The organism is uncultured Bacteroides sp., assembly GCF_958445495.1.
In the GTDB taxonomy this organism is placed as follows: Bacteria; Bacteroidota; Bacteroidia; order Bacteroidales; family Bacteroidaceae; genus Bacteroides.
Window position 1 is genome coordinate 1 of record NZ_CAUCSQ010000032.1, and the last position, 50,345, is coordinate 50,345.

A 50,345-nucleotide genomic window follows, 5' to 3' on the forward strand; every position below is an offset into this window, starting at 1 on the left:
CTTTATACTGACCGTCTTTGATATAAATCTGGTCACCCGGTTGTGCAGTCTTCAGGCAGGAGGCTACTTCGGGAAGTGTCACATCATATCTCTTTGCAAAAGAAACCAACGGCAAACTTACCCAAAGAAGGGTTATAATTATCTTATTTATCATTCCGTCACTACTTTAGAATAATCGTAATCTTGTTTTTGCCAATACATATCGAAAGTAATAGAACTAGCGGAAAATTCGGTCGTTGAACCATCCTTTAGTTTGAAGTCTGCTTTTTTGATATGGAGTATACCGATACGCTTCACATTAGCGGCAGGATTTTTATCCGAATACTTATTGCAGTATCCATTTTCATTATAATAAAAGACTAAAAGAACTGCATCAAGATCAACATTGGTCTTTTCTACTCCTTTTTCAAATTCATCTTTGGCCCATCCGTCAGCCGCTACCGGTGCAACACTCACCGAAAGTTGCAGATTTCCACATGTTTTCTTAGCAATATCCAACGGAAAGGTGTTTTCGTCTATTTTTTTAATATCGCCTGCTTTCACCTTATTGATTAGCTCTATGCAATCAGGCTCTTCTGGATCCAAATACATAAACGACAATGCCGGAGTTCCCCACCAGGCAGCCTTTCCCGTTATCGAGGAACTGGAACTTGTGGAAGTATAGAAATTCTTTAACTGCCCGTCGGAATTAGCAGGGCTTTGTAATGACAAAGATTCATTGGAACTTGAAGCGGAAATAAAGAAATAGGGATTTACCTTATCATATTCTTCTTTCGTTATATTCAATATATAAGACGGATTATTGGCATTATTCTTCGGATCGGAACCACTGGCAGGACCTGCAATCGGATCTACTTCCGTTCTCCAATCTTCATTGGCATAAACCTGTCCGGTTTCCGGTGAAAAGAATGCAAAAAACTGTCCTTCTACACGAGCCTGCGCATAAATGGTTTTGTTTTCCCAGAAATATACGTAAGCTACCCTTACTATAAACTCATCTGTTAATATGGGGGTCTCACGGCCGTTAAAATAGGAAATCTTCAACGTTACTTTGTTATCACCGTTTTTAAAACTATCCGACGTAGGAACCATAAACCTTAATTCATTTTCAGTTTGTACTGTAATGGTGCACTCAATATCACCTAACAAAACTTTATCAATCTTATCCAGATATTCACCTTCCAATACTATTATATCTCCTACATTGGCAGGTTCAAATACGGTGGTAGTAACATTCGGCTGATAACGTTTCACTGTCAACTCCAGTGCTGAGGAACTTGAAGTTTCCACATTTTCCACACCATTAAAATATCTGAATGTCACAATAGCATTGTCACTTTCCACATAAGGTACTTTAACTACAATTTCATTATCATTTTGTGAAATAATCTCTGCTTCATTTCCTCCCGTTCCACCTTCGGCTGTAAAAAGTACGGCACTCACGACATTCATATGTTTGCCGGAAATTAATAAATTATTACCTATTTCCACTTCTGAGGGTATTCCTGCCTGTGAAACGACAGGAGCAGGGTATTCAAGAGTAAAATCACCCTCGGACACTCCTTCGCCTACCGAATTGACTAATGTAATCTTGCCACTCTTCGCAAGGTCCGTTACTTTCAAGGATAAACGCCGATTAGACACTTTCTGCAGGATTACAACTTCTCCACCACCAATAGCGGCTCCTACCACATCATCCAGATATTCTCCGGTAACAACTATTTCACTGCCTATGCTTCCACTTTCAGGTGAAAAAGACAGAATCTGCGGTACACTGGTTGCCACATCTTTCATCGATATGGAATCACAACCGCATAAAAGAACCAAACCGGCAAATAAAGACGCCAAGTTCCATTTTTTATATTGTTTCATATTCATAAACATTTAAAGGATTAATAACCGGTGTTTTGTGCAACTTCCGGATTAATGTCAATCACACTCACCGGAATAGGCAAGAATGTCTGCCAGTCTTCTATATCGTTCACCGTATAGGAATACTCCGCATAAAGAGGTTCACTGTTTAAATAATTGTTCACTGTTCGGGTAGCAATTCCCCAACGGAGTAAGTCAAACCAACGTTGATTTTCAAAAGCTAACTCCAACCTGCGTTCATTACGCACGGCTTCTCTGAAATCATAACTGCCGGATAACTCGGTCAACGTATAAGTCGGAACTCCGGCACGCTCACAAACCATATTCAAATATTTCAGATTATCTGCCGAGGGTCCTGAAATCTCATTAGTCAGTTCAGCATAAAGTAAAGCAATATCAGCTACACGAATCACAGGCCAGTCACTCTCACCATCATACTGAACCGTAACCGGATTTACATATTTCTTACAATAACGGCAATTGCCTTCAGTTACCCAGGTCTGAGTTGTCGTATTGAAATATTTCTGTGCGATGTTCACATCCAAACGTTTGTCTGCGCCCGCACCTCTTTGTTCATAAGCTGCAATAATATTGTCAGTAGGAGTATTATAACCGGAAGAAGTACCGACAATCACATTAGCACCATTATTGACCGGAGCAAACATATTGCCGAACGGTGAACCGATACCGACATTACCCGAAAGATAACGAACCGCAAAAATGATTTCTTTGTTCATTTCATTGGTTATATCAAAAATCTTGTCATAAGCAACAAGATCACTGCCTGTCTGCGGATTACCCACTGCCTCACTTTCAAGCACTTCTTTACATAACTGAGCCGCACGGGCATATTTTTCATCACCTGCCTGGTAATGCGTGGCATATACTTTGGCAAGCAATGCTTTAGCCGCATTCAAATCGGCCCGTCCCAAATCATCATCCGCCATCTTGGCTGGTAACAACTCATTATCGACAATATTCTCCAAATCACCTTCAATAAGCGCATACACCTCATCTACCGTGGAACGTTGCATATTACGAGCTACTTCAGACGGTGTTTTAGAAGTAACGATAAATACCGGCCCCCATAAACGGACAAGATTAAAATACTCCAATGAACGAAGAAAGAGAACTTCTCCTTCATATTGATTCCTCTGTACCGGGTCTGTTACCACATCAAGGTAAGACAGCACATTGTTTACCCGCGCGATTGTTGCATAACAAGCATTCCAGTATGTTTCCACCCATTCATTTTCCGGTACGATAGTTCCTTGGTCAAGTTGTTCCACCAACCGGGTGGTATTGGAGGAAGAACCGGCCGCATACATACGGCTATTATCCGACCTTAATTCGGTCATAGCCCACTCATAATACATCACATCATGGAGAGAGTTATAACACCCCATCACCAAATTATTGACTGACGAAGCGTCTTTCACATATTTGTCCGCCGCTACCTCCGAATAAGGATATTGATTTAAATCACAAGCAGAAAATAATATGACGATTAACAATAATCCTATATAATTTACCTTTTTCATCGCTTTTTCTCATTAAAAATTAATATCAAATCCTGCTGAAATAGTAGAAGTCAACGGGAATCCACCACGTTGGTAACCCGAAATCATGGCACTGGAATAAGTACCGGAAGTTATACGGGATTCCGGATTAATCCCTTTGTAACCGCTTCCCCAGATGTAAAGTAAATTGCTGCCAGACACATAAAAGCGGACGCCAGATAATTTAATCTTACGGGCAGCGGTTGCCGGTAAAGTATATCCCACTGTAAAATTACGTAAACAGGCATAAGAAGCATTCTGCAGAGGATAGTCGGTGAGCATAAGGTCGTGGCCGGTTTTCACATTCTGATAAGGAGTCTTTCCGTCACCCGGATGTTCGGCACTCACCCAACGGTTTTTTGTATATTTCTTGTTCCACTTTTTCGTTTCATTATAATAAACATCGCCATTCAACACAGTAATTCCCTGTACGCCTTGAATAAGGAATGAAATATCAAAATCCTTAATCTGGAATGTATTAGTGATACCCCAAGTAAAATCCGGATATGGAGTTCCTAATGCTACACGGTCTTCAGGGGTTAAAGAACCGTCATTATTCGTATCCACGATGCGCAATCCTCCCGGAGCATCATCCGAAAAATGAGGGTTAGCGGCAATTTCTTCCGCACTGTTCCAAACACCGCAAGTTTTGTATCCGTAAAACTGAATCAGCGGCTCGCCCACCTTAGCGAGATATCCTTCATTTCTCTCACCCAGGGTAATCATCTGCTGTTCACCGCCTAATTCCAATAGCTTGTTACGCGACAACGAGAAATTAATATTAGTATTCCACGAAAAGTTGCGATTTTTTATATTATATGTATCAAGCTGGATTTCAAGACCGGAATTACGCACTTTTCCAATATTGTTCCAATACTTCGTATAGCCGGTAAATGACTGGGTAGGCTGCTCAAACAATAGTGCACGTGTCACTGAATAGTAAGCATCTATCGCCAAATTGACCCGATTATTGAAAAGTCCCAAATCCAAACCATAGTTAAACTCATCGGTCTGCTCCCATGTAATATCGGAATTTGCAAGTGATGAAGATATATTTGCCGAACCATTCACGAGAGAACCTGTTCCTTTGCCTGTTACATAATTGGCGCTGTTCAATACTTCGAGAGCTGCATTATAACTGATACGATTGTTACCCGTCACACCATAGGAAATACGAAATTTCAAATTAGAAATGGCTTTGACATTTTTCATAAATTTCTCTTCATTTACACGCCATCCAAGCGATACGGAGGGAAACCAAGCGTTACGATTTCCTTTAGAAAAAAGCGACGAACGATCCAGACGTAAAGAGGTAGACAATAAATAACGTCCCAGATAACTATAATTAATACGTCCTAAATAGGATTCCAATACAACATCTGGATACCGGAAAGTCCCTGTACCTGCCGTATTTCCATTATCTTCACTAGCCAATTCATAAACAGTAGCAGCATTCAACGTATGAATATCGTCAGTAGCGAAACCTGTTGCAGCCATAGCCACTCGCTGATTCCGTGTCTTCTCTACGGTATATCCCAATAAAGCGTCTATGCTATGAGTTTTATTCTTTCCAAAATCCAAATGATAACTCAAGGTGTTCTCACTTAACAGGTCAACGTAAAGTGCACTGGAATAAGTAGCACGGCTGGCTTCCTTGTCTTTCGTAGCATTCTGATTAGCATAATAATAAGAAGGAGCAAAACGAACATTCAATCCATTAGACGTTTTAAACTGTAATCCTTTACAAAGTTCAAGCGTGAGGTACATGCTGGCCAGTCCTTGCATAGTCTCACTCCAACGGAAAGTATTTGTCATTACACTCTTCGGATTATTGTTAGCAGAACTAAACGGGGATGATTTTTCCAACACTCGGTTACCATCAACGTCGAATAACGGATTTCCATCCGCATCTACAGCAGTCGGTGTCATGATATTATTAAAGTGACTGCCTCTGGCAAACCCGGTATATCCGGTTAATTCTGTACTATACTCATTATGATAAACCGGTAAAAATGAAGGAGTACGATAAAAATCAATAAAATTATTTTTCGGACGTTCCGTCTTACTATACGTACCGGAAATATTAACACCAACCGAAGCAATCTTGGAAAGTTTAGTATCTATCTTAGTACGGAAGTTCAATTTATCCAGTGAATTATTGAGCATCACCCCTTCATCTTTAGTATAAGCCGCAGAAATAAAATATCTCGTTTCTTTACGTCCTCCGGAAACACTCATCTGCACATTTGTAATACCTGCCATATCGCGCAATCCTTCCTTTTGCCAGTCAGTAGTACCCATCTGGCTCTCCAGATAGGCAGCTCCACGCGCAGCAGCCGGAACCTTCGGACCACCTAAAGCCGCCTCTTCTTCCAACAAAGACAACCATTCGGAGGAAGTCATCATATCATGCAACTGGTAAGCGTACTTAAACCCCTGATAGAATTTGAACGAATATTTCGGTTTATCCGGAGTACCGCTCTTGGTAGTCACCATTATCACACCATTAGCCGCACGTGAACCATAAATAGCAGCAGAAGCGGCATCTTTCAAAATTTCAATGGATTTTACATCAGCGGCATTAATAGATGACAAACCTCCCGATACCGGAAAGCCGTCTATAATAACCAATGGCTCACTATCTGCAGAGATGGAGCCAGTACCACGTACCCGGATAGAAGGGGTCACACCGACTTCTGAAGTTTCATTGGAGACTGTCAGACCGGTCATAGCGCCTTGCAAAGCAGAAGTCACATCACTCACAGGGGCATTAATCAGTTTCTCGCCTTCCAATTTCGAGATAGACCCTGTCAAATGGGATTTGGCTTGTGTACCATAACCGATAACTACCACATCATCCAACATTTTTAAATCTTCTTCCAACGTTACATTGACAACTTTACGTTTACCTATCACTTCTGCTTTATCGACGTATCCGATATACGAATAAACCAGAATCGTTTTAGAATTAGGAACTTTAATGGAGTAATTACCCTCAGCGTCTGTCACAGTCCCCGTAGGAACAGCAGCATCTTTAATTGTTACCGAAGCTCCAATCAACGGGCCCTGTCCATCTATCACTTTACCAGTAACTACGTGCTGGGAGTAAACGTTCAATGCCCCAACTAACAATAGGAACACCGATACGACTTTCTTTAAAATACAGGAGTAGTTCATAGATTAGCTTTTTTAAATTCTGTGACAAACGTAACGATTAAAATTGGTAAACCAAAATTTTGGTTTACCAATTATTATTAATTAACAATACATAATAATACACTTATTAGCAGCATATTATGCGTACCTCTTTATAAAAGGGGAAAAGAATATTTTTGCTATAAAGCTTTATTTTGCAAGATAATATTCGTATTTTTACACCCGAATTAAGAAGGAAAACTTTTTAAAACATTTGTATCTTATGAAAGACGAAGTAAATTCGCAACCGGTTAAACTTGTCATAGAGCATATAAAGAAACAAATTGCGGAACGCCAGATTCTGCCAGGTGAACGCCTACCATCTGAACGGAAATTATCAGAACAATTGAAAGTCAGCCGTTCACATGTTCGTGAAGCTTTACAGAAGATGGAGTTATACGGTATTGTAAAAATATATCCACAAAGTGGTACAGTCGTATCCGAATTTTCCAAAGACCAGTTGGATACAATGATTACGGATGCCCTAAAGGTAAGCAAATACGATTTTTCCAGTTTGGTATACGTACGTGTCCTACTAGAAATAGAAGTTTGTAAACTATGTGCAATGAACCGAACGGAAAAAGATTTGAAAAATATTGAAAGTGCTCTTATAGAACTTGAAGATAAGTTTGACACTAATCTTCGTGTTGAAAAGGATTTTGCCTTTCATCAAGCTATTGCACAAGGGGGACATAATCCGGTAATCAGTTCACTCTTACTCATTATTACTCCTGATATTTTAAAATATTACCAAAAATACAAAGTGTGTGCTGTCCCGCAAAAAACGGTCCATGCAGAACATAGAGAAATGTTACAAAAAATAAAAGATAAAGACAAAGATGGAATGAAAGAATTAGTGCTTCGACACTTATCCAATCTGATTGACTTTGCAAAAATGTCAGCAAAAGGAGATATTCCAGAGTTTGAATACGGACATATATAAATTACATTACAAAGAAAAAATATTTTATTAATCACATATAAGAACTTATCCTATTTCATATAATTAATTTTGTTTATATAAAACCATTCACCAGATAACGAAAAGACAGGCCATCAATCCCCATAGTCCTGTCTTTTTTATATAGAATATCATCATAAAGACAAAATGAATTAATAAAAATCTATCATAGATACAACAAACAGAAATTACAAGGACATATCCCCAACCTCTTACCGAAAAGCCCATCAAGAAAAGCGACAAACACAAACACCGCCTACCGACTAACCACCACCATCCATTCACCTTTATTTACATTCTCACCTACCCAATAACAAAGTAATGTGAAATAAATTACAATGAGTTAAAAAACAGAACTTTCGGATTTCATTTTGCAGTATTCCAAAAGAAAAAGTATTTATAAAGTAAAAGGAATAACAAAAGCTACGAAGTTGAAATTTATTATGATACATATATACGGTAATTATTTTAAAGGAGGAGAAATTATGAAAAGGATAACAACATTTGTAATGATGTTCCTATTCGCTGGAATAGGATACATAAATGCACAGACAGTCCAGAAAGAAAAAGAAATGACCCGTGAAGAAGAGAAGGCGCAAAAAGAAATGCTGGATCAACTTTATTATGAAGAAGCCAAAAAAGCCATAGAAGAAAAACAATTCATCCTGGAAGCCGATCAGGTAATGTTTAAATACGGTACGACGGCATTTGTCACCTCCAATACTAATTTTGTAGCAGTACAAGGAAACAAAGCAGTCGTACAGGTAGCATTCAATATCCCGATATCCGGTCCTAACGGCTTAGGAGGTGTCACGGTTTCCGGCAACATCTCAAACTACAAATTGAAAACCGACAAAAAAGGAAATACGCATATCTCAATGAATGTAATGGGAACCGGTATTTCGGCACTGGTAAATATTGACTTGCCCAAAGGAAGCAACCAGGCAACAGTGGACATTTCGCCCAATTTTAACTCCAATCGGTTCACATTAAGAGGCACATTGCTACCGATAGTGAAAGCCAATGTATTCCAAGGAAGAACGTTATAAGAAAATAGATGAATTTTATATAGAAATAAAGAGAGAAAACAAAGAGAATGTCAAATCTTTAAAACTTAATGAGATGAAAAAGTTATTGTTTCTATTGGTAATCGCGACACTAATCACATCTTGCGAGAAAGACCCTGATTTTAACCAGCTTGACAGCGATTTCACCGTTTACACCAACTATGACAGCGATACTCAATTCAGTAATTTCACCACATTCTGTCTGCCCGACAGCATCCTTCTGGCAGGACAAAGTGTAAAAGCCCATTACTGGAAAGACGACAATGCGCAAAAAATCATCAATACCGTGGCAGATGAAATGCTCGGACGCGGATATACAAGAGTCGAGAAACCGGCAGACGCCTCAATCGGCTTGCAACTTTCGTATGCAGAACAGACAACACAAATAATCGGTACGATAGGCGGAGGCTACGGAGGATGGTGGGATTTCGGTTTCTGGGGACCCTACTGGGGAGGATGGTATTATCCTTATCCCATTTCCTACAGTTACGATACGGGAACCTTCATTATGGAGCTCGTTGACTTAACCGACAAACCTTCAGACAAGCTCCACAAGGCAAACCTGCCGGTAGTATGGCATGCCTATGCATCAGGCCTGTTATATGGGAACTCACATATAAACATGCAACTGACACTGAATGCAGTCACCCAAGCTTTTGAACAATCTCCCTACATCAACAAATAACTCTAAAGACTGAAGATTATGAAAACAATAATAGATATACTGAAAAATAAATATACTCTGACGGTCATCTTACTATCCCTGTTTTATGTAAAGAGCAATGCGCAAAATATCGCGGAAAATTTTCATTTTAACGTAGACTGGCAGATGAATGCACCCATAAATACGGATTTTGCCAATCGCATCAGCGGTTGGGGAATGAGTTTTGAAGGAGGATATTATGTTACACCCCATTGGTCGTTAGGAGCCTTTATCAGCTTCCACAGTAACCATAAATATGTGGGAAGACAAACCTATCCGCTCTCTTCCACCGCTTCCCTGACTACCGACCAGCAACAGACAGCCTATCAACTTCCGTTCGGTTTATCGACCGCTTTCCGCTTACATGAATACGGCTATGTACGTCCCTATATAGGGGTGAAAACAGGGGCCATGTATGCTAGAAATACCACTTATACCAATACAACAGGTTGGTACGATAATCCGTGGGGATTTTATGTCTCACCGGAAATCGGAATGAATATTTATCCGGTCCCCGACAAACGTTTCGGTTTTCATATAGCTGCCTATTACAGTTATGCAACTAATAAAAGCCAACTGTTAACCGATTCACAAGACGGGCAAAACAATGTAGGATTCCGGGTCGGTATCTGTTTCTAGAAGAACTACTTATCTTTACATTCTTTCTATCAAAAGTTTGTATTTAACAACCTTAACGGAATACGGACTCATATATCCAATAAACATATATATCCAGTATAACCGGCATATATATCCAACACAACGGGTATATATGCCCAGAACACTGGATATATATACCCGACAAACAGGAAATACATAACTAGCAACCATTAATTACGTTTTCCAAAAAGTTACTTCCGCAACAACTATTCAGAGAAAATCATAATCTGCTCACCCATCCCTTTATCAGGTATGCGCACACTACATATACCGGTCTTTTTATCCCAACTCCATAGCACGGACTCCGTATCATTTTCTAAGTCTTCTTCCAACCGTTCCGGTTTTACCCTCTTCATTTTCTTCCCTTTGACAGTTACCTTTTCGGGAGCTTTCGCAGAATAAATCCGGAATAACAGATTTCTCGGACCGGGGACAGTGTAACCTTTTCCTTCACGGGCAGAGACAGTCAGTTCATATCCATTTGCCAAAGTATTACAAACAATCGGCGTTTTGACAAATTCATCGCGCTGATATCCTAAGTCTTCTCCTTCATCTTCGTAGAGAGTAAAGGCAGCCTGTGCACCCTCTTGTGCAGGGAAAACTTCAAAAGTTAGTGGATATACCGGTTTCTCATGGATGTAGTTCATCACCGGCATGGTGGGGATGATAGAACCTTGCTTCACAAACATAGGAACGGAGGACAGGGGAGCGTCAACCGTAGTCCATTGCTCTCCGGTGTAAACCGTCTTCTTGTTATTATAGTCAATCCATGTACCTTCGGGCAGATAGACATTTTTGGTACGAGCGCCTTTCTTCACCACAGGGGCTACCAGTAATTCACGACCGAACATAAATTGGGCATCCGTAGAAAAAGTTTCCATATCCATCGGGTATTCGAGAAACAGAGGGCGCATGATAGGCAATCCTGTATCATAAGCTTCGCGGGCATAAGTATAGATATAGGGCAATAAACGATATTTCAACTCGATAGCCGCCTTTGCGTTCTTTTCTGCTTCGGGACCGAAAAGCCACGGTTCCACCGGATTATCTCCCTCGTGGTGAATACGGCTCAAAGGATTGAATGCTCCGAACTGTATCCAACGGGTATAGAGTTCGGCCATAGCCGGATAATCTTCAAGATCTCCACAGTAACCGGTAATGTCACAGGAAGAAAACGGTATCAGTCCTAAACCGGCGGAAAGCATTACGGGAATCTGATTGGCTAACTGTCCCCAGCCTTGCAACACATCGTCACCGTTTCCGCTATCCCCCGTCCAACCGAACGTATAACGTTGCAGCCCTGCATAAGCGGCACGAGTCATTTGGAACACACGACGGTCCGGATTCCTCTTTTCAAATTGTTCTTTCACCACTTTATCCCAAGTCAATCCATAGACATTATGGATTTCATCGTGCATACCCAGATGGTGTTTCATGACGAGACGTTCCGTCTGCTCTTCATTACTCCAGGCAGGTTCGCCCATGTCCGTCCAGAAGCCGGAAATACCGTCGTCAATCGGTTTCTGCTGATAGGTTCCCCACCAGTCGGCTACGGCAGGCAAGGTAAAATCCACCACTCCACAATTACCACCCCAAGGCCAGGGCATATCATAGCTTTTACCGTTCGTACTGTCCTTTACAAAATAGCCCAAACGATCTGCTTCTTCCCATTGCTTTTTGTTGGCTTGTGCAATTACCGGATCTTGAGATACGACTACCTTAAAACCCATCCCTTTCAAATCCGAAAGCATCTTCTTCGGATTCTCATAGTTTCCTTTGCGCCATTCGAAATCCTGCAGATATTCCGTCCAGCCGATGTCCTGATAGATAATATCACAAGGGATTCCACGCTTCCGGTAACCCTCGGCTATTTCGCGGCTGAGTTTTTCGCTTGTCAGCAGGCCACGGCATTGAGCAAAGCCCAGCGCCCATTTCGGGGGCATGATAGGTTTGCCCGTCAGTCCGACGTATTGGCCGATAATTTCCTTATAGTCCTTGCCGAAGATAAAATAGTAAATCATTTCACCGTTCGGAACCTCAAAGCTGTAATAGTCGCGACTTTCCGTACCGAACTTGAATTCCGTTTTGTACGTATTATCAAGAAAAATACCATACCGATAGCTGCTCATAAAGAAAGGAATACTCTTGTAGAGCGGATCTTCCACTATACTATAGCAAGGTTTGTCACTATTCCACATCTTATAAGATTCGCCACGACGGTCCATCTTTCCAGTCTTTTCTCCCAGTCCGAAGAAATGCTCGTCACGACGGAGCACTTTATATTCCGTCTTCTTTGTTCCTTCACTCACATGCCCCTTGTCGGCATAATCACTAAACAGGAGTTTCTGATACTTATCAAATATCTGAAGACTCAACGGAGATTTATTTACCCGAATCCGCAATTTCGGAGTAAAGATTTCATAACAGGCCGCCTGTTCGTCTACATGAACGGTCCCTACATCTTCCAACTCTTCATTAATTACCGCGAAAGAGGCGTTCTTTCGTTGCAGTTGCCCATTGGGTGAAAACCAAATTTTGACTACCGAAGGACTACAAAGCTGTAGCTGTAACGCAGCACTGTCCGTCAGGTGAAAAGTCACCTGACGCCCTTGTTGTGTAAAAGAAGTGCATGTGCGTGCTGCACCTTCCGCCCACACCAACGTTGGGAATACCAAACACAATGCCCATACCCATAATTTATATCTTATCTTCATACTTATCATTTCAGTTATTCTATTACAGCCGCTTTATTCAGCTAAGCATGCATTATTGCTTATATAATAAATAAAGCACGGATTAACGCTGTTTCTTTATATACTCCATCATTCTAAAAACCGTGAATTCTGCGTAATCCGTGCCTAATAATATAAGATTAGTGTACTAGAAGACTTACAATCAGTTTTATTCAGCCACAATCATTGTCCAGTATTTCAGAGACGGCAATGTGAAAGAAACAACTCCGTTCTCCTGCGTAAAAGCCAGTTCCTGCAAAGCGCCTCCATGTACATCCGGTGAAGCTACCCATAACTTGTTCACTTTGGCCGGCAGATTCATTTGTAAAGCAGCTTTCGTAATCAAGGCCGGTTCCGGCATCGTGCCGTCCACATCCCTCCAACTAAGGCTGTTCGCCTGCGAGAAGTTAAGAAGATGTATCACCTGCCTGTTGCCTACCTGCTTGGCATAAGTAGTGACCGAACCTTGTTGGGGAGGCCATACATTCAACCTCATTTCCCCGTTGGTACAATTCATGGTGATACTATTTTCCGTACCTCCGTCACGAAGCAGATTCTGATAAGAAGTCAGGAAATCATAATAATGAACCATCGCTGTTTTCAGTTCTTCGCTCATTGTCAGATTCTCATTCGGGAAATACTCTTTGCATAACATGTGATCGCCTCCCAATTCCAGATGCGAACCACCCAAAGCAAACATGACAGCATCCGTCAGCAGAATACCCGGCGTATTAAATTCCCCCCGGTTATCCGCTTTGTTATAATTCATATAAGCTGCAAAAACCGTATTCAACTGATAATCGCCATATACTCCATTTTCATAAAGAATAGCTTTCAGATTGGTAAAATCAGCCTCATCCGCCCATACTTCATTATAGAAGAAATCCACTTTATCCGTCTCCCCTATCTGACGGGCACCGTAACGGCTCACCGCATTCATCACCAAACTCTTGTCCGGATGCACCTGCTTCATTGCATCTATAAAAGAGGCATATCCCTCACGCAAGTTAACAGGAATACCGTTATAATTATAAAGCGTGCTACGCCGTCCCAACTGGTCTATCTGATAGCCGTCGAAAGCGAAGTTTGCATATACATCGTCATTCCTTTCGCACAGATATTTCTGCCATTCCTTGTTAGAAGGGTCTACCAGATAGATATTACTTTTCCATCCGCCCGGCAGGTCATGGCTGTCCTTGGTAGTGTGAGAGGCATCTTTATACAAATACCATTCCTCTTTCACTCCATCCGTAGCAGCATCTTTCAACGCTCCGAAACAAAGATTATAAAACATAGACTTCATGCCGAAACGATGCTGCGCTTCAATGTAATTCTTTATCGAACTTGTATAAACCTCCCGGTTAGCGATGTCCATATATACCTCATCCAACTGTGTACGTGTACCGCCCAACGGCCAGTGATGTTTATTATGCCAGTCCTGGAACTGCACCCAGTTGATATGATGACGGTTCAGATACTCCATCTCTTCCTGTGTCTTTTCGGCTGTCTTCTCCTGACTGAAATCAGCGACAAAACCATAACGCGGGAAACGTGCCGGATTACTGGATACATCTACCGCAATCGTACCGACTATTACATCCGTTCCGTTCTCCTGGCGGTAAAGCTCTGCCATATACCCTTTAAAATCAGTGGCAGGCGGTTGCCATGTCCAGCTCGTACCGTTTACCGATTCTTCCCCCACCGTTTCACCTAAAAGACGATAACGTACTTTCGTTCCGGCAGGCAAAGCATCATCTGCCGTAAACACCACTTTCTCCCCCGGCTTATAGAAAGCCTTGTCGGTCGACAAATCCACACTCAAATCCGATGTTACCGGAGTCACTTCGGCAACGCCTCCCGAAGCTCCCCCGCTCTGTTGGTCCGACTCATTATCATCACTGCAAGCCATACACAGGAAAGCAGCTACCAGATATATTATTTTTTTCATCTTGAATTCTTGTTTTATTGTTTCACAATCGAGATCGTCTCTTTCAACTGGTCAATCGTAATCTGATAAGAACCGGCCTCCTGAATATTCCACTTATAATCCAGACTACCCAAATCCGTATCCGGATACATACTGCTCAACTCTGCATCCGACTTAGTGACGAATAACGCTGTTTCCACTTCACCCGTCGGAGTTTTACCGCCCTTATCCGCCATAAACCAATCTCCGCTCCAGTCAGATTTTTTGTCGCAGGAAATCTTCATCTCACCGGCTTTCAATGTACCGCTCCATGTGAAGATATAAGGACTGTCGGCACTCTTGACCATCGGTGTAGCATTGGCCAGGTCCCATCCGTTCGGAGTTGCCTCACCCACCAGATACAATCCCGCATAAGGAGTAAACGGACGCATCAGCATCTTTTCTTTTCCTTTGCCTGTATAGAACCATACTTTATAAGGCTTGCCACATTCAGCCTCTTTCATTTGCCATTTATTATCTTCGCCTCCAAGCACTACCGACGTCGAAGTGTACGGAGCATTCGCTACGGCAGGATGGAAGAAAGCATCCGACTGGCCGAAGTCCGTCACAGAACTAAACTTAAACTCTCCGTCCGCCTTCCAAGGAATCACAGCTCCATAATGGAATAAATCCATCTGGACAGCATCTTTGGACATTGCTTCAAATCCCCAACCATTATCTCCGGTAAACGAACCGACGATGAAGAACTCTTCAAACCTCCAACCGATATCCTCCGTTTCAGCCAGTGTCAGCGACAGGTCAAGCAAGTCTACTTTCACGATGTAAGTCGCCTCTTTATCGATAGTAAACAACTCATCCGGTTGGTCCTCCGACGTACGGAAAACCAGTTTAAGCACTTCTCCGGCAGTAGCATCCCGGTTATACGACGGCAGAAATTCTCCTAAGTTCGTTATAAATTTAAACGACCCGGCATTCAGTTTTCCCGTCCATGTAAACTGTCCGTTGTCCGTACATTCCATCTCTGTCGCATCATCGGCATTCCCTCCGTTCGGGGTAGCATCGCCGATAAGGTAAAGCGTAGCAGTAACCGGCTGGTAAGTAGTCACCGTAAAAGCAGTTGTCGCACTCTGTTTCCGCTCTTCCATTCCGGCAACGACGGCTGTGATACGTGCTTCCAACTCCGTTTTCACAGCATAAGCGATACCCAACTGTGTATTCAGGAATTCGTTGAATTCTTCCACAGTCTTAGTCCACTGGTATGTTCCCGTACCTAAATCCACCGAATAAGCATTGGCAAAGTCTGTCCCGGCTTTCGCCAGTTCCAGCGTATAAGAGATACGGTTACCGCTTCCGTAATTCGTTCCGGTGGTCCATGAGAGAGTCAGCGCCTCTTGGCTATGATTCTTTTCGTTCAGCACCAAGTCTTGCCGGTTCACCGAAAGAGTAAGGGCATCATGCCCTTTATCCGTCTCCATATAATCCTCGGCACAGGCAACCATTATTCCGCCGATGAAAAGAGAACACAACAACTGATATATATATTTCTTCATGATAGTATTTATCTAAATCAATGATTATAAAACAGATTAATAACCGGGATTCTGAGTCATCAGATGATTGGAATCCATCTCAGTCTGCGGGATAGGCAACAAGAGACGTTCTTTAGTCACATTATTCTTACCGATGGATTTCAGGAATGTCAACGCATAATTTCCATTATCAATACGAATCATGTCAAACCAGCGGTGTCCTTCAAAAGCAAGCTCCATCCGGCGTTCGTGAATAATCTTCTCCCTCATTTCCACCTGCGTCAGGTTAGTCGGTACATCTGCCAGTCCGGCACGCTTACGGACGATATTCAGCGGTCCGGCAGCCTGGTCGGGATATCCCAGTTCGTTCAATGCCTCCGCCTTTTTCAACAGGACATCCGCATAACGATATACCACAAAATTGCCGGGATTGGTATTATACTCCGGAGAAATTGCCTTCGGCACAAGAAACTTGCGTACGTTATAACCCGTACTCGACCAAGAACGCTTGTACTCCATACCGTCAAAAGCGGGACAACCTTGATACAATACAGTCATATCCTTCCGCAAATCACCGTCTTCATATTGTTCGAAAAACTCTTCCGTAGGCAAATTCCATCCATAAGCGCCGGCTACCAGACTCGAATTACGAGGCCCCATGAAAGTTGATAACCAAGATGCCTGATTATCACTGCTCCAGAAATCATATTCCGTGCTTCCGGAATATTGTACCTCGAAAAGAGACTCCGCACCATTATTGATGGTAGCATCAAAATTATCGGCATAATTGTATTGGGTCAAATCGTATCCCATCGCAGCAATATTGTCGCACAGAGTCACTACTTCATTATAGTATTCGCGATGATTGGGCGCCAATGTCAGATAAATATCCGCCAGCATAGCCATTGCAGCTTCTTTGCAGGCACGTCCTCTATCGCTGTCTCCATAACTGCTTTTCGGAGGAAGCATGTTTACCGCATTTTTGCAGTCAGAAAGAATCCGGGCATATACCTCATCTACCGTATTACGGGCAATATCCGTAGATTCTCCCGGTTCAAACGGCGTTAAGCGCAAAGGCACACCTCCATACAGACGAACCAGAATATAGTAGTAATGTGCACGCAGGAAATAAGCCTCACCCATGCAACGAGTCTTTACCTCATCGGAGATAGCTGCCGAAGGCAGATTGGAAAGCACAATGTTACAACGTCCGATACCTACCCACGGAGAACGCCATACATACAAAGCAAAGCCATTATCACTCTGGGCTATGAAATTGGAAGCCTGCACAGTTTCCAGTCCGTCGGTTCCCCCTCCGGCGCCTACTTCACTGTTACCTGCGATAATATCGAGGCTCCAGATACGCTGATTATACATATTGGATGACTGAAGAGTCTTGTAGCAGGCAGTAGTCAGTGCCACGGCAATCTCGTCCGTTACTTCCGATTCGGGATCGACGCCATATTTAGGATATTTGTCTAAGAAATCGTTGCATGAGGTCAATGCCAGCATGGCAAACATCATCACCAAAGTTGTTATCTTTTTCATATTCTTCCTCCTGATTTAAAAGTTAAAGTTCAAACCCATGCTGAACGTACGTGAGATAGGGTAGCGGCTGCTGTCGATACCATTAACGTCAACCTCCGGGTCAAAGCCGGAATATCCGGTGATAGTCGCCACATTCTCGCAAGAGAAAGAGATGCGGGCATTTTCCAGTTGAATCTTTTGCATCCACTTTTTAGGCAGTGTATACGAAAGCGTAATGTTTTTCAGACGGAGGTAGGAACCGTTTTCCACAAATCGGTCGGATACGCGGCAGTTCTGATTCGGGTCTCCCCAGATAGCACGCGGCATGGAGTTGCTTGTTCCTTCTCCCGTCCAGCGGTTCAGTACGGCTGTGGTCTGGTTGTAAGCGGCTGCCATTCCTTCGTTGTCTACATTGTTGGCATTATAAATCTTGTTTCCCGATACGCCTTGCAGGAACACGGAAAGTTCCCATCCCTTATAAGAGAAATTATTGCTTAGAGAGAAGAACCAGTTCGGGTTCGGGTTGCCGATAACGGTACGGTCTTCATCGTTGATAACTCCATCGTTATTCAAGTCCCGGAAACGGATATCACCCGGAGCAGCGCCCGGTTGGGTAGCATGGCGGTTCACTTCATCCCAGTTCTGGAAAAGTCCGTCGGTCACGTATCCGTAGAACACATTAATCGGATAACCGGCTCTAAGCATAGTCACGTATGAATTCCCCATCTGGTTGATGAACATCGGAGTTTCGCTGTTCAAGTCCAGAATTTCGTTCTTGTTATAAGTGGCTGTTAAGGCAGACTCCCAAGAGAAAAGTCCTTTCAGGTTGATAGTACGCAAGGTCATTTCCACCCCTTTGTTACGCATTTTGCCGGCATTGGTGAAAGTTTCGGTAGTATCTTCAAAACCGGAAGTGATAGGAATGGAAGCCTTCACCAACATATCTGCTGTCTTCTTGATATAAGCGTCCAGCGAAAGGTTGACGCGTGAATTGAACAGGCTCATGTCTACACCAAAGTTGGTCTGGCGCACTTCTTCCCAATGAATATTCGGATTGGAGAGAGTAGTAGATACCAAAGCGGTAGAATTGTTGTTGCCGAAAGGATAGACTCCAGTGTTATAGGAAGCAACAAAGCCGTAATTACCGATTTCCTGATTACCGGTCACACCGTATCCGATACGCAGTTTGAGGTCATTCACCGGGAAGTTCTCTTTCGGAAACCAGTTTTCCTGGGAAATACGCCATGCCAGCGAAACGGAAGGGAATGTTCCCCAACGGTTGTTCTTACCGAAACGGGAAGAGCCGTCACGACGCACAGTAGCTGTAAGCAGGTATTTATCTTCGTAAGAATAGTTGAGACGTGCCATCAGAGAGAGCAGTGCCCAGTCACTCTGGCTACCGCCAAGACTGTACATCTTCTCGCCGTTGTCCATCTCATGGATATTATCAAACATGAAGATATTCTTTTGAGCATTCAGATAATCATAGTTGTTCCACTGGGCGGAAGAACCTGCCATCACCCCTACCCGGTGTTTCTGCGCAAAAGTGTGGTCGAATACAAAATAATTATCCCACAAATAGGTAAATGATTTGTTATCGCTCTTATAGCGGGAAGATTCTTCTACCGGATTCGGTTTCCAGTCGTAAGCCGGAGTAAAGTTGTCGACAAACCAGAATTTAGCGTCATAACCGAATGTACTTTTCAACTTCAGCCATTTGGTAAAGGTGATCTCTCCGGTGATGTTTGCCAGAAAGTTATATCCTTTTGTTTCATTGGTCATCATGTGCAGCGTACCAATCGGGTTACGGATGCTTCCGTACCATTGCGCCTCCTGTCCGGGACCGCTCCAACTGCCGTCCTCATTCTTCACCGGTTGGGTGGGGAGTGCTTTCATCGCATCACCGATGCTATAAGTTCCTCCTTCTTTCACGTCCGTACTGAATGTCAGGTTGGTAGTGAATTTCAGCCATTTATTAACTTGGGCATCGCTATTTGCCTGAAAGTTGAAACGACGGTAATTAACGCTTTCCACAATACCGGACTGGTCAAGGAAACCACCGGACACATAGTAATGTGCTTTTTCCGTACCACCGGAATAGCTAACCGAATAGCTTTGCTTCACTCCCGTGCGCAGCATTTCATCCAGCCAGTTCGTTCCTGTTCCCAATAAAGAAGGGTCTGCCCAATAAGGGTTCGTATTATCGTCATTATTAGACAGCATATCATTGCTCAAAGCGGCATATTGCGCAGCGTTCAGCATATCGGGCACTTTAGTGGCATTCTGAATCGCCCAGTTAGCGTTTACCGTCACCTTTCCGGCACCCTCGGCACCACGTTTGCTGGTAATCATCACCACACCGTTCGCACCACGCGAACCATAAATAGCTGTTGCCGAAGCATCTTTCAATACGTCCACCCGTTCTACATCGGCCATATTCAGAGCAGACAATCCCAAGTCGGTAGGTATTCCGTCAATGACAATCAGCGGGTTACTGTTATTGATTGTTCCCAAGCCACGGATTTTAATGGTGACATTATCACCCGGCTTACCGGCATCGATAATCTGCACGCCGGACACCTTTCCCTGCATTGCCTGACCGATATTGGCCACCGGAGAGTCTTTAATGTCCTTCACTCCGACAGAAGATACCGCTCCGGTCAGATCGCTCTTTTTCATCGTTCCGTAACCCACTACTACAACTTCGTCCAATACTTCCGTATCTTCCTGCAAGGTTACTTTCAAAGCGTTTTTCCCGTTCACCGGGACTGTCTGCATTTTATAGCCGACAAAAGAGATAGTCAGCGTGCTGTTAGTCGGAACGCTTAATGAGAAATTACCGTCTACATCGGTAATTGTACCGTTCGTTGTACCTTTTTCTACCACACTGGCACCGATCACCGGTTCACCCGTGGCATCTACGACATGTCCTTTTATTGAAATCTGTTGTGCGAATGCACTAAGAGATAGGAACAAGCCCCACATTATTAGTAAGAGGCGGCGTTCAAAGCCTTTCGACTTCATACTCTGTTTCATGTACATTAATTTAAAGTTAATATTAGGGTTACTTTTGTTTTCGTTCTCTGTGTCATTGCTGAATGACCGTGAAACAAAAGTATCCACATTTCATACTGCTTCTTAAAGCAGATAGCAAAAATATAGTGATTTATACAGTATCCCACAGTATAAACCACTAAATATAAGAACGTTACAAAATAGAAGTCGGACTAAAAAAGTAGTGGTTTTCTTATTCTTCCACCTTCCCTATTTGCATTACTTTAGCCTCAAATTCATCTCTTTCTCCCACAGCCTTGTTACGGACACGGGTCCGGTAATTATAAATGGTAGTGACGGAGTAGCGAAGGAATTGCGCTATTTTAGTGCTGTCCGTAATTCCCAGGCGGATGAGAGCGAAGATACGAAGTTCGGTATTCAGTTGTTCTCCCGGTTTGGGTTGCATCGGTTCGGTAAGCAGGGCATTAAATTCCTCCACAAAACTGGGGAAGAGTTGCAGGAAAGTCACGTCGAAGTTCGCATAAAACTCTTTCAGTTCTTCATCAAGGAACTGGGAAGATTTAATAGCCTTATATAGTTCTTCCACCCTTCCGGCAGCGGCAATCTTATTCAGGGAACGGCGGTATAAATCCATCTTATCGAGATAAGTGGAACATTGGTCCATGTATCTCCCGATATATTCCTCCTTGATATAGTTGGCTTCCGAAAGCGTATGATTCATTTCTTTCAGTTGCGAATTGGAATCGTGAAGTTCTTCGTTCAGTTCTTGCAGGAGCGTATTGGTATCGACCACTTCGCGGCGCGCAGCAGCTACCTTTTTCATCTGTTTATAGACAAAGAAAATGGCAACCAGCAAGAAAACGGAAAGCAGACTGATACATATCAACGAAACTTTCATCTCCTGTTGCTGACGTTTGGTTTTTAATTGATAGGCCTGGTCGATGATAGGAAAGACCTGCGAGATTTCCAACGTACGGAGACGGGCATTGCAAAGGGTGGCATCCTCCAGGGAACATTTCAGATAGTTGTAGGCACGGTCGATGTCTCCTGCTTCATAAACAAGAGAAGCGAGTTTGCGCAAAGATACATATTCTTTTACTGCTGATTTCAAATCGGCAATAGCTGAAAGAGCCAGATAATGTTTTTGTCCTTCCTTATCTCCTTTCAACCGGCAACCCTCGGAAATCGTATAAGTAATCATTGCCTGTGCATGCTCATCCAGAGAAGGTTTACCGTAATATTCCGCCAGTATGCGGATAGCCTCGTCATATTGGGCATGCACAATACATTTATCCGCCATCACCAGCACATGTCCCAGCGAGTCGGAAGCATTGACTTGCAAAAGGGAGTCCCGATACAAATCCGTCATCCGGTAATATTCGTTCTTGGCTTCTTCCGTAACGGCATAATCGCCCATCAATCCGTAAATGGTACGGTATAAATGATAATAATAGCCATAAAGATAGCCGGGCAGGGTTTTCTTGTCAATCCCTCCCAATAATTCCAGCGCTTCTTTATACATCCCGGTAGTTCCCATCACTTCCGCCATATTCATGGCGGAATCATCCAGATAATCCTGCTTATTCAGACGGCGCGCCAACTCCTCTTTCCGTTGGGCGTAGACAAAAGACGAATCCAGATTGTAAGCCCGGTATTCATCGAAAAGGCGTCCGCAAAAACCGTACCGCTGCTTATCGGAAGCAGCCTCAACCAACAATCTCTTCAAGTCGGCGATACGCGCTTCCTTTTCCGCTCCATAAATCTGGCGGTTTTTAATGATAGCGTCAATCTCACGAAGCAACACGTCAGTACTCTTGTTATCTTTTGCATAAAGCAGGCCTGAAAGAAAAATTGCCACAAAAATCAGAATAACTTTTTTCATAGTGCCGTATGTATTATATCTGCAAAGATAAAAGTCTTTCAGAAACTTCCGGCTTTCAGGAGAAGATTATTGCAGGCAGAAAGAGCAATCTTCATTAAAAATAGGAAAACGGATTCATCATAAACATCATTTATTATATCTGTAACAATTACATTCATAATAATCGGCACGACAATCATTAATCCCCCCTTTATCGTAGGCAAAGACGTATTTCCCCATCATTTGTGCAACTGTGAAGGGGAAACGGAGCAGTTGATACGTAACACTACAAACGGTATTAATTGCTATCGGGAAAAACAGATAATAATCGGAGTCGCTTCAGGGAAATTTATAAAAGAGTACAGGCTAACGACTCCCGGTTCCGTTACAAGCTGTACCCAAAAGAATAGTGCAAAAGAATCCGCCCCCAAGAACAGAATCATTATGGAATATCCGACAAGCTATCGAGAATCCGGTCGCCAAGGAACTAACAGGTTGCAACCCATAGAAACCCGCAGTTAAAAATAAAATCACACTCATGTTCGCAAAAGCACGGGCCAAACCGCATTGAAATAAACCTGCCGCATATTGCTCATGAAATTAAAACGTGTCATACCGATGCAACCTACCCCCACATCCCAAAGCTTTCAGCCGCATACCCTAACCTTTTTTCATACGAACCCTATTTCGTTCCACATCTGTTATCCTTCCGTTCCACAATTGTTTCCCTTTCGTCCCACAGATATGGAACTAAAAGACAACAATTGTGGAACGAAATATTTATAGTAAAACAAAAGGCTAATTATAGTTGTCATTGATTTATTATCCCGCTTTCCTCCACTACTCCTCTCCTAAGTTCTCGAACGTCTTGCCTTCTGTAATCTTATCGGCAGACATTTCTTCGGAATAATAATCTTTGGAGATTTCAAGATACTTTTTGAAAAGCCGTTTCACTGTTGCCAGCTCGTCTCCTTGAGTAACCGGAGTACGCGCCTTATGGCAAGTAGAGACAAAATTCATCTCCCAGTCAGCCATTTTATTGTAGAGCGCATTCGCGCGGAACGCTTCACGCCCGTAAATCTGCGGCAGTCCCTCTTCCACATACTCTTCTCCACGTTCCAGATAGCCCGACATCTCGTCATAAAACATTTTCCAACGTTTCAGATAGAAATTCTCAATCAGTCCGCTCCACTCACGCCAAGAATAGTCAAAGATGTGCGGGTCGCCGTCCCCACCCCAGATAGTAACCAATGCGGTGGCATCTTTCTCCAACAGATTCTTTTCTGCCTCCGTTGTTCCCCAACTGCGGGCGTCGGTCAACCACTTATCAAAGTTGAACTCTTCACGGGTACGGAGAAGCACGTCCGTATCATGCATCAGTTCCAAAAAACGATTGCTGTGCAGAAGAAACTCCTTACGGTCTTTCTTACGAAAAGCGTCCGCCGCACGCTTATGCATCGCCTGCCCCAGGTTAGTCATTATCTGGCGTTGCAAATCAACTAAGTCAAACCGATAAGGCTTGGAAGAGCCCAATCTATCCGATTCCTCCAAAAGCAACCTTTGCGCCTTCCATAACAACAACGGAGAATAAGGAATGCCCAACCCCTGATTCGGTCCCGACTTCTTTACATTCAACGCCGGACGGGCGGCAATGATTGAACTGCGCTCCGTACCGTTCGTCCCTTTCTGATAAGGACCTTCGAGCAAATACAGCCACGCCTGCGCCGTCTTTTCGGAGGGCATACCGTAACGACGCGCCGCATATCCCGCCAACCACTCTTCAATATTCACCTCCCCCGCATGAAGCGGCATTTCAAACGCCAGTTCATAAAAGACAGGATTCTGAATGATGGATTCCATGAAAAGCCCCGAACCGCATACATTGCCATATTTCGCATGAGCCTTTCCATACTGGTTGGAAGCTATCAGGTGCAAGTCACCATGCATATTGATACGCCCGCCGAAGTTATGCAGATTGCCCGCCACCACCGGATATCCCCAGCACGGCTCGCCTTTGGCGCAACGTCCTCCGTTCAAATCCAGTATCAGCAAATCGGATTTGGGAACCGCTTTCACAATCGGCTCACGCAAACTCCATGCCTGCATCGCCCATAACGCATTCGGGTCGAACGACTTAAAAAGACGATGGATAGCCTTGCCTACCGCATCCAAATACTCCGGAGTATCAACAGGAGGTCTTCCCTCGTGAAAAGGGTCAGCGGCATAAACGCCGTGTGCGCCGAACAGTTTCTTTTCCTCCTCCATGAAATCACGTCCGAAAGCCCGGAACAATGAATCTGTCGGGTCAATCTGGGCAACCCCCTTGAAACCACACCATCCTCCTTTCATGCTGATGCCGGCTTTCGGAAATTTAGCCTTCATTTCACGGGGAACATAACCGGAAAAGCCTTGCTGGATAGGTTGCATCCCCAACTCCAACTGCCGGTCAATCACCTGTTTCCCTAGCTTAATATGAGACTGTATCCATGACAACGGCAAAGGACCGCCATAACTCTGTATATTCTGCATCCATTGCCAAGCGAAGTGAGCCGGCCCTGTCAGGCACGCTCGGGCTTCACTGTCGGTAAATCCGTACTTCAACAAGGTATTATACCACACAGCCTCTAACCCGACGACCGACAACGGCATATTGACGGAATTCATCGCCATATAATCCAACTCACGTTCCCAACGTTTCCAATCCCACCAAGGAGCCGTATAGCTGAATGTGCAATAATTCATATATACGCGGTATTTTCCGTTAATGACATGCTTTCCCCGTTGCGATGCGACCGGAGCGGGAAGCATTTCGGGAAGATTCAACTGGTCGCCGAACCAGGATACGTGAGCCCCGCAACTGTATTTCAAATACTGATTGTAAGCCGTAGCCAACGAAACCGGGTTATTGCCGCGTAAAATAATACCGCCTTTCTCCCCCTCAATCTCATACACGTCTTGCCCGTCCGTCCCGGCAGGGATTAACTCCAGCACAAACTGTTCGCCATACCCCGGAGTAATCCGTTCTATCAAATCATAAGCGGCACGGATTCCGGGATTCTCCTTCTTGAACGCCGTACTCAGGAAGAAAAGCCCGATAACCAACAGATAACGGTAAACGGGCAGTACCGCACTGCATCCTGTCATTTTCATAGTTATTCTTTTTTGTCGGCTAAGATAAAGAATATTTTTGAAAACTTGTTACAGGAAAAAAGAAATTGGCAAAGAAACCACGCCATATACACCACGGTCTGAAAAAACGGTCTTTATCCGTCACCGACCACTTCAACGACTGTATTTTTTCCGAATACGGTTCCCAATATATTTAAAAATGAACTTTTCCCAATGAGAACATCAAAAAAACACATAAACCTACCGACAACAAAAAATATTTTTATACCTTTGACACTAGGTAACGAGAGCGACCCGTTGCGTTTAGCACACCGTAAACGTTACAGAACAGCCCCCTGCCATTCCAATATCCATTATCTGACAAACAGCAAATATCTTATGGACAAAAGAGCAAAATCGAAAGTAAAGCAAGAAGAGCCAATCCACCGGACATCTTCATTCCGTAACGGACCTTTATCCGGCAGACACATTCCATTCCGCATCAAAGTGATTGCCGTTGCCGGATTGTTGGCCGGGCTGTCATTCCCATCCTTTCTTTCCGCCCAGGATATTTCGGGAACCTGGCACGGCAAGCTTTCCGTACCTTCCGGTTCGCTTTCCATCGTATTCCATATCAATCCGGCAGAGAACGGAAATTATGTGACAACGCTTGACAGCCCCGACCAGGGAGCCAAAGGCATAAAGACAGAGAGTACTTCTTTCGAAAATTCTACGCTGATTGTCCGGATACCCGCCATCAATGCCTCTTACAAAGGCAAGTTAGACAAAAACAATACAATCAACGGGACATTCACCCAAGGAATACCTATCCCGCTGAACCTGAAAAAAGGAGAAACCGCCCGCCCTAAACGTCCGCAGGAACCCCAGCCTCCCTTCCCCTACCGAAATGAAGAAGTCATTGTAAGGAACGAGCAAGACGACATCAATCTTGCCGGGACACTGACGCTTCCCGAAAAAGGGAATCGGTTTCCGGCAATAGTCATGGTGACAGGAAGCGGTGCGCAAAACCGGGATGAGGAAATTATGGGACACAAGCCTTTTCTTGTTATTGCCGACTATTTGACACGGAATGGAATTGCCGTCCTCAGGTGTGACGACAGGGGAACCGCCGCCTCGCAAGGTAATCATGCTACAGCCACCAATGAAGATTTCGCCACAGATACGAAAGCCGCCATCCGCTACCTGCGCAACAGAAAAGAGATAGACCCGAAAAAAATCGGCATCATAGGGCATAGCGCAGGCGGAACAATCGCATTCATGACGGCCGCTAAGGACCCGTCCGTAGCCTTTGTCGTTTCACTGGCGGGGGCTGGCGTGAGGGGTGACAGCCTGATGTTGAAACAGGTGGAACTCATCTCCAAATCACAAGGAATGCCAGACACAGCCTGGGAAAAGATAAAACCGTCCGTACGGAACAGATATTCCATATTGCAACAAGCGGACAAGACCCCTGAGGAATTACGGAAAGAATTATATGCAGATGTCACGAAAACCATACCGCCCGCACAATTAAAAGATTCCGGCACCGTCCGGCAGATATCCGGAGAACTCCAGTCAATGACTTCTCCCTGGTACCTTCATTTCATGAGATATGACCCGGCTAAAGACCTGGAAAAAGTGAAATGCCCGGTTCTCGCCCTGAACGGGGGAAAGGACATTCAAGTGGATGCCGTCATGAACCTGACCGCTATCCGGGAAAAAACCGCCGGAAACGGAAATAAAAACGTAACCGCCAAAATCTACCCGAACCTCAACCATCTTTTCCAAACATGTAAAAAAGGCACATTGGCCGAGTACGGGCAACTGGAAGAAACAATCAGTCCGGAAGTTTTAAAAGACATTACGGATTGGATTTTAAAACAAACCCGGTAAATTTTCCGATATGGAAGGTACATTCCCCGTACCCCAGGAATGGTTACGGACATATCTTTCCATTTTTGTGTACGGCAAAAACATACCTTGCCACACACCTGTACCGACCGCATAAATTGATTTAAATCAAAATCCGTCACAACGGATTTTTCCTGGCTGATTTTGTTTTACCTTTGCACCCGCAAAAAAAAACAAGGAAGTTAAAGACAACGGAAATCAGTCAGTTTTTGTATGAAAAAGAGCCTTATTGCATTGGCGTTCGGAACCTTAGGACTGGGTATCGCCGAATTCGTAATGATGGGAATTCTACCGGATGTGGCAAAAGATTTACATATCAGCATCCCCACTGCCGGGCATTTTATCTCTGCCTACGCGCTGGGGGTCTGCGTCGGCGCTCCCGTACTGACCCTTGCCCGCAAATACCCGCTAAAACACATTCTACTGGTATTGGTCGCTTTAATCATGGCGGGTAATATCTGTGCCGCTGCGGCTCCCGATTACTGGGTCCTGCTGATTGCCCGCTTTATTTCCGGGCTTCCCCACGGAGCCTATTTCGGAGTCGGCTCCATCGTTGCCGAAAGGCTTGCCGATAAGGGAAAAGGCTCGGAAGCCGTCTCTATCATGATTGCCGGAATGACAATCGCCAACCTCTTCGGAGTACCTTTAGGCACTTCTTTAAGCACCATGCTTTCCTGGCGCGTCACTTTTCTGCTGGTCGGCATCTGGGGAACCGTTATCCTGTATTACATCTGGCGTTGGGTCCCTCACGTGGAAGGACTTCAAGACACCGGATTCAAAGGACAATTCCGTTTCCTCAAAACTCCGGCCCCCTGGCTGATTCTGGGCGCTACGGCCTTAGGCAACGGTGGCGTGTTCTGTTGGTACAGTTATATCAATCCCCTGCTGACAAACGTTGCCGGATTCTCCGCCGAAAGCATTACTCCCCTGATGATTCTTGCCGGGTTCGGTATGGTGACGGGCAACCTCATCAGCGGAAAACTTTCCGACCGCTACACTCCCGGAAAAGTAGGAACCGCTTCACAGGCGCTCATTTGCCTGATGCTATTGCTTATTTTCTTCCTTTCTCCCTGCAAATGGGCGGCTGCCCTGTTGATGTGCCTTTGCACAGCCGGATTATTCGCCGTATCCAGTCCGGAACAGGTGTTGATTATCCGCGTGGCGAAAGGAGGCGAAATGTTAGGGGCCGCCTGTGTGCAAGTGGCCTTCAATCTGGGAAACGCCATCGGCGCTTATGCGGGCGGGCTTGCCGTCAGCAGCGGATACCGTTATCCCGCCCTGACAGGTGTGCCGTTCGCCCTCATCGGATTTATTTTGTTCCTGATTTTTTATAAGAAATACCAGGCAAAATATTAAAACTCTGCCAAAATACCTATCTTTGCAAAGTAATTATCGATAACTAAATAAAAACAAAATAGATAAATGGCATTGCAATGTGGTATTGTCGGACTGCCGAATGTAGGCAAGTCAACACTTTTTAACTGTTTGTCGAATGCAAAGGCACAAGCGGCAAATTTCCCTTTCTGCACAATTGAACCTAACGTCGGCGTAATCACCGTACCTGACGAACGACTCAACAAACTGGCAGAACTGGTACATCCGGGGCGTATCGTCCCCACTACCGTAGAAATCGTAGATATAGCCGGACTGGTGAAAGGCGCCAGCAAAGGAGAAGGGCTCGGTAATAAGTTTCTTGCCAATATCCGCGAGACAGACGCAATTATTCATGTGCTCCGCTGTTTTGACGATGATAATGTAACGCATGTAGACGGCAGCGTAAATCCTGTACGCGACAAGGAAATCATTGACTACGAGCTTCAACTGAAAGACTTGGAAACCATCGAAAGCCGTATTCAAAAAGTACAGAAACAGGCGCAGACAGGAGGAGACAAGGCTGCAAAACTGGCTTACGACGTACTTGTAAAATACAAAGAAGTCCTTGAACAAGGGAAATCGGCGCGTACCGTGGCATTTGAAACCAAAGACGAGCAGAAAATAGCCCACGAGTTATTCCTACTGACCAGTAAACCGGTGATGTACGTCTGCAACGTAGACGAAGCCAGCGCCGTAAACGGCAATAAGTACGTAGATATGGTACGCGAAGCGGTAAAAGACGAGAACGCGGAAATCCTGATTGTCGCTGCAAAAACAGAAGCGGATATCGCCGAGCTGGAAACGTATGAGGACCGTCAGATGTTCCTTGCCGAAGTCGGGCTGGAAGAATCCGGAGTATCCCGTCTCATCAAGTCAGCTTACAAACTGCTGAACTTGGAAACGTTCTTCACGGCGGGAGAAATGGAGGTGAAGGCCTGGACATACCGCAAAGGCTGGAAAGCGCCGCAATGCGCAGGCGTTATCCACACCGATTTTGAGAAAGGTTTTATCCGTGCCGAGGTTATCAAATACGACGATTACATTCAATACGGTTCGGAGGCAGCAGTAAAAGAGGCCGGCAAACTCGGCGTAGAAGGAAAAGAATACGTCGTGCAGGACGGTGATATCATGCATTTCCGTTTCAATGTATAAGAAATAATATGAAGTATCTCATAGCAGGAACCGGAGGAGTAGGCGGCAGCATAGCGGGATTTCTGTCACTCGCCGGAAAAGACGTCACTTGCATTGCCCGCGGAACTCATTTGGAGGCCATACGGGCAAACGGGCTGAAATTGAAGTCTGATTTAAAAGGAGAACATACGCTTGCCGTTCCCGCAACGACAGCGGAAGAATTTGACGGAAAAGCGGACGTAATCTTCGTCTGTGTCAAGGGATATTCCGTCGACTCAATCACCGGATTAATCAAAAGGGCTTCACATGCCCGGACTGTCGTCATTCCGATTCTGAACGTTTACGGAACAGGGCCGCGTATCCAGCGCATGGTTCCGGACGTTACAGTGCTCGACGGCTGCATCTATATCGTCGGATTCGTATCCGGTGCAGGAGAAATCACCCAAATGGGGAAAATTTTCCGTTTGGTATATGGGGCGCATAAAGGGACCCAGGTTCCTCCGGGAATATTGGACGCTATCCGGGAAGACCTCCGGGAAAGCGGCATCAAGGCGGAAATCTCTCCGGACATCAACCGGGATACATTTGTCAAATGGTCGTTCATCTCGGCAATGGCGCTTACGGGAGCTTATTACGACGTCCCGATGAGGGAAGTGCAGAAACCGGGGAAAATACGCGATACCTTTATCGGACTATCTGCCGAAAGCGCCGAACTGGGACGTAAACTGGGGGTGGAATTCCCTGAAGACCCTATCTTGTACAATTTAAAGATTATTGATAATCTTGCCCCCGAAAGCACGGCTTCCATGCAGAAAGACCTGGCGCGAGGGCACGAGTCGGAGATACAAGGGTTGCTGTTCGACATGATTGCTGCAGCGGAAGAACAGGGCATCGACACTCCTACCTATCGGATGGTTGCCGAAAAATTCAAATCCTGAAAACGGCAGATACGGGAAAAGGGCTTCCGCACTCATCATGCAAAATAGGACTATGGTATCAGGAAATTGCCAACACGGAAGAAACCGGACGGCAGGCCGGGAAAAATCCTACTGATTTTATAAAACTGAAACAATGAGAATTATAACTAAATAACTACCAAGATTATGTCTTCATTCCTTTACATCAACTGGAACCCGAACCCCGAATTATTCAACTTATTCGGCATTTCCATACGTTACTACGGCCTGTTATGGGCAGTAGGGATTTTCTTTGCCTATGTTATCGTCCACTACCAATACCGCGACAAGAAAATAGATGAAAAAAAGTTCGAACCTCTCTTTTTCTACTGTTTCTTCGGTATCCTCATCGGGGCGCGTTTAGGACATTGCCTGTTCTACGATCCGGGGCAGTATTTGACCAGCGGCAAAGGATTCATAGAAATGCTCCTGCCCATCAAGTTCCTGCCTGCCGGCGGATGGAAATTTACGGGATATGAAGGACTTGCCAGTCACGGAGGCACTCTCGGACTGATTATCGCATTATGGCTCTATTGCCGTAAAACCAAGCTTCACTATATGGACGTGGTAGACATGATTGCCGTAGCGACCCCCATCACCTCCTGTTGTATCCGTCTTGCCAACCTGATGAACTCCGAAATCATCGGCAAGCCGGCAGACGTGCCCTGGGCATTCATATTCGAACGGGTGGACATGCAACCGCGCCATCCGGGACAGCTTTACGAAGCCATCGCCTACCTGCTCTTATTCTTTATCATGATTTACCTGTATAAAAATTACAGCAAGAAACTGCACCGGGGCTTTTTCTTCGGGCTTTGCCTGACCTATATCTTCGTTTTCCGTTTCTTCATCGAGTTCCTGAAAGAGAACCAGGAAGCATTCGAAGACCAGATGACGCTCAATATGGGGCAATGGCTGAGCATTCCGTTTGTTCTGATAGGCGTATATTTTATGTTTTTCTACGATAAGAAAAAAACGGTCTGAGACTGAAAAAAGAGACGAGGCTGACTAACCCAAACAAATGACTGCAAAAACAAACGGTTCGGAAACAATGTCAGAACGAAAATTGAAAGCCGAAAGACATTCAGCCTCATCCTTTCCTTACCGTTTTACTCTTTCATAAAACTTTCGAGCTGTCCGAGGCTATTCGTCAGCCTCGCCAGTTTCGTCCGGCTCTTCAAGGTCGTCAGGCTCGTATTTGCATTTTTCCATACATGGTTTTAACTGGTGATTTCTCCCGATACGTTTTTTCATTTTTGAATCAATCGCACTCAGCAACCTCGGCTGAATTTACCCCGGCAAAACAGGAAAAATAGTAGAAGAAGCAGGCATAAGCCGGTTCCAAAGTTATGTATTTCACATTTCGAAAGGATGGAGAATGCAAATTGTCCCGGATGGAATCATTCAGCAGAACAGCCTTCCTTCTTTTCCATATTTCCGCAGCTTCATCTCGTCCAGGTTGGCATAGATACAGGAAAGAAGAAAATAGATGGAAAATCCGCCCAACAAATGGATAGTGAGAAATGAAAACAGATAGGCGGGCCTTTCTTTATAGACAATGCTTGACAATTAGTCCGGAACAGCAACAGACCGGCAGGCAGAACCGTAATCCCCTAAAGAGCCCCAAAAACACTGCTTTCCTTATTTTCTACCCTGTTTTCTATGAAATCCACCTGCGGTCCCGCTTCAAGGGTAGCACTGAATCCGGCTTCATAACGATAACAGACAGTATCGGCTTTTCCTGTCGCAAACAGGTTTATAATGCTGTCATGCTCACATTGCCTTTCTTGTTTTCTCCACTCTTTGTGTATTATTAAAGGGGGAAATGATTATTTCCCCCTAACTATTTTCTTGATATCATTCAATTTATTCAACGCCTCAACCGGAGTCAGGTTATTCACATCCAGATTCAGAATCTCGTCACGTATCTGGCAAAGTACGGGGTCTTCTAACTGGAAGAAACTCAACTGCATTCCTCCGCGCTTCTCACTGACTTCCGCCAACGGCTTGCCGGAAATACCTTGCTGACGGTTGTCCGATTCGAGCTGTTTCAGAATCTCATTGGCACGTTTCACTATACTTTTCGGCATACCCGCCATTTTCGCCACGTGAATACCGAAAGAGTGTTCACTTCCGCCGCGTTCCAGTTTACGGAGAAAGATTACCTTGTTGTTCACTTCCTTCACCGACACGTTATAATTCTTGATTCGCTTGAAGGATTTCTCCATCTCGTTCAGTTCATGATAATGCGTAGCGAACAGGGTACGCGCTTTGGCTTTCGGATGTTCGTGAATATATTCCACAATCGCCCAAGCGATAGAAATACCGTCGTAAGTGGACGTTCCACGCCCCAACTCATCAAACAGCACCAGGCTGCGGGAAGAGACATTGTTCAGGATATCCGCCGCTTCATTCATTTCAACCATAAACGTAGATTCTCCCACAGAAATATTATCACTGGCCCCTACACGGGTGAATATCTTGTCAACCAACCCGATACGGGCACTCTCCGCAGGAACGAACGAACCGATTTGCGCAAGCAACGTAATCAATGCGGTCTGGCGCAAAAGCGCGGACTTACCCGCCATATTCGGTCCCGTAATAATGATAATCTGTTGTGTGGAACTGTCCAGCATCACGTCATTGGCAATGTATTTCTCGCCAATCGGAAGTTGCTTTTCAATTACCGGATGGCGTCCCTGACGGATATCCAGAACCTCGCCGTCTTCAACAACCGGACGGATATACTTATTCTCACGCGCCACATTGGCAAAGGACAAAAGGCAATCCAGACCGGCAACCAGGCTGGCGTCGGTTTGTATCTCGGAAATAAATTCCGTCACTGCCTGTACCAGCTCCACATACAGTTGATTTTCCAAAATAAGAATCTTGTCTTCCGCACCGAGAATCTTTTCTTCATATTCTTTCAACTCCTGTGTGATATAACGCTCCGCATTCACCAAAGTCTGTTTGCGAATCCACTCCTTAGGAACTTTATCCCTATGGACATTACGGACCTCGATGTAATAACCGAACACAGCATTATAAGAGATTTTCAAGCTCGGAATGCCCGTACGTTCACTCTCACGCTGCTGGATTTGAAGTAAATAATCTTTCCCGGAATACGATATCCGGCGCAATTCGTCCAACTCCGCATTAACACCGTCTTTTATTACCCCACCCTTGTTCACCAATAAAGGAGGATCGTCATTAATCTCTTTGGCAATTCTGTCACGGACAGAAGTACAAAGGTGCAACTGCTCCCCGATACGGCTCAAACTCGCATTGTCTGCCTGCATACACGCCTGCTTAATCGGTTCAATAGCCTGCAACGCTACTTTCAACTGTACCAGTTCGCGCGGTGAGACACGTCCTACGGCTACTTTGGAAATAATACGTTCCAAATCACCGATAAGATGCAACTGCTCTTCAATAAGCTCTTTGAAATCCGGTTGACGGAAGAAGTACTCAACGATATCCAACCGGTCATTAATCAGTCTTTTATCTTTCAGCGGAAAAATAATCCAACGTTTTAACAGACGCGCGCCCATCGGGCTAATCGTTTTGTCGATGACATCCAACAGACTGCTTCCGCCTTCATTCATGCTGCCCACGAGTTCAAGATTACGCACTGTAAACTTGTCAAGCCGGACGTATTTGTCCTCTTCGATACGGGCAATCGAAGTGATATGTTTGATTTGCGTATGCTGCGTCATTAGCAGGTACTGCAAGATGGCCCCGCAAGCGACAATTCCATTTTTCAGATGTTCGACTCCGAACCCTTTCAGGTTTTTGGTTTCAAAATGTTGAAGAAGCTTTTCCCGGGCATTCACTTCCGTAAAGACCCAATCTTCCAGCTCATACGTAAAAAACTTAGTACCGAAATTACTTTCAAACACAGGCCGCTTGCCACGTTCGAAGAGCACTTCCTTCGGTCCGAAATTGTTCAACAGCTTATCTACATAATCAAAAAGCCCCTCAGCTATGAGAAACTCGCCCGTAGATATATCAAGAAAAGCAACTCCGCAGACTTTCTTTCCAAAATGGACGGCAGCCAGAAAATTGTTTTCCTTGCAATTCAATACGTTATCATTGATAGAGACACCGGGAGTAACCAGCTCTGTAATGCCTCGTTTAACCAGCTTTTTGGTCTGTTTCGGATCTTCCAATTGCTCGCAAATGGCTACACGCTTCCCCGCACGAACCAGCTTCGACAAATAATTGTCAAGGGCATGATAAGGAAATCCCGCCATTTCAATGCTTTTTCCTTTTCCATTGGCGCGTTTCGTCAGCGTAATACCTAAAATTGCCGAAGATTCAATGGCATCCGTAGAATATGTTTCATAAAAATCCCCGCAACGAAACAGTATCACTGTATCCGGATGCTCCGCTTTCACATCCAGAAATTGCTTCATCATGGGGGTGAGTACGATCTCTTCTTCCTTCACGGTTTTCTCCTTTTCTTTTTATTATCGGGATATAATACTGTCATTATCGGAACAAAGATAACGGTTTTTCGGTAGAGAATCAACGGAACCTAACAATTCAATTTTCAAAATTAGTGTTTCACTCCTTTAAAAAGGAACGGCATTTTTCTTAATAAACCGGATAACAATATTAAAACATGTTATAAAACATACAAAAATACTTGGATAATTTGCTATTTACACAAAAGTATGTACATTTGCAATGTGTTTTTCATAGTATTAGATTTAAGGTTAACAAAGGTTGGGTCAAGGCGTTGACCCTTTTTTTTATGCCCATACGCCAACGATACAATCCTCCCCCGGACAGGCCAATCCCCTTGCTTCACCCCAATTCGTAACAATGCAAGGGCCAAACAAGGAGACGTACCTTAAAGGAAAAACGGATTGATATGGTTTTCTATCCTCAATCACATCCGTCTTAACCGGATTTTCCTGGTTACCGGTTTATTCACTTCATAAATCTTATCAATGAGTAAGGATATTCAGAAAATACATAAAATTAGCCAACTAATTCATTGAACTACACCCCAAAAGTTTTGTGCCTAACTTTTGAGATGCCTTATGTATAACTTTAAAAAACGACTGAATTGCGTAACAAAAGTTTTGATATTAACCATAAAGCAGTGCAACGTCATTATGATGGAAATGGGGACTTAAAAGCAAAATACACAAGATTCGTTATCATTCATATAAGGGTGAAGTTGGTAAGATTGCACCCAATATTATCACTCGAAATTTTGTTGCCGAAGTTCCCAATCGTAAATAGGCGACAAATGTGACCCGGATAAACAATGGCTCTGTCAAACTCTACTTGTCGCCGATTCTTGATATATTCAATAGAAAGACAATCTCTTATAACATTTCAGAAAAGCCTAATCTTGAGTAAATTTATAATATGTTTGACAAAACATTTACCAAGTTTGACAATCTTAATGGACTTATCCTCCATTCAGTTCAGAACTGACTATTCCTTCCGGACCCCGGATACGCCACTTTATTTTCATATAGCAGACAACCTAACTACCTCTTAGTGAATACCTATGCAAATATTAGGTAGTTTGGCGCAAATCACGTAAATTTGCCCCTCAAATTAGAAATAACAATATAAATCACTATAAATAAAAACTTTATCACTATGGAGTACAATTTCAGGGAGATTGAAAAGAAGTGGCAGAAAAAGTGGGTGGAAAAGAAAACCTACCAGGTTACGGAAGACGAATCGAAGCAGAAATTTTATGTATTGAACATGTTCCCTTACCCGTCAGGGGCGGGCTTGCACGTAGGCCATCCGCTGGGATACATCGCTTCGGACATTTACGCCCGTTACAAGCGACTGCAAGGCTTCAATGTACTCAATCCGATGGGATACGATGCTTACGGCCTGCCGGCTGAACAATATGCCATCCAGACCGGGCAACATCCTGCGATTACCACCGTCAACAATATCGACCGCTATCGCGAACAACTGGATAAAATCGGCTTTTCTTTTGACTGGAGCCGGGAAATCCGCACTTGCGACCCGGAATATTACCATTGGACGCAATGGGCCTTCCAAAAAATGTTCAACAGTTATTACTGTAACGATGAACAGCAGGCACGTCCCATCGAAGAACTGGTCCATGTATTCGAAACCTACGGAGCCACCAAAGATATGAATGTCGCCTGTGGCGAAGAGCTTTGCTTCACTGCCGACGAATGGAAGGCAAAAAGCGAAAAAGAACAACAGGAAATCCTGATGAACTACCGAATCGCTTATCTGGGTGAAACAATGGTAAACTGGTGTGCTGAATTAGGAACTGTATTGGCGAACGACGAAGTAGTGGACGGAGTCAGCGAACGTGGCGGTTACCCCGTTATACAAAAGAAAATGCGTCAATGGTGTCTGCGCGTATCTGCTTACGCACAACGCCTGCTCGACGGATTAGATACTATCGACTGGACAGATTCCCTGAAAGAAACTCAAAGAAACTGGATCGGACGTTCGGAAGGTGCCGAAGTGCAATTCAAAGTAAAAGACAGCGACCTCGAATTCACCATCTTCACGACCCGCGCGGACACGATGTTCGGCGTTACCTTCATGGTATTGGCCCCGGAAAGCGAACTGGTAGCGAAAGTCACCACTCCCGAACAGAAAGCGGAAGTGGACACCTACCTCGACCGTACCAAGAAACGTACGGAACGCGAACGCATTGCCGACCGCAGCGTCACCGGCGTATTCAGCGGTTCCTACGCCGTCAATCCGTTTACGGGAGAAGCCGTACCTATCTGGATCAGCGATTATGTGCTGGCAGGATACGGAACAGGAGCCATCATGGCCGTACCCGCACATGACAGCCGCGACTATGCGTTCGCCAAACATTTCGGATTGGAAATCCGTCCGTTGGTGGAAGGTTGCGATGTGAGCGAAGAAAGCTTCGACGCCAAGGAAGGAATCGTCTGCAACTCTCCCCGTCCGGACGCGGTCCCCTATTGTGACCTTTCGCTGGACGGGCTGACTATCAAAGAAGCCATCGCAAAAACCAAAGAATATGTAAAAGAGCATCGCCTGGGACGTGTCAAAGTAAACTACCGCCTGCGCGACGCTATCTTCTCACGCCAACGTTACTGGGGAGAACCGTTCCCGGTTTATTACAAAGACGGGATGCCTTACATGATTGACGAAAGCTGCCTGCCTCTGGAACTTCCGGAAGTAGCCAAGTTCCTGCCGACCGAAACCGGAGAGCCTCCTTTGGGACACGCAACGGTATGGGCATGGGATACAGTCAACAAACGTGTGGTGGAGAATGAAAAAATAGACAACACAACCGTTTTCCCGCTGGAACTGAACACCATGCCGGGATTCGCCGGTTCTTCCGCCTATTACCTGCGCTATATGGACCCGCGCAACCACCAGGCGCTGGTCGACCCGAAAACAGACCGGTACTGGAAAAACGTAGACCTCTACGTAGGCGGTACGGAACATGCGACGGGCCACCTGATTTATTCCCGTTTCTGGAACAAATTCCTGCATGACATAGGCGTTTCCGCAGTAGAGGAACCGTTCCAAAAGCTAGTGAATCAAGGAATGATTCAAGGCAGGAGCAACTTCGTATATCGCATCAAAGACACCAATACGTTCGTCTCCTTCAACCTGAAAGACCGGTACGATGTGACTCCGCTCCATGTAGACGTAAACATCGTGTCCAACGACATTCTGGATTTGGAAGCCTTCAAGGCATGGCGTCCCGAATACCAGACAGCGGAATTCATCCTTGAGGACGGGAAATATATCTGCGGATGGGCAGTGGAGAAAATGAGCAAATCCATGTTCAACGTAGTGAATCCGGACATGATTGTAGAGAAATACGGCGCCGACACGCTCCGCATGTATGAAATGTTCCTCGGCCCGGTAGAACAGTCCAAACCGTGGGATACGAACGGAATCGACGGCGTACACCGTTTCATCCGCAAATTCTGGTCGTTATTCTACAGCCGCACGGACGAATATCTGGTAAAAGACGAGCCGGCTACGAAAGAAGAGTTGAAGAGCCTGCACAAGCTGATTAAGAAAGTGACGGGAGACATCGAACAATTCTCTTACAACACATCCGTCAGCGCATTCATGATTTGCGTAAACGAACTTTTCAACCTGAAATGCAGCAAAAAAGAAATACTGGAACAACTCGTCATCGTCCTCGCTCCTTTCGCCCCGCACGTATGTGAAGAATTATGGAGCGTACTGGGACACGAAACTTCCGTATGCGACGCCGCATGGCCTGCATATAATGAAGAATACCTGAAAGAGGATACCGTCAACTATACCATTTCCTTCAACGGAAAAGCCCGTTTCAACATGGAGTTTGCAACGGATGAAACATCGGAAGCCATCCAAGCGGCAGTACTGGCCGACGAGCGTTCACAGAAATGGATTGAGGGAAAAACTCCGAAAAAGATTATCGTCGTTCCGAAGAAAATCGTCAATGTCGTTATTTGAGTTCTAAGTGATGAATGAGACTGTGCCGGCACAGTCTCATTCACTATTTGCTACTCATCATCCAAAACCCGTCACTTAAACATAAAACTCAAATGCATAAACTAGCAAAAGCGGAAATAATGAGAGAAGTGAAAGATTATATCTACATCACTCTCGGATTAGTCAGTTATTCTCTGGGATGGGCGGCGTTCCTGCTGCCTTATCAGATAACTACCGGAGGCACCACCGGTATCGGAGCCATCATCTATTATGCAACAGGATTCCCTATCCAGTGGTCATACTTCATCATCAATGCCATCCTGATGACTTTCGCCATCCGGATACTAGGTCCGCGGTTCAGTATAAAAACCACTTATGCTATTTTTATGCTCACCTTCCTGCTCTGGCTGTTCCAACTGGTAGTAAACAACTACATAGAAGCACCCGATATGACACCGGACGGCAAACCTCTGTTACTCGGCAAAGGACAAGACTTCATGGCTTGCATCATCGGCGCGGCGATGTGCGGCGTAGGCTTGGGAATTACCTTCAATTACAACGGCAGTACCGGAGGAACAGATATCATCGCGGCCATCGTCAACAAATACAAAGACGTGTCACTCGGACGAATGATTATGATTTGCGACGTATTCATCATCAGTTCCTGCTACTTCATATTCCATGACTGGCGCCGTGTTATCTTCGGGTTTGTCACCTTATTCATCATCGGGGTGGTATTGGACTGGATTATAAACAGCGCCCGGCAATCTGTCCAATTTTTCATTTTCTCAAAGAAATATGACGAAATAGCAGACCGCATCATTAAGGATGCCGACCGGGGGGTTACGGTGCTGGACGGCATGGGATGGTATAGCAAGAACAATGTCAAAGTGTTGGTAGTCCTTGCTAAAAAACGCCAGTCATTGGATATCTTCCGCCTGGTAAAACGCATTGACCCGAATGCCTTCATCTCCCAAAGTTCCGTTATCGGCGTGTACGGAGAAGGATTCGACAAACTAAAAGTAAAATAACCGGCAGACAGGCAACCGGCCGATTCCGCCGGACAGCTTTAACCAACCGGTCTTATCTCAAACAAAAAAATCAGATTATGAAACGTAAACTCGTATTTGCCACCAACAACGCCCATAAACTGGAAGAAGTAGCCGCCATCCTGGGAAACCAAGTGGAGTTGCTAAGCCTTAACGATATCGGCTGTCATGCGGACATTCCCGAAACAGCCGATACGCTGGAAGGAAACGCACTGCTCAAATCCTCCTATATTTATAAAAACTACGGACTGGACTGTTTCGCCGACGACACCGGACTGGAAGTGGAAGCCCTGGACGGAGCTCCCGGAGTTTATTCCGCCCGTTATGCAGGCGGAGAAGGACATGACGCCCAAGCCAACATGCTCAAATTACTTCATGAACTTGAAGGAAAAGAAAACCGGAAAGCACAATTCCGTACCGCCATTTCGCTGATACTGGACGGAAAAGAATACCTCTTCGAAGGAGTGATTAAAGGTGAAATAATCAAAGAAAAACGCGGAGAATCCGGTTTCGGTTACGACCCCGTATTCCAACCGGAAGGATATGACCAGACTTTCGCCGAGCTGGGTAATGATACAAAAAATAAAATCAGCCATCGTGCACTGGCCGTACGGAAACTCTGTGAATTCCTGCAACGCTGATTCTCGCCTGCTATACTTCATTTATCCCTTAACGTTATAATACAATGAAAGCTGTTCCAAAATAGAAAAACGGAACAGCTTTACTTATTATAATTCATAGAGATATTCAGAAAATAAAAACACATGGTAAACCGTCACCTTCATGCCAACCTCCGGCATCACAACAAAGGCATAAGCAAAGGCAGATAATCTTTCAACCGGATACGAAGCAATTTCAAAGCCTGCTGAATCCGATAATCAACCGTTTTCGGCGAAACACAGAGAAAATCCGCTATTTCCTTATAGCTTTTCCCTTCAAAACGGTGTAACACAAAAGCCTCCCGGTATTGTGGCGGCAAACGTTCGATAGCCTCTTCGATAAGTTTCATCAGCTCCTTCATATGAACCGGGTCCAAATCATAATTTTCTTTTTTCAATCCGTTCCTGGAAAAAGTTCTTCACACGGAATTTTATTTCGTTATGATGCTTGCGGTTCGGATTCTATGACGTGCGCTGCCGGGCGAAAGCTCCTTATTTCATTAACCGGCAGGAAAAAGGAATGTGACGGAACAAAAACGACCCCATATACACCACTAATGCCAACGGTATCCTGAATACGGAAACAGGAAACAAAGGGCTGCCCCGTTTCATTTCGGAGCAGCCCTGTCTTTATCATTCCCTCAAAACGATTTACCCCTTAAAAACGTAAAATAAGCAAACAAAGCTTGGGAATCTATCGAACTTATCTTAATTTTGCCGGTACATAGATAATAAATTGATAATAAAGGGATAAAGAACCATTGTTTATTTGTAAAAAACAACACGAGATGAAAAAAATTACCTTATTTACTTTTTTGACATTGCTATTGTGCACTTCATGCGTCACAAAGAAGAAGTTCATGATTGCGGAAACCGGACGTTTAGCCGCCCTTTCGAGCAAAGACAGCGTACAAGGACTGTTGGACAAATGCCGGAACACCGGCAATCAGATGTCGGCGCAAATCAGAAAACTGCTGCGCGATACGACGCAAATGGGAAACAGCATTCGCCAGTATCAAAGCATATTGAATGCGAACATGACCGAACAGGAAAAACTGAACGCCCTGTTGAACCAGAAAAAAAATGAACTGAACGAAAGAGAACGCACCATCAATGAACTGCAACAGATGATTAATACCCAAAACGAAAAAGTACAGCAATTGTTGAACAGCGTGAAAGACGCATTGCTGGGATTCAGTTCCGAAGAGCTGACTATCCGTGAAAAAGACGGAAAAGTCTATGTAGCCATGTCGGACAAACTACTGTTCCAGTCAGGAAGCGCCCGCCTGGACAAACGCGGTGAGGAAGCCCTCGGCAAACTGGCGGAAGTATTGAACAAACAGACGGATATCGACGTATTCATTGAAGGACATACCGACAACAAACCCATCAATACGGTACAATTCAAAGACAACTGGGATTTGAGCGTGATTCGCGCCACTTCCGTCGTACGCATCTTAATCAAAGACTATCATGTGAATCCTTTGCAGATACAACCTAGCGGAAGAGGCGAATACATACCTGTAGCCGACAATGAAACGGCGGAAGGCAGAAGCAAGAACCGCCGTACGGAAATCATCATGGCCCCGAAACTGGATAAACTGTTCCAGATGTTGCAGGCTTCGGAAGAAACGGAATAAACCGTCCCGACAGGATTGTTTGCATACAATATGTAAAAAAAACAGATTAAAGGTTCCTTTTCAGGAATAACCGATAAAATTTTACCCAAGCATACGAATCTCAACGTACGCTTGGGTAATTTTATATGGAATAATACCGTTAACCCGGAAGTGAAAAACTTCCTTCTACAATCCCAACTTGGCCGAAATCTCCAGCATCCGTTGAATCGGTTTCACAGCCTTCTCCGCTATCCCGGAATCCACCCTGATTTCCGGCGACTCGTTTTTCAGGCATTCATACAGCTTTTCCAACGTATTCAGCCGCATGAAACTACATTCGTTGCATCCGCACGTGCTGTCGTTCGGAGGAGCGGGAATAAAAACCGTTTGCGGGCATTTCTTCCGCATCTCATGCAAGATACCCGACTCGGTAGCCACAATATACGTATTTTCGGGATGCTTCACGGCATACTTCAACAGAGCTGCCGTAGACCCCACCACATCCGCCAGTTTCAACACGGTGTTCTTGCATTCGGGATGCGCCAGCACCAGCGCTTCCGGATACTGCGCTTTCAGTTCCGCAATCTTTTCCACCGAAAACTGTTCGTGTACATGGCAAGCCCCGTTCCAAAGCAACATATTCCGGTTTGTCACGGAATTGATGTAATTCCCCAGATTCCTATCCGGCCCGAAGATAATCTTCTCGTCCTCAGGGAAGCTTTCCACAATCTGTCTCGCATTGGTGGAAGTCACCACCACATCCGTCACCGCTTTCACCGCAGCCGTCGTGTTGACATACGAAATGACAGTATGTCCCGGATGCTCGCCCACAAACCGGGCAAACTCGTCCGCCGGACAACTGTCCGCCAGCGAACAGCCCGCATCCATATCGGGAACCAGCACTTTCTTTTCCGGACAGAGCACTTTCGCCGTCTCTCCCATGAAATGAACGCCGCACATCACAATGATGTCTGCTTCCGTCTTCGCCGCCCATTGGGCCAGCGCCAGACTGTCGCCGACGTAATCGGCGATATCCTGTATTTCCCCTTTCTGGTAGTAGTGTCCCAGGATGACTGCGTTCTTTTCTTTTTTCAGCTCGTTAATAGCCTTTATCAGTTCATTCATTATAATATTCCTTTTTCTTTCCTTTTAAAAAAATCCTTTGTTAGTGATGATAGCCTGTTAATAATGTTGGCAAATAAATCCGTTTTTTCTTGCCGGATAAGTTATTAGTCCATACTTCCGGTTTATGAGTCCGTTATGAACGGAAAGAAAGTCGGAATTTTCCGGTCTATTTGCTTTATTATCAATGAAAGCGCCGTTTAGCGGGAGCTATCTATTAACTCCTTGTTAATAAAGTGCAAAGTTAAAAACTTTATGAATATAAACAGGCAGATAAGTGCTGAAAAATATGTTTATGTCCGTATGGAAAGTTTTGGTTTTATTTTTTGGAATGTTCATAACGCAGTCTTCTTATACCTTCTTTTGAATAATGCAAGAATTATTTTTCAAAATCTTTGCCGATGGTTTTGACAGGTTTTAAACCGTTATCAACATCTCTGTTAACAGAAAAGGCTTACCTTTGCAAAGTAAACGTAATCAAAGAAAGGACATGTATGCGCAAACTGAAAATAACGGAGCTGAACCGTATCAGCGCTGAAGAGTTTAAACAGGCTGAAAAGTTGCCTTTGGTAGTAGTGCTGGACGACATACGCAGCCTGCACAACATCGGTTCGGTGTTCCGTACGTCGGATGCGTTCCGTATCGAATGTATCTGCTTGTGCGGCATAACGGCTGTTCCTCCGCATCCTGAAATCCATAAGACGGCGTTGGGAGCCGAATTCACTGTTGACTGGAAATATGTTGATAACGCTGTTGATGCTGTTGATAACCTCCGGAAAGAAGGATATGTCGTGTATTCGGTGGAACAGGCGGAAGGCAGCGTGATGCTGGATAAACTGGAGTTGGATAAAAACAGGAAATACGCTATTGTCATGGGAAATGAGGTCAAAGGAGTGCGGCAGGAAGTGATTGACCGTTCGGACGGATGCATCGAGATTCCCCAATACGGTACGAAGCATTCCCTGAATGTTTCCGTAACGGCGGGAATTGTAATCTGGGACTTGTTCAAGAAGTTACGCTGATTATGCCGGGCACACCGGCCGTTCCTGACAGGAATGGAAACCGGTTAATAACCGGTTGATAATGCGTTGATATAATTGTTAATAGATTGATTTTCAATGTATCCTTATTGTTCATAAATGTAGAACCCGTTTTTCTGGAATCACCCTGGAATCATTCCGGAATTACATGTTTGCCGGACCGCATGCGATTGTTTTAACCGGATATCCGGTTAATAAGTCCCTGACGAACAGTCCGGACCTGTCCGCTTGTCTGTTTGGAATTTCCTGTTCAGATTTGTCCGTTTTCTACCAATAATACGACCCGTTCCGTCAGTCTGTCTTCGCCTTCCGGGTCATATTCCTTTTTAAGGCTGGCTCCGAACAAGGCGGCAAATGCCTGATAAAATCCTGCTTTGAAAGGACCCATGAACGCTTTTACCAGTTCATAACTGGTCTGGTTACTTTGGCGGTCTACCAGTTTTATCAACAATTTGCCTTGTGCGAAAGAAAGCTTTTTCATCCGGGCGGTATATTGCGCTTTCAATCCTTTTTCAACCCGTTTGATGTGTTTTTGCCGGGCTTTCTCATTGGGTAATGTCTGGAGATATTCATACGTTTCGATGATGGCGCGGTTGATTTCTTTGGAGATGGGATATACTTTTTTCACATTGCGTACCAGCCGGTAGTATTCCCTGCGTTCTTTTTCGTTTTTGAATTTCATCGGGCGGAAAATATACACAGTCCTCAACTGGATACATGGAATCGTATCTCCGTTATAGATACACATCGGAACCAGGTATCCGTTGATACTTTGCTTCTCTTGGGCTTGTACGCGCTGCGAACAACAAACGATGGCAAATAATGTTATTATGACTATGTTAAGCCTCCTTTTCACGTTACAAAAATAAGATTAAAATTTTATTATTCAGATATTTCCTTCGGCCGTTAACCTATTTAAAGTATCTTTGCGCCCTTCTCTGTAAGAATGCAGGAAGAAAAATAGACGATTTATTGATGAAAACTGTTTGTCAGGTATGGTTGATAAGTATTATAAACAGCTTGTTCATAATTTCTGAATGTAATGCTCAAAACCTTTCAGAGAGTCTTATAGAAGATGTTTTTGAAGATTTATCTGTTAATAATCTTACTGATAACTCTGTTAATGAACTTGACTGGGGGAATGAACTGGAGGACTTGGCGGCCCGTCTGCGGGAACCTGTCAATCTGAATAGTGCCACCCGTGAACAACTGGAACAGTTTCCTTTTCTGAGTGATATCCAGATTGAACATATATTAGCTTATGTATATATACACGGGCAGATGCAGACTCTTTACGAACTTCAATTGGTGGAAGAGATGGATGAACGGACTATCCGGTATTTACTTCCTTTTGTCTGCATCAAAGCTATTAACAATAGGCCTGCTTTTCAGTGGAAAACAATGTTGAAAAGTGCAGGTAAATACGGAAAAAATGAACTGTTAACCCGCTTTGACATACCGTTTTATAAACGAAAAGGTTATGAACATGCTTATTTAGGGCCTGCTGTTTATAACTCCGTTAAATACGGTTTCCGCTACAGTGACCGGCTCTATGCGGGAATCGTCGCCGAAAAAGATGCCGGAGAGCCTTTCGGGGAGTTACACAATCGCTATGGCTATGATTATTATTCCTTCTATCTGTTGTTAAAGAATTGCGGGCGGTTGAAAACGTTGGCTGTCGGAAACTATCGTCTCAGTTTCGGACAGGGGATGGTTATCAGTACTGATTATCTGATGGGAAAAACAATCTACGCCTCTTCTTTCAACAGTCGCGGCAGCGGGATAAAAAAGCATTCTTCTACTGACGAATACAACTATTTTCGAGGTGCGGCCGCCACTGTGTCTCTGGCAAAACATTGGAATGTTTCCGGATTTTATTCGCATCGTTCTCTGGACGGGACAATCACCGGCGGAGAAATCACCTCTATCTACAAAACCGGACTACACCGGAGTCAAAAGGAAGCGGATAAAAAGAACTTGTTCGCCATGCAGTTGACAGGCGGGAATGTGAGTTATCAACACAACCGCATCAAGCTGGGAGTCACAGGGATTTACTATCTTTTCAACCGGACTTATGAACCGGAATTAACCGGTTATTCCAAATACAACCAGCACGGAAACAATTTCTATAATTTGGGGATGGATTATGCCTATCGTTGGCATCGTTTTTCTTTTCAGGGAGAGACAGCCGTAGGGAAACAAGGTTGGGCTTCTTTGAACCGTTTGCAGTATTCGCCGGTTCAAAATACCCGAATCATGTTGATACACCGTTTTTATTCGTATAATTATTGGGCGATGTTTGCCCGTTCATTTGCCGAAGGGGGTAAGGTACAAAACGAACAGGGATATTACATGGGATTGGAGACCTCCCCTTTTCGGTACTGGACGTTTTTTACTTCATTCGATATGTTTTCTTTTCCCTGGAAAAAGTATAGGACCGGTAAGCCTTCCCGCGGGCTGGACGGACTCGTCCAGGCTACTTATACCCCGCATCCCGGCTTATCGATGTACGTAAAATATCGTTATAAACAGAAAGAGCGTGATGAAACGAATAGTAAAGAAAAACTAACGCTTCCTATTTTTCATCATCAATTTCGTTACCGTTTGAACTATTTTTTAAGTGAAGTGTTTAGCAGTCGTACAACTTTAGATTATAATCATTTTCATTCTCAGGACAGAGCTGCTAGTAAAGGATACCAGGCTACACAAATGGTATCTTCCCGACTGCTTTGGACCAGGCTGTTTGCTGACGTTCAAGGCAGTTATTTTTGTACGGATGATTATGATTCGCGTGTGTACGTGTCGGAGAAAGGACTGCTTTATGCGTTTTATACTCCTTCGTTTCAGGGCAGGGGATTTCGTTGGATTGTCCGGTTGAGGTATGAGCTTAATAAACACTGGCTGTTTATAACCAGGTTCGGAGAGACATTTTACCTGGACCGTGACGAGATAGGTTCCGGCAACGATTTGATTCGGGGAAATAAAAAAGCTGATATGCAAATGCAGTTGCGTATCAAGTTTTAGATTATTTTTGTGCAGGCTAATCCGGAAAGACAGGTTTCGTATGGAGCGAATAGCCGGAAACCGTCGGTCGAGAGGAAGCGGTTGCTAAGATATATAGATTGTAAACGATTAAATTTTTAGATAAGATGACTGTCATTTATCCTTCACCCATTTTCGGTCCTGTTCATTCCCGCCGTCTGGGTGTTTCTTTGGGAATAAATCTGTTGCCGGAAGACGGTAAAATCTGTTCGTTCGACTGTATTTATTGCGAATGCGGCTTTAATGCCGACCATCGTGCAAAGAAACCTTTTCCGACCCGGGAGGAAGTCCGCATCGCCTTGGAAGAGAAGTTAAAAGACATGCAGGCGAATGGTCCCGCTCCTGACGTGCTGACATTTGCCGGTAACGGCGAACCGACTGCGCATCCTCATTTTCCGGAAATCATAGAAGACACCCTTGCTCTCCGTGATGCGTATTTTCCGAAAGCGAAGGTCAGCGTATTGAGTAATTCTACATTCATCGACCGTCCCGCCGTATTTGCGGCTCTGAATAAGGTCGATAACAATATTCTGAAACTGGATACGGTGGACGAGGAATATATCCGTCTGTTGGACCGTCCGAATGGAAAATATTCCGTAAGGAAGATTATCGGGAAAATGAAGGAATTCAAGGGAAACTGTATTGTGCAGACCATGTTTCTGAAAGGCGGTTATCAGGGGAAAGATATGGATAATACATCCGATAGGTACGTGCTTCCCTGGTTGGAAGCAGTGAAAGAAATCGCTCCCCGCCAGGTGATGATATACACGATTGACCGTGAGACGCCCGACCATGATTTGCAGAAAGCCACTCATGAAGAGCTGGACCGTATTGTAGCCTTATTGAAAAAAGAGGGTATTCCGGCAACAGCCTCTTACTGATGTTGACGGCTGTTTGTTTATTCGTAACCGTGTCGGGACAGATTAAGTTACGGATAGATTGAAAAAACATCTACTTAAATGTGAGATAACATATAGAAGAACCGGTTCAGACAAGTACTGTATCCGGCCGGATGATGTAGGAGGTTCCGACAAGTCAAGTACATGTCTTTGTCTGTTCCGGTATAGGTTTTTATTTGTTCGGTTTTATTCATTTCTGGCGTTTCATGATTGGGGGCCGAATGTAAATCCGGACGGATATGTTCCACTGGCTTTGGTGGATTTTCTCTCTTGTTATCTTACGGAAGGGCTCTGCCACTACTGTTTTTCCATTTTTCCTTCCCCTTCATCTTTTGCCGCTAAAGCCGATGGATAAGTCGATACAGGGTGAAGGGCACGTCCTTCACCTAACCTTTCGTCATTTATACATATCGTTTATGGAATTTAATGCAGTGCTTTGGAGATGTAAAGCATAGCTTTAAACAAGCCAAAGCTATACTTTTTAAAATCGGAACATTCGATTGAATCGGAAGTGAATGTCCGGTGAATGATGACCCTTCACCCGTTAACACTGATGAATAAGGGGAAGTGAAGGGGTGAATGTTTTTCCGGGAAAATAGTCCGGTGATGCTCATTTTGCATTTTTCAAGCCTGCGGACAAACTCATTTACATTATTTGTTCAGCGATGTACATCCAAGGTCGTTTGGTTTCTTGTTCCGTATCCGCACCCTGTACCCCGTCCACAAGCACCATACGCACCCGCCTCCCACGAAGAAGACAAACACGTAAGTAGCCACGCTGCCTATGAATACCCGTCCGCTGTGTACTTCTAAAGCGAAGTTCCAAAGCGACATGGGTTGTACGGAGAGTTCTTCGGGCTGGGCAAGGGCATCCGTTCCCTCGTAATATTCCACCACGCATTCCTTTCCTTTGAAATCCGCACTGTAGCCCGAAACGGCAAACTTGCCGAAAGGAGGGCCGGCTGTATCTTCGGCTTCTTCTCCCGTGAAGTAGTCCGTTACCCGGCCCAGCCACCTGTCCCAAACGAACAGGCCGCTGAACGAACCGGCCAGCCAGTTTCCTTGTTTGTCCTTTTGCCAGACATTCAGTCCCATGACACTGATCGGGGGAACTTTTTCCACCTTTACGGGCACAGCATCGGGTGAAGACAGGGAGTAGAAACCTTCGGAAGTGGATAGCAGCCAGTCGCCGCACGTGTCGTCATAGCGTACCATACGTAGCTTGTCGTGCCAAGGATTAGGGCTATCTAGGGAAGTACCGGGCAGTGCAGGTGTCTTAGTCAAAGCTAACGGTATCATGACGGGCGGACGGAGGCACCAGCCCGTAACGGCTACCAAGAGGGTCAGTATGATAGTGGTGCGTCCCAGCTTGTCGTGCCACAGCAGGG

The 50,345-nt window shown here is 44.7% G+C and carries 29 protein-coding genes and 2 pseudogenes; 16 read left to right on the forward strand and 15 right to left on the reverse strand.

Translation table 11 applies throughout. From position 1 onward, the window contains the following. Positions 1–150: 150 nt before the first annotated feature. From Q5076_RS11600 to Q5076_RS11610, 3 genes are read right to left on the reverse strand one after another with little or no spacing between them, the layout of a single operon-like run. The gene (locus tag Q5076_RS11600; protein ID WP_303013438.1) at positions 151–1,872 is read right to left on the reverse strand and encodes an IPT/TIG domain-containing protein; all 1,722 of its coding nucleotides are present in this window, start codon (positions 1,870–1,872) and stop codon (positions 151–153) included. 20 nt (positions 1,873–1,892) lie between these two features. Further along, positions 1,893–3,413 carry a RagB/SusD family nutrient uptake outer membrane protein gene (locus Q5076_RS11605; protein ID WP_303013440.1) on the reverse strand — a complete coding sequence of 507 codons (1,521 nt, stop codon included), beginning with the start codon at positions 3,411–3,413 and terminating at the stop codon, positions 1,893–1,895. Between the two features lie 12 nt (positions 3,414–3,425). After that, positions 3,426–6,608 carry a TonB-dependent receptor gene (locus Q5076_RS11610; RefSeq protein ID WP_303013443.1) on the reverse strand — a complete coding sequence of 1,061 codons (3,183 nt, stop codon included), beginning with the start codon at positions 6,606–6,608 and terminating at the stop codon, positions 3,426–3,428. Positions 6,609–6,849: 241 nt separating this feature from the next. On the opposite strand from Q5076_RS11610, the gene Q5076_RS11615 reads away from it, so the two are divergent. The 4 genes from Q5076_RS11615 (at position 6,850) to Q5076_RS11630 (ending at position 9,996) form a co-directional block, all read left to right on the forward strand. Then, positions 6,850–7,569: a FadR/GntR family transcriptional regulator gene (locus Q5076_RS11615; protein ID WP_303013445.1), complete on the forward strand. Its 720-nt coding sequence runs from the start codon at positions 6,850–6,852 to the stop codon at positions 7,567–7,569. 503 nt (positions 7,570–8,072) lie between these two features. Then, positions 8,073–8,636: a DUF4251 domain-containing protein gene (locus tag Q5076_RS11620; protein WP_303013448.1), complete on the forward strand. Its 564-nt coding sequence runs from the start codon at positions 8,073–8,075 to the stop codon at positions 8,634–8,636. Positions 8,637–8,709: 73 nt separating this feature from the next. Continuing rightward, positions 8,710–9,339 (forward strand): DUF4136 domain-containing protein, encoded by a 630-nt coding sequence (locus tag Q5076_RS11625; protein ID WP_303013449.1) that lies wholly within the window; start codon positions 8,710–8,712, stop codon positions 9,337–9,339. An 18-nt stretch (positions 9,340–9,357) separates the two neighbouring features. After that, positions 9,358–9,996: an outer membrane beta-barrel protein gene (locus tag Q5076_RS11630; protein ID WP_303013451.1), complete on the forward strand. Its 639-nt coding sequence runs from the start codon at positions 9,358–9,360 to the stop codon at positions 9,994–9,996. 227 nt (positions 9,997–10,223) lie between these two features. On the opposite strand, the gene Q5076_RS11635 is transcribed toward Q5076_RS11630, so the two are convergent. The 7 genes from Q5076_RS11635 to Q5076_RS11665 form a co-directional block, all read right to left on the reverse strand. After that, positions 10,224–12,740: a glycoside hydrolase family 31 protein gene (locus Q5076_RS11635; protein ID WP_303013452.1), complete on the reverse strand. Its 2,517-nt coding sequence runs from the start codon at positions 12,738–12,740 to the stop codon at positions 10,224–10,226. Positions 12,741–12,918: 178 nt separating this feature from the next. Next, positions 12,919–14,697, reverse strand: coding sequence for a glycoside hydrolase family 66 protein (locus Q5076_RS11640; RefSeq protein WP_303013454.1), 1,779 nt, complete (start codon positions 14,695–14,697; stop codon positions 12,919–12,921). A gap of 14 nt (positions 14,698–14,711) precedes the next feature. After that, positions 14,712–16,226 (reverse strand): SusF/SusE family outer membrane protein, encoded by a 1,515-nt coding sequence (locus tag Q5076_RS11645; protein WP_303013456.1) that lies wholly within the window; start codon positions 16,224–16,226, stop codon positions 14,712–14,714. Between the two features lie 36 nt (positions 16,227–16,262). Next, entirely contained in the window at positions 16,263–17,753 is a 1,491-nt protein-coding gene (locus Q5076_RS11650; RefSeq protein ID WP_303013457.1) for a RagB/SusD family nutrient uptake outer membrane protein, read from the reverse strand. A 15-nt stretch (positions 17,754–17,768) separates the two neighbouring features. Further along, positions 17,769–20,768, reverse strand: coding sequence for a TonB-dependent receptor (locus Q5076_RS11655; RefSeq protein WP_303013459.1), 3,000 nt, complete (start codon positions 20,766–20,768; stop codon positions 17,769–17,771). A gap of 211 nt (positions 20,769–20,979) precedes the next feature. Continuing rightward, a complete protein-coding gene (locus Q5076_RS11660; protein ID WP_303013461.1) occupies positions 20,980–22,629 on the reverse strand; it encodes a DUF6377 domain-containing protein in 1,650 nt (549 codons plus the stop codon). A gap of 819 nt (positions 22,630–23,448) precedes the next feature. Continuing rightward, on the reverse strand, positions 23,449–25,758 hold the full coding sequence (locus Q5076_RS11665; protein WP_303013462.1) for an alpha-N-acetylglucosaminidase: 2,310 nt from the start codon (positions 25,756–25,758) through the stop codon (positions 23,449–23,451). Between the two features lie 192 nt (positions 25,759–25,950). On the opposite strand from Q5076_RS11665, the gene Q5076_RS11670 reads away from it, so the two are divergent. The 5 genes from Q5076_RS11670 (at position 25,951) to lgt (ending at position 32,072) form a co-directional block, all read left to right on the forward strand. After that, positions 25,951–27,609, forward strand: a complete 1,659-nt coding sequence (locus tag Q5076_RS11670) for a S9 family peptidase (RefSeq protein ID WP_303013464.1) — start codon at positions 25,951–25,953, stop codon at positions 27,607–27,609. Between the two features lie 231 nt (positions 27,610–27,840). Then, on the forward strand, positions 27,841–28,983 hold the full coding sequence (gene araJ / locus Q5076_RS11675; RefSeq protein WP_303013466.1) for an MFS transporter AraJ: 1,143 nt from the start codon (positions 27,841–27,843) through the stop codon (positions 28,981–28,983). 66 nt (positions 28,984–29,049) lie between these two features. Then, a complete protein-coding gene (ychF, locus tag Q5076_RS11680) occupies positions 29,050–30,153 on the forward strand; it encodes a redox-regulated ATPase YchF (RefSeq protein ID WP_303013468.1) in 1,104 nt (367 codons plus the stop codon). Between the two features lie 8 nt (positions 30,154–30,161). After that, positions 30,162–31,070, forward strand: a complete 909-nt coding sequence (locus tag Q5076_RS11685) for a ketopantoate reductase family protein (RefSeq protein ID WP_303013471.1) — start codon at positions 30,162–30,164, stop codon at positions 31,068–31,070. Between the two features lie 165 nt (positions 31,071–31,235). Next, positions 31,236–32,072 (forward strand): prolipoprotein diacylglyceryl transferase, encoded by an 837-nt coding sequence (gene lgt / locus Q5076_RS11690; RefSeq protein WP_303013474.1) that lies wholly within the window; start codon positions 31,236–31,238, stop codon positions 32,070–32,072. Positions 32,073–32,917: 845 nt separating this feature from the next. Here the strand turns inward: lgt and mutS are convergent. Then, entirely contained in the window at positions 32,918–35,506 is a 2,589-nt protein-coding gene (gene mutS / locus Q5076_RS11695; protein ID WP_303013494.1) for a DNA mismatch repair protein MutS, read from the reverse strand. Positions 35,507–36,710: 1,204 nt separating this feature from the next. Here mutS and leuS point away from each other — a divergent pair. From leuS to Q5076_RS11710, 3 genes are all read left to right on the forward strand, one after another. Further along, entirely contained in the window at positions 36,711–39,548 is a 2,838-nt protein-coding gene (gene leuS, locus Q5076_RS11700) for a leucine--tRNA ligase (RefSeq protein ID WP_303013476.1), read from the forward strand. 92 nt (positions 39,549–39,640) lie between these two features. Then, entirely contained in the window at positions 39,641–40,558 is a 918-nt protein-coding gene (locus tag Q5076_RS11705; RefSeq protein WP_303013478.1) for a YitT family protein, read from the forward strand. Positions 40,559–40,635: 77 nt separating this feature from the next. Continuing rightward, entirely contained in the window at positions 40,636–41,217 is a 582-nt protein-coding gene (locus tag Q5076_RS11710; protein ID WP_303013480.1) for a non-canonical purine NTP diphosphatase, read from the forward strand. 158 nt (positions 41,218–41,375) lie between these two features. Here Q5076_RS11710 and Q5076_RS11715 read toward each other — a convergent pair. Beyond that, positions 41,376–41,597 (reverse strand): annotated as a pseudogene (locus Q5076_RS11715) (sigma-70 family RNA polymerase sigma factor); the annotation flags it as partial. A gap of 426 nt (positions 41,598–42,023) precedes the next feature. Between Q5076_RS11715 and Q5076_RS11720 the strand changes: the two are divergent. After that, positions 42,024–42,875 (forward strand): OmpA family protein, encoded by an 852-nt coding sequence (locus tag Q5076_RS11720; protein ID WP_303013482.1) that lies wholly within the window; start codon positions 42,024–42,026, stop codon positions 42,873–42,875. 165 nt (positions 42,876–43,040) lie between these two features. On the opposite strand, the gene nadA is transcribed toward Q5076_RS11720, so the two are convergent. Further along, positions 43,041–43,979, reverse strand: a complete 939-nt coding sequence (nadA, locus tag Q5076_RS11725) for a quinolinate synthase NadA (protein WP_303013483.1) — start codon at positions 43,977–43,979, stop codon at positions 43,041–43,043. Between the two features lie 491 nt (positions 43,980–44,470). Between nadA and Q5076_RS11730 the strand changes: the two genes are divergently transcribed. Continuing rightward, a complete protein-coding gene (locus Q5076_RS11730) occupies positions 44,471–44,998 on the forward strand; it encodes an RNA methyltransferase (protein ID WP_303013485.1) in 528 nt (175 codons plus the stop codon). 268 nt (positions 44,999–45,266) lie between these two features. Here Q5076_RS11730 and Q5076_RS11735 read toward each other — a convergent pair whose 3' ends face one another. Continuing rightward, entirely contained in the window at positions 45,267–45,845 is a 579-nt protein-coding gene (locus Q5076_RS11735; RefSeq protein WP_303013495.1) for a DUF4294 domain-containing protein, read from the reverse strand. A 146-nt stretch (positions 45,846–45,991) separates the two neighbouring features. On the opposite strand from Q5076_RS11735, the gene Q5076_RS11740 reads away from it, so the two are divergent. Together Q5076_RS11740 and Q5076_RS11745 are read left to right on the forward strand one after the other, a co-directional pair. Beyond that, positions 45,992–48,040, forward strand: coding sequence for a helix-hairpin-helix domain-containing protein (locus tag Q5076_RS11740; protein WP_303013488.1), 2,049 nt, complete (start codon positions 45,992–45,994; stop codon positions 48,038–48,040). Between the two features lie 125 nt (positions 48,041–48,165). Then, positions 48,166–48,939, forward strand: coding sequence for a radical SAM protein (locus Q5076_RS11745; protein ID WP_303013491.1), 774 nt, complete (start codon positions 48,166–48,168; stop codon positions 48,937–48,939). Between the two features lie 669 nt (positions 48,940–49,608). Here Q5076_RS11745 and Q5076_RS11750 read toward each other — a convergent pair. Then, a pseudogene (locus Q5076_RS11750) lies at positions 49,609–50,345 on the reverse strand (PepSY domain-containing protein); the annotation flags it as partial.

Excerpts from the sequence above, each read along its gene's own strand:
- Q5076_RS11600 (WP_303013438.1), bottom strand. The coding sequence starts at position 1,872 with ATGAAACAATATAAAAAATGGAACTTGGCGTCTTTATTTGCCGGTTTG.
- Q5076_RS11605 (WP_303013440.1), bottom strand. The coding sequence starts at position 3,413 with ATGAAAAAGGTAAATTATATAGGATTATTGTTAATCGTCATATTATTT.
- Q5076_RS11610 (WP_303013443.1), bottom strand. The coding sequence starts at position 6,608 with ATGAACTACTCCTGTATTTTAAAGAAAGTCGTATCGGTGTTCCTATTG.
- Q5076_RS11615 (WP_303013445.1), top strand. The coding sequence starts at position 6,850 with ATGAAAGACGAAGTAAATTCGCAACCGGTTAAACTTGTCATAGAGCAT.
- Q5076_RS11620 (WP_303013448.1), top strand. The coding sequence starts at position 8,073 with ATGAAAAGGATAACAACATTTGTAATGATGTTCCTATTCGCTGGAATA.
- Q5076_RS11625 (WP_303013449.1), top strand. The coding sequence starts at position 8,710 with ATGAAAAAGTTATTGTTTCTATTGGTAATCGCGACACTAATCACATCT.
- Q5076_RS11630 (WP_303013451.1), top strand. The coding sequence starts at position 9,358 with ATGAAAACAATAATAGATATACTGAAAAATAAATATACTCTGACGGTC.
- Q5076_RS11635 (WP_303013452.1), bottom strand. The coding sequence starts at position 12,740 with ATGATAAGTATGAAGATAAGATATAAATTATGGGTATGGGCATTGTGT.
- Q5076_RS11640 (WP_303013454.1), bottom strand. The coding sequence starts at position 14,697 with ATGAAAAAAATAATATATCTGGTAGCTGCTTTCCTGTGTATGGCTTGC.
- Q5076_RS11645 (WP_303013456.1), bottom strand. The coding sequence starts at position 16,226 with ATGAAGAAATATATATATCAGTTGTTGTGTTCTCTTTTCATCGGCGGA.
- Q5076_RS11650 (WP_303013457.1), bottom strand. The coding sequence starts at position 17,753 with ATGAAAAAGATAACAACTTTGGTGATGATGTTTGCCATGCTGGCATTG.
- Q5076_RS11655 (WP_303013459.1), bottom strand. The coding sequence starts at position 20,768 with ATGAAACAGAGTATGAAGTCGAAAGGCTTTGAACGCCGCCTCTTACTA.
- Q5076_RS11660 (WP_303013461.1), bottom strand. The coding sequence starts at position 22,629 with ATGAAAAAAGTTATTCTGATTTTTGTGGCAATTTTTCTTTCAGGCCTG.
- Q5076_RS11665 (WP_303013462.1), bottom strand. The coding sequence starts at position 25,758 with ATGAAAATGACAGGATGCAGTGCGGTACTGCCCGTTTACCGTTATCTG.
- Q5076_RS11670 (WP_303013464.1), top strand. The coding sequence starts at position 25,951 with ATGAGAACATCAAAAAAACACATAAACCTACCGACAACAAAAAATATT.
- araJ (WP_303013466.1), top strand. The coding sequence starts at position 27,841 with ATGAAAAAGAGCCTTATTGCATTGGCGTTCGGAACCTTAGGACTGGGT.
- ychF (WP_303013468.1), top strand. The coding sequence starts at position 29,050 with ATGGCATTGCAATGTGGTATTGTCGGACTGCCGAATGTAGGCAAGTCA.
- Q5076_RS11685 (WP_303013471.1), top strand. The coding sequence starts at position 30,162 with ATGAAGTATCTCATAGCAGGAACCGGAGGAGTAGGCGGCAGCATAGCG.
- lgt (WP_303013474.1), top strand. The coding sequence starts at position 31,236 with ATGTCTTCATTCCTTTACATCAACTGGAACCCGAACCCCGAATTATTC.
- mutS (WP_303013494.1), bottom strand. The coding sequence starts at position 35,506 with ATGATGAAGCAATTTCTGGATGTGAAAGCGGAGCATCCGGATACAGTG.
- leuS (WP_303013476.1), top strand. The coding sequence starts at position 36,711 with ATGGAGTACAATTTCAGGGAGATTGAAAAGAAGTGGCAGAAAAAGTGG.
- Q5076_RS11705 (WP_303013478.1), top strand. The coding sequence starts at position 39,641 with ATGCATAAACTAGCAAAAGCGGAAATAATGAGAGAAGTGAAAGATTAT.
- Q5076_RS11710 (WP_303013480.1), top strand. The coding sequence starts at position 40,636 with ATGAAACGTAAACTCGTATTTGCCACCAACAACGCCCATAAACTGGAA.
- Q5076_RS11720 (WP_303013482.1), top strand. The coding sequence starts at position 42,024 with ATGAAAAAAATTACCTTATTTACTTTTTTGACATTGCTATTGTGCACT.
- nadA (WP_303013483.1), bottom strand. The coding sequence starts at position 43,979 with ATGAATGAACTGATAAAGGCTATTAACGAGCTGAAAAAAGAAAAGAAC.
- Q5076_RS11730 (WP_303013485.1), top strand. The coding sequence starts at position 44,471 with ATGCGCAAACTGAAAATAACGGAGCTGAACCGTATCAGCGCTGAAGAG.
- Q5076_RS11740 (WP_303013488.1), top strand. The coding sequence starts at position 45,992 with ATGAAAACTGTTTGTCAGGTATGGTTGATAAGTATTATAAACAGCTTG.
- Q5076_RS11745 (WP_303013491.1), top strand. The coding sequence starts at position 48,166 with ATGACTGTCATTTATCCTTCACCCATTTTCGGTCCTGTTCATTCCCGC.